The sequence below is a fragment of the Ruegeria sp. CE9 genome (assembly GCF_056537425.1).
In genome coordinates this window covers 508,335-564,201 of the sequence record NZ_JBQFRO010000001.1, presented here as the reverse complement: position 1 = coordinate 564,201, position 55,867 = coordinate 508,335, and the positions used below count along the sequence as shown (strand labels likewise).

The 55,867-nt window shown below is 55.5% G+C and carries 60 protein-coding genes and 1 other RNA gene (2 of these 61 only partly in view); 25 read left to right on the top strand and 36 right to left on the bottom strand.

The features are described from left to right. A protein-coding gene (locus ACR0B3_RS02825) for an AMP-dependent synthetase/ligase (protein WP_480807756.1) crosses the window boundary here: on the top strand, positions 1-650 show its 3' portion. 1,237 nt of this gene lie to the left of the window's left edge; 650 of the gene's 1,887 nt are visible here — the last part of the coding sequence; its start codon lies beyond the left edge, outside the window; the stop codon is at positions 648-650. Between the two features lie 30 nt (positions 651-680). Continuing rightward, positions 681-1,841 (top strand): ABC transporter substrate-binding protein, encoded by a 1,161-nt coding sequence (locus ACR0B3_RS02820; RefSeq protein ID WP_170584417.1) that lies wholly within the window; start codon positions 681-683, stop codon positions 1,839-1,841. Positions 1,842-1,901: 60 nt separating this feature from the next. On the opposite strand, the gene rpsI is transcribed toward ACR0B3_RS02820, so the two are convergent. Both rpsI and rplM read right to left on the bottom strand, forming a co-directional pair. Further along, the gene (rpsI, locus tag ACR0B3_RS02815) at positions 1,902-2,387 is read right to left on the bottom strand and encodes a 30S ribosomal protein S9 (RefSeq protein WP_010440030.1); all 486 of its coding nucleotides are present in this window, start codon (positions 2,385-2,387) and stop codon (positions 1,902-1,904) included. A gap of 6 nt (positions 2,388-2,393) precedes the next feature. After that, positions 2,394-2,852 carry a 50S ribosomal protein L13 gene (gene rplM, locus ACR0B3_RS02810; protein WP_039536983.1) on the bottom strand — a complete coding sequence of 153 codons (459 nt, stop codon included), beginning with the start codon at positions 2,850-2,852 and terminating at the stop codon, positions 2,394-2,396. Positions 2,853-3,090: 238 nt separating this feature from the next. Between rplM and ACR0B3_RS02805 the strand changes: the two genes are divergently transcribed. Continuing rightward, the gene (locus ACR0B3_RS02805) at positions 3,091-3,453 is read left to right on the top strand and encodes a nuclear transport factor 2 family protein (RefSeq protein ID WP_480807755.1); all 363 of its coding nucleotides are present in this window, start codon (positions 3,091-3,093) and stop codon (positions 3,451-3,453) included. Positions 3,454-3,456: 3 nt separating this feature from the next. Here the strand turns inward: ACR0B3_RS02805 and ACR0B3_RS02800 are convergent, their stop codons facing one another. Then, complete coding sequence (locus tag ACR0B3_RS02800; RefSeq protein ID WP_480807754.1) at positions 3,457-4,860, bottom strand: aminotransferase-like domain-containing protein; 1,404 nt, start codon at positions 4,858-4,860, stop codon at positions 3,457-3,459. A 99-nt stretch (positions 4,861-4,959) separates the two neighbouring features. Between ACR0B3_RS02800 and ACR0B3_RS02795 the strand changes: the two genes are divergently transcribed. Beyond that, complete coding sequence (locus ACR0B3_RS02795; protein ID WP_480807753.1) at positions 4,960-5,187, top strand: DUF1127 domain-containing protein; 228 nt, start codon at positions 4,960-4,962, stop codon at positions 5,185-5,187. A 58-nt stretch (positions 5,188-5,245) separates the two neighbouring features. Here the strand turns inward: ACR0B3_RS02795 and ACR0B3_RS02790 are convergent, their stop codons facing one another. Beyond that, positions 5,246-5,689, bottom strand: a complete 444-nt coding sequence (locus tag ACR0B3_RS02790; RefSeq protein WP_480807752.1) for a PaaI family thioesterase — start codon at positions 5,687-5,689, stop codon at positions 5,246-5,248. Between the two features lie 58 nt (positions 5,690-5,747). Here ACR0B3_RS02790 and ACR0B3_RS02785 point away from each other — a divergent pair, with 58 nt between their 5' ends. The 4 genes from ACR0B3_RS02785 to gluQRS all read left to right on the top strand — a co-directional run bounded on the left by ACR0B3_RS02785 (position 5,748) and on the right by gluQRS (position 9,619). After that, a complete protein-coding gene (locus ACR0B3_RS02785; protein WP_480807751.1) occupies positions 5,748-6,533 on the top strand; it encodes an enoyl-CoA hydratase in 786 nt (261 codons plus the stop codon). A gap of 250 nt (positions 6,534-6,783) precedes the next feature. Then, positions 6,784-8,124, top strand: a complete 1,341-nt coding sequence (gene trmFO / locus ACR0B3_RS02780; protein WP_480807750.1) for a methylenetetrahydrofolate--tRNA-(uracil(54)-C(5))-methyltransferase (FADH(2)-oxidizing) TrmFO — start codon at positions 6,784-6,786, stop codon at positions 8,122-8,124. Positions 8,125-8,162: 38 nt separating this feature from the next. After that, positions 8,163-8,777, top strand: a complete 615-nt coding sequence (locus ACR0B3_RS02775; RefSeq protein ID WP_480807749.1) for a class I SAM-dependent DNA methyltransferase — start codon at positions 8,163-8,165, stop codon at positions 8,775-8,777. Then, the gene (gene gluQRS, locus ACR0B3_RS02770; RefSeq protein ID WP_480807748.1) at positions 8,774-9,619 is read left to right on the top strand and encodes a tRNA glutamyl-Q(34) synthetase GluQRS; all 846 of its coding nucleotides are present in this window, start codon (positions 8,774-8,776) and stop codon (positions 9,617-9,619) included. The genes ACR0B3_RS02775 and gluQRS overlap by 4 nt, the downstream gene beginning before the upstream one ends. Before the next feature lie 19 nt (positions 9,620-9,638). Here the strand turns inward: gluQRS and hisI are convergent, their stop codons facing one another. Continuing rightward, the gene (gene hisI, locus ACR0B3_RS02765; RefSeq protein ID WP_480807747.1) at positions 9,639-10,031 is read right to left on the bottom strand and encodes a phosphoribosyl-AMP cyclohydrolase; all 393 of its coding nucleotides are present in this window, start codon (positions 10,029-10,031) and stop codon (positions 9,639-9,641) included. A 48-nt stretch (positions 10,032-10,079) separates the two neighbouring features. Here hisI and ACR0B3_RS02760 point away from each other — a divergent pair, with 48 nt between their 5' ends. Together ACR0B3_RS02760 and ACR0B3_RS02755 are read left to right on the top strand one after the other, a co-directional pair. Beyond that, positions 10,080-10,532: an iron-sulfur cluster assembly scaffold protein gene (locus tag ACR0B3_RS02760; protein WP_480807746.1), complete on the top strand. Its 453-nt coding sequence runs from the start codon at positions 10,080-10,082 to the stop codon at positions 10,530-10,532. 59 nt (positions 10,533-10,591) lie between these two features. Beyond that, a complete protein-coding gene (locus ACR0B3_RS02755; RefSeq protein WP_480807745.1) occupies positions 10,592-11,230 on the top strand; it encodes a MarC family protein in 639 nt (212 codons plus the stop codon). Between the two features lie 185 nt (positions 11,231-11,415). Here the strand turns inward: ACR0B3_RS02755 and ACR0B3_RS02750 are convergent, their stop codons facing one another. The 5 genes from ACR0B3_RS02750 to sciP form a co-directional block, all read right to left on the bottom strand. Next, complete coding sequence (locus tag ACR0B3_RS02750) at positions 11,416-11,538, bottom strand: hypothetical protein (RefSeq protein WP_010440002.1); 123 nt, start codon at positions 11,536-11,538, stop codon at positions 11,416-11,418. Between the two features lie 110 nt (positions 11,539-11,648). Beyond that, complete coding sequence (gene recG, locus ACR0B3_RS02745) at positions 11,649-13,739, bottom strand: ATP-dependent DNA helicase RecG (protein ID WP_480807744.1); 2,091 nt, start codon at positions 13,737-13,739, stop codon at positions 11,649-11,651. Beyond that, positions 13,736-15,988: an NAD-dependent DNA ligase LigA gene (ligA, locus tag ACR0B3_RS02740; RefSeq protein ID WP_480807743.1), complete on the bottom strand. Its 2,253-nt coding sequence runs from the start codon at positions 15,986-15,988 to the stop codon at positions 13,736-13,738. The genes recG and ligA overlap by 4 nt, the downstream gene beginning before the upstream one ends. A 125-nt stretch (positions 15,989-16,113) precedes the next feature. Continuing rightward, positions 16,114-16,830, bottom strand: a complete 717-nt coding sequence (ctrA, locus tag ACR0B3_RS02735) for a response regulator transcription factor CtrA (protein WP_170683913.1) — start codon at positions 16,828-16,830, stop codon at positions 16,114-16,116. Positions 16,831-16,915: 85 nt separating this feature from the next. After that, positions 16,916-17,209, bottom strand: a complete 294-nt coding sequence (gene sciP / locus ACR0B3_RS02730; RefSeq protein WP_170584386.1) for a CtrA inhibitor SciP — start codon at positions 17,207-17,209, stop codon at positions 16,916-16,918. Between the two features lie 130 nt (positions 17,210-17,339). Between sciP and mnmA the strand changes: the two genes are divergently transcribed. After that, positions 17,340-18,485, top strand: coding sequence for a tRNA 2-thiouridine(34) synthase MnmA (gene mnmA, locus ACR0B3_RS02725; RefSeq protein WP_480807742.1), 1,146 nt, complete (start codon positions 17,340-17,342; stop codon positions 18,483-18,485). Here the strand turns inward: mnmA and ACR0B3_RS02720 are convergent. From ACR0B3_RS02720 to ACR0B3_RS02635, 18 genes are all read right to left on the bottom strand, one after another. Next, complete coding sequence (locus tag ACR0B3_RS02720; RefSeq protein ID WP_480807741.1) at positions 18,482-19,063, bottom strand: cadmium resistance transporter; 582 nt, start codon at positions 19,061-19,063, stop codon at positions 18,482-18,484. The two genes, mnmA and ACR0B3_RS02720, sit on opposite strands and share 4 nt — an antisense overlap. Next, positions 19,063-20,220, bottom strand: coding sequence for a lipid-A-disaccharide synthase (gene lpxB, locus ACR0B3_RS02715; RefSeq protein WP_480807740.1), 1,158 nt, complete (start codon positions 20,218-20,220; stop codon positions 19,063-19,065). The genes ACR0B3_RS02720 and lpxB overlap by 1 nt, the downstream gene beginning before the upstream one ends. Continuing rightward, a complete protein-coding gene (locus ACR0B3_RS02710) occupies positions 20,220-21,014 on the bottom strand; it encodes an LpxI family protein (protein WP_480807739.1) in 795 nt (264 codons plus the stop codon). Before ACR0B3_RS02710 ends, lpxB begins: the two co-directional genes overlap by 1 nt. A gap of 4 nt (positions 21,015-21,018) precedes the next feature. Next, positions 21,019-21,804 carry an acyl-ACP--UDP-N-acetylglucosamine O-acyltransferase gene (gene lpxA / locus ACR0B3_RS02705; RefSeq protein ID WP_170683926.1) on the bottom strand — a complete coding sequence of 262 codons (786 nt, stop codon included), beginning with the start codon at positions 21,802-21,804 and terminating at the stop codon, positions 21,019-21,021. Continuing rightward, the gene (fabZ, locus tag ACR0B3_RS02700; RefSeq protein ID WP_480807738.1) at positions 21,801-22,274 is read right to left on the bottom strand and encodes a 3-hydroxyacyl-ACP dehydratase FabZ; all 474 of its coding nucleotides are present in this window, start codon (positions 22,272-22,274) and stop codon (positions 21,801-21,803) included. The genes lpxA and fabZ overlap by 4 nt, the downstream gene beginning before the upstream one ends. Before the next feature lie 72 nt (positions 22,275-22,346). Further along, positions 22,347-22,931 (bottom strand): OmpH family outer membrane protein, encoded by a 585-nt coding sequence (locus tag ACR0B3_RS02695; protein ID WP_480807737.1) that lies wholly within the window; start codon positions 22,929-22,931, stop codon positions 22,347-22,349. Between the two features lie 6 nt (positions 22,932-22,937). Next, a complete protein-coding gene (gene bamA / locus ACR0B3_RS02690; protein ID WP_480807736.1) occupies positions 22,938-25,298 on the bottom strand; it encodes an outer membrane protein assembly factor BamA in 2,361 nt (786 codons plus the stop codon). Positions 25,299-25,426: 128 nt separating this feature from the next. Continuing rightward, entirely contained in the window at positions 25,427-25,555 is a 129-nt protein-coding gene (locus ACR0B3_RS02685) for a hypothetical protein (protein ID WP_480807735.1), read from the bottom strand. A 91-nt stretch (positions 25,556-25,646) separates the two neighbouring features. Then, the gene (gene rseP / locus ACR0B3_RS02680) at positions 25,647-26,999 is read right to left on the bottom strand and encodes an RIP metalloprotease RseP (protein WP_480807734.1); all 1,353 of its coding nucleotides are present in this window, start codon (positions 26,997-26,999) and stop codon (positions 25,647-25,649) included. 4 nt (positions 27,000-27,003) lie between these two features. Further along, positions 27,004-28,176 carry a 1-deoxy-D-xylulose-5-phosphate reductoisomerase gene (gene dxr, locus ACR0B3_RS02675; protein WP_480807733.1) on the bottom strand — a complete coding sequence of 391 codons (1,173 nt, stop codon included), beginning with the start codon at positions 28,174-28,176 and terminating at the stop codon, positions 27,004-27,006. Further along, positions 28,176-28,958 carry a phosphatidate cytidylyltransferase gene (locus ACR0B3_RS02670; protein ID WP_170719137.1) on the bottom strand — a complete coding sequence of 261 codons (783 nt, stop codon included), beginning with the start codon at positions 28,956-28,958 and terminating at the stop codon, positions 28,176-28,178. The genes dxr and ACR0B3_RS02670 overlap by 1 nt, the downstream gene beginning before the upstream one ends. Further along, the gene (uppS, locus tag ACR0B3_RS02665) at positions 28,955-29,686 is read right to left on the bottom strand and encodes a polyprenyl diphosphate synthase (protein ID WP_480807732.1); all 732 of its coding nucleotides are present in this window, start codon (positions 29,684-29,686) and stop codon (positions 28,955-28,957) included. The genes ACR0B3_RS02670 and uppS overlap by 4 nt, the downstream gene beginning before the upstream one ends. 9 nt (positions 29,687-29,695) lie before the next feature. Next, positions 29,696-30,259, bottom strand: a complete 564-nt coding sequence (gene frr / locus ACR0B3_RS02660; RefSeq protein ID WP_480807731.1) for a ribosome recycling factor — start codon at positions 30,257-30,259, stop codon at positions 29,696-29,698. 185 nt (positions 30,260-30,444) lie between these two features. Then, complete coding sequence (gene acuI / locus ACR0B3_RS02655; protein ID WP_480807730.1) at positions 30,445-31,440, bottom strand: acryloyl-CoA reductase; 996 nt, start codon at positions 31,438-31,440, stop codon at positions 30,445-30,447. 48 nt (positions 31,441-31,488) lie between these two features. Then, positions 31,489-32,583, bottom strand: coding sequence for a dimethylsulfoniopropionate demethylase (locus tag ACR0B3_RS02650; protein WP_480807729.1), 1,095 nt, complete (start codon positions 32,581-32,583; stop codon positions 31,489-31,491). Position 32,584: 1 nt separating this feature from the next. Beyond that, positions 32,585-33,091: a DinB family protein gene (locus tag ACR0B3_RS02645; RefSeq protein ID WP_480807728.1), complete on the bottom strand. Its 507-nt coding sequence runs from the start codon at positions 33,089-33,091 to the stop codon at positions 32,585-32,587. Next, the gene (locus ACR0B3_RS02640; RefSeq protein WP_480807727.1) at positions 33,091-33,795 is read right to left on the bottom strand and encodes a DUF1326 domain-containing protein; all 705 of its coding nucleotides are present in this window, start codon (positions 33,793-33,795) and stop codon (positions 33,091-33,093) included. The genes ACR0B3_RS02645 and ACR0B3_RS02640 overlap by 1 nt, the downstream gene beginning before the upstream one ends. A gap of 4 nt (positions 33,796-33,799) precedes the next feature. Then, positions 33,800-34,591 carry a DUF2182 domain-containing protein gene (locus ACR0B3_RS02635; protein WP_480807726.1) on the bottom strand — a complete coding sequence of 264 codons (792 nt, stop codon included), beginning with the start codon at positions 34,589-34,591 and terminating at the stop codon, positions 33,800-33,802. A gap of 89 nt (positions 34,592-34,680) precedes the next feature. Between ACR0B3_RS02635 and ACR0B3_RS02630 the strand changes: the two genes are divergently transcribed. The 9 genes from ACR0B3_RS02630 to ACR0B3_RS02590 all read left to right on the top strand — a co-directional run bounded on the left by ACR0B3_RS02630 (position 34,681) and on the right by ACR0B3_RS02590 (position 41,663). Then, on the top strand, positions 34,681-35,412 hold the full coding sequence (locus ACR0B3_RS02630) for a FadR/GntR family transcriptional regulator (RefSeq protein ID WP_480807725.1): 732 nt from the start codon (positions 34,681-34,683) through the stop codon (positions 35,410-35,412). Between the two features lie 112 nt (positions 35,413-35,524). Further along, on the top strand, positions 35,525-36,925 hold the full coding sequence (locus ACR0B3_RS02625) for a selenium-binding protein SBP56-related protein (protein ID WP_480807724.1): 1,401 nt from the start codon (positions 35,525-35,527) through the stop codon (positions 36,923-36,925). Positions 36,926-36,938: 13 nt separating this feature from the next. Then, positions 36,939-37,589: a hypothetical protein gene (locus tag ACR0B3_RS02620; protein ID WP_480807723.1), complete on the top strand. Its 651-nt coding sequence runs from the start codon at positions 36,939-36,941 to the stop codon at positions 37,587-37,589. A 61-nt stretch (positions 37,590-37,650) separates the two neighbouring features. Continuing rightward, a complete protein-coding gene (locus ACR0B3_RS02615; protein WP_480807722.1) occupies positions 37,651-38,013 on the top strand; it encodes a DUF4345 family protein in 363 nt (120 codons plus the stop codon). Between the two features lie 36 nt (positions 38,014-38,049). After that, positions 38,050-38,397, top strand: a transfer-messenger RNA (tmRNA) gene (ssrA, locus tag ACR0B3_RS02610). Positions 38,398-38,496: 99 nt separating this feature from the next. Next, positions 38,497-38,931, top strand: a complete 435-nt coding sequence (locus tag ACR0B3_RS02605; protein ID WP_480807721.1) for an ester cyclase — start codon at positions 38,497-38,499, stop codon at positions 38,929-38,931. Positions 38,932-39,056: 125 nt separating this feature from the next. Beyond that, positions 39,057-39,872 (top strand): chromate resistance protein ChrB domain-containing protein, encoded by an 816-nt coding sequence (locus ACR0B3_RS02600; protein ID WP_480807720.1) that lies wholly within the window; start codon positions 39,057-39,059, stop codon positions 39,870-39,872. Continuing rightward, a complete protein-coding gene (chrA, locus tag ACR0B3_RS02595) occupies positions 39,869-41,119 on the top strand; it encodes a chromate efflux transporter (protein WP_480807719.1) in 1,251 nt (416 codons plus the stop codon). Before ACR0B3_RS02600 ends, chrA begins: the two co-directional genes overlap by 4 nt. 76 nt (positions 41,120-41,195) lie before the next feature. Beyond that, positions 41,196-41,663 (top strand): ClpXP protease specificity-enhancing factor SspB, encoded by a 468-nt coding sequence (locus ACR0B3_RS02590; protein ID WP_170683966.1) that lies wholly within the window; start codon positions 41,196-41,198, stop codon positions 41,661-41,663. A gap of 28 nt (positions 41,664-41,691) precedes the next feature. On the opposite strand, the gene ACR0B3_RS02585 is transcribed toward ACR0B3_RS02590, so the two are convergent. Then, positions 41,692-42,072 carry a hypothetical protein gene (locus tag ACR0B3_RS02585; RefSeq protein ID WP_480807718.1) on the bottom strand — a complete coding sequence of 127 codons (381 nt, stop codon included), beginning with the start codon at positions 42,070-42,072 and terminating at the stop codon, positions 41,692-41,694. Between the two features lie 391 nt (positions 42,073-42,463). On the opposite strand from ACR0B3_RS02585, the gene fumC reads away from it, so the two are divergent. Genes fumC through ACR0B3_RS02565 form a run of 4 tightly spaced genes read left to right on the top strand, consistent with a single transcriptional unit; the run spans position 42,464 to position 44,913 of the window. Beyond that, on the top strand, positions 42,464-43,858 hold the full coding sequence (fumC, locus tag ACR0B3_RS02580) for a class II fumarate hydratase (RefSeq protein WP_480807717.1): 1,395 nt from the start codon (positions 42,464-42,466) through the stop codon (positions 43,856-43,858). Further along, on the top strand, positions 43,858-44,034 hold the full coding sequence (locus ACR0B3_RS02575; protein ID WP_480807716.1) for a DUF4169 family protein: 177 nt from the start codon (positions 43,858-43,860) through the stop codon (positions 44,032-44,034). The genes fumC and ACR0B3_RS02575 overlap by 1 nt, the downstream gene beginning before the upstream one ends. After that, positions 44,031-44,252: a ribbon-helix-helix domain-containing protein gene (locus ACR0B3_RS02570; protein WP_480807715.1), complete on the top strand. Its 222-nt coding sequence runs from the start codon at positions 44,031-44,033 to the stop codon at positions 44,250-44,252. The genes ACR0B3_RS02575 and ACR0B3_RS02570 overlap by 4 nt, the downstream gene beginning before the upstream one ends. Positions 44,253-44,310: 58 nt before the next feature. Beyond that, on the top strand, positions 44,311-44,913 hold the full coding sequence (locus tag ACR0B3_RS02565; protein ID WP_480807714.1) for a DNA-3-methyladenine glycosylase I: 603 nt from the start codon (positions 44,311-44,313) through the stop codon (positions 44,911-44,913). A gap of 12 nt (positions 44,914-44,925) precedes the next feature. Here ACR0B3_RS02565 and ACR0B3_RS02560 read toward each other — a convergent pair whose 3' ends face one another. The 4 genes from ACR0B3_RS02560 to ACR0B3_RS02545 form a co-directional block, all read right to left on the bottom strand. Further along, the gene (locus ACR0B3_RS02560) at positions 44,926-45,807 is read right to left on the bottom strand and encodes a fructose bisphosphate aldolase (protein WP_480807713.1); all 882 of its coding nucleotides are present in this window, start codon (positions 45,805-45,807) and stop codon (positions 44,926-44,928) included. A 72-nt stretch (positions 45,808-45,879) separates the two neighbouring features. Next, entirely contained in the window at positions 45,880-47,229 is a 1,350-nt protein-coding gene (locus ACR0B3_RS02555) for a cytochrome P450 (protein ID WP_480807712.1), read from the bottom strand. Then, positions 47,226-48,440 carry a hypothetical protein gene (locus tag ACR0B3_RS02550; RefSeq protein WP_480807711.1) on the bottom strand — a complete coding sequence of 405 codons (1,215 nt, stop codon included), beginning with the start codon at positions 48,438-48,440 and terminating at the stop codon, positions 47,226-47,228. The genes ACR0B3_RS02555 and ACR0B3_RS02550 overlap by 4 nt, the downstream gene beginning before the upstream one ends. Positions 48,441-48,527: 87 nt before the next feature. Further along, on the bottom strand, positions 48,528-49,280 hold the full coding sequence (locus tag ACR0B3_RS02545) for a cytochrome c biogenesis protein CcdA (RefSeq protein WP_170683983.1): 753 nt from the start codon (positions 49,278-49,280) through the stop codon (positions 48,528-48,530). Between the two features lie 105 nt (positions 49,281-49,385). Between ACR0B3_RS02545 and ACR0B3_RS02540 the strand changes: the two genes are divergently transcribed. Then, the gene (locus tag ACR0B3_RS02540) at positions 49,386-49,619 is read left to right on the top strand and encodes a sulfurtransferase TusA family protein (RefSeq protein ID WP_480808016.1); all 234 of its coding nucleotides are present in this window, start codon (positions 49,386-49,388) and stop codon (positions 49,617-49,619) included. 56 nt (positions 49,620-49,675) lie between these two features. Here ACR0B3_RS02540 and ACR0B3_RS02535 read toward each other — a convergent pair whose 3' ends face one another. The 3 genes from ACR0B3_RS02535 to ACR0B3_RS02525 all read right to left on the bottom strand — a co-directional run. Further along, positions 49,676-52,462 (bottom strand): ribonuclease E/G, encoded by a 2,787-nt coding sequence (locus tag ACR0B3_RS02535; protein WP_480807710.1) that lies wholly within the window; start codon positions 52,460-52,462, stop codon positions 49,676-49,678. Positions 52,463-52,974: 512 nt separating this feature from the next. Then, positions 52,975-54,309: a sigma-54-dependent transcriptional regulator gene (locus ACR0B3_RS02530; RefSeq protein WP_170683989.1), complete on the bottom strand. Its 1,335-nt coding sequence runs from the start codon at positions 54,307-54,309 to the stop codon at positions 52,975-52,977. A gap of 11 nt (positions 54,310-54,320) precedes the next feature. After that, a protein-coding gene (locus ACR0B3_RS02525; protein WP_480808015.1) for a sensor histidine kinase crosses the window boundary here: on the bottom strand, positions 54,321-55,867 show its 3' portion. 172 nt of this gene lie beyond the right edge of the window; 1,547 of the gene's 1,719 nt are visible here — the last part of the coding sequence; the start codon falls outside the window, past its right edge; it ends in the stop codon at positions 54,321-54,323.

Below are 55,867 nucleotides of genomic sequence, written 5' to 3'. Positions count from 1 at the left end.
TAGCCGCGCTGAACACGCTTGAAGCCAACAAGATCGGCACCATCGGCAAGCCGGTTCCCGGCAATGACATGCGCATAGCCGAGGACGGAGAAATTCAGATCAAGGGCCTGAACGTCTTTCAGGGCTATTGGCGCAACAATGCCAAGACGGCTGAAAGCTTCACTTGCGACGGCTGGTTGCGCACTGGGGACATGGGCCATATTGACGAGGATGGCTTTGTAACCATTACAGGACGACTGAAAGACATCATCATCACCGCAGGCGGCAAAAACATCACGCCCGCCGAGATCGAAAGTGGGTTGAAGTTCAGCCAATATATCTCGGACGCTGTGATCGTCGGGGATCGGCGTAAATATCTGACGGCGCTGATCATGATCGATCAGGAAAACGTCGAAAAATTCGCGCAGGAACGCAAGATCCCCTTTTCGAACTTCGCATCCCTCTGCGCAGCACCCGAGGTGACCGATCTGATCGGCACAGAGATCAAGGCTGTGAACAAAGAATTTGCGCGGGTCGAACAGATTAAGGATTTCCGCCTAATCGACGTATTGCTGACGGCCGAGGATGATGAACTGACAGCGACGATGAAGCTCAAGCGTGGTCTTGTTGAAAAGAAACACGCACATCTCATTGAGGATATGTACAATTAGTTAAGGGGCGACCCAACAGGGAGGAGAAGTATGAAACACTTATTTAAGGGCCTTGCCGCAGCCACGGCATTGACTGCATCCGCCACGATCAGCTGGGCGCAAACACAAGGCGTGACAGATGACGAGATCGTCATTGGTTCAGTAAACGACTTGAGCGGGATATTTGCCGCTGTTGGTGTGCCTGCGACCAAAGGTGCGAATGTGGTCTTTGACCGGGTTAACGCCGAAGGTGGAGTGCACGGGCGTAAGATTCGCTTTGTGGTCGAGGATAACGGCTATCAGATGCCACGCGCGATGCAGGGCTATAACAAGCTGCTGAACCGCGACAAGGTGTTTGCCATGTTGCAATCGTTGGGTACGCCGATGAACGTTGCCGGGTTCAAGCTTTTGGATCCGAAGGGAATTCCTAACGTTGCCCCTCTGACCGCTGCCAGGCAAATGCTGCAAGAGCCGATGAAGAACAAGTTCACTTCGTTCTCGACCTACTACGATCAGGCACGGATTGGGGTGAAGTACCTGAACGGGGAGTTCGGCTCACAAACCGTCTGCACGATGTATCTGCCCACCGATTTCGGCGAGGAAATTCTGGAAGGCAGCAAAGCCGGAGCCGAAGAGGCTGGTATCACCTTTGGTGCAGAAACCACCCATAAGCCAGACGAGACGGATTTTGTTGGGTCCTTGAGCAAGCTTAAGGAAGAAGGCTGCGATATCGTTACGATGGCTTTGGGCGTTCGTCAGGCAATCACTGTTGTCGGAACCGCCAAGAAGATGGGCCTGACCGACATGAAATTCCTTGGCACTTCGGCCAGCTTCCTGACCGTCGTTGCACAGGTGCCCGGCGGAGTGACAGACGGGTTCTATGCAGCCGCGTCTTGGCTCGACCTGTGGGCGCGTGCCGAAGAGCCCGCCCCGGCCGCATTCATCGCAGAGTACAAAGAAGCCACGGGAGAAGATCCGGTAGGTTTCTCGATGCTTGGCTATTCAGCGGCCGAGATGATGGTCAAAGCGCTTGAGGCCGCAGGCCCCGATCTGACCCACGAGAGCTTCATCGCCGCGATGGAGTCGCTCGACTATATGGATGAGTTGGTCGGCAACCAGATCACCTATGGGCCGGACGACCATCAGGGCGCTGATACGGTCTTTGTCAGCGTCGTTGAAAATGGTGCGTGGAAGCTGGTTTACGAAGAATAAAACCACCAAAGAAAAAGGGCTCGCAAGTGCGAGCCCTTTCCCATTCGGTTTCCGTAGCGATTAACGCTTCGAGAACTGGAACGAACGACGCGCTTTGCGCTTACCGTATTTCTTACGTTCCACAACGCGGCTATCGCGGGTCAAGAAGCCAGCGGCTTTCAGAGCGCCACGCAGGTTGGGATCGTACAGCTGCAGCGCTTTCGAGATGCCGTGCTTGACCGCACCGGCCTGACCGGTCAGGCCACCGCCTTTGACGGTTGCGACAACGTCGAACTCACCTTCAACGCCGGCAACCTGGAACGGCTGGCGCAGGATCAGTTGCAGAACGGGGCGTGCGAAGTACTTGTCCTGGTCTTTGCCGTTCACGGTGACCTTGCCGGAGCCCGGCTTGATCCAAACGCGGGCGACAGCGTCTTTACGCTTGCCAGTGGCATAGGAACGGCCCAGCTCGTCACGTACGGGTTCACGCACGATGACTTCTTCGGCCACGGTTTCAACGCCTGCGACGGCGCTCAGCTCTTCGAGAGTATTGATCTGATCAGCCATCGGTCTTTAGCTCCGGGTGTTTTTCTTGTTCATGGACTTTACGTCCAGAACTTCGGGGGCCTGGGCTTCGTGCGGGTGCTCAGCACCAGCATAAACTCGCAGGTTGGTCATCTGCTGACGCGCCAGACGGTTGCCCGGCAGCATGCGCTTGACCGCTTGGGTCACGACGCGCTCGGGGTGTGCACCCTCAAGGATCTGCTGCTTGGTGCGCGATTTGATGCCGCCCGGGTGGCCAGTGTGCCAGTAGAAGTTCTCTTCGCGCTTCTTGCCGGTCATCTGGATTTTGTCAGCGTTGATCACGATGACGTTGTCGCCCATGTCCATGTTCGGGGTGAACGACGCTTTGTGCTTGCCACGCAGGCGCATGGCGACGATCGAGGCAAGACGGCCCAGAACAACGCCCTCGGCGTCGATCAGGATCCATTTCTTGTCGATGTCTGCAGGTGTTGCAGAAAAGGTTTTCATGGCAGGATAGTCCTGTTTGATGTGAAAGACCGCCCTAAGATAGAGCGGTCCGAATTCGATGGAGGGGGTTTAGACCTACTGTGCATGCAGGTCAATACACGCAAGTCATAAATAATATAGCTAAAACAGTATCTTATAAAATAGGTATTATTTTACCCCACATATTCACTTGTTGTGCACGACCTTATTAAGACAAACGCGATCCACCCACTCGTTTCAACAAGTATCGGGGGACACAATGCAAGAATTAGACAATGTAATTTCCGCTTATGGTTCAGCATGGCAGGAAACTGACCCGGTCAAAAGACTTGAGCTGCTTGAACAGTGTTTTGCTCAAAATGGCCGATACGTCGACCCAACAGCAGAAGTATCTGGCAGAGATCAATTGTCAGATCATATCGGAGCAGTTCTGAAAGACACACAAGGTCGCGTTGAATTGACCAGCGCCCCCACCTCCCATCATGATGTAGTGCACTTTACGTGGCACATGGTTGCATCAGATGGCTCTGTGATGGTTGCTGGGCATGATTTCATTCGCTTTGATGCAGATGGCAAGATTGCCCATTTGGCGGGCTTCTTTGGAGACCCTGCCCCTTTATAGGTGCTATACGCTTATCTGCTCGGGCGGGTTGTCCAGCAATGCACGCAAGCGCAGCATCGCGTCTTCGAACTTTTCTAGCGAGACGTGTCCATTCACAGCGATACGAACGGCATTTGGTGCCCGACCATCGCGCAGGGCGAATTCATCGGCAGACCGCAACTGAATGCCTTCCCGCTCAGCCGCACGGCTGAATGCAGCAGACCGCCAACCTGAAGGGAGATGAAGCCAGACAAATGGGATATCGGAATCCCAGTTTAGGTCAAACCCACCCAGAGCGTTTACCGCAACCCGCACATATTCACCCATCTCGGCCCGAACGTCTTTGGCCAGTTGCCTTGCCTCTGGATGCCCTAACAGTAATCGCGTCAATTCAGCCAGAGGCTGGGCCAGTCCAAAATATCCGTATTCAGCAGACCGACGCAGATCGACGCTTCGTTCTCTGGGGGCAATCGCAAAGCCTACTCGCAGCGCTGGCGTCAGAGTTTTGGAGATCGACGAAACATGCCAACCCCGTTCGGGAGCCAATGCGCGATAGCTGGGAGCGCGGGCCTCGCCCATCCGATAGCAATCGTCTTCGATGATCTGCAGTTCATACTTACGCGCAATCTCAACAACTTCTTTGCGTCGCTCCAACGGAGAATGCCCGCCCGTCGGGTTCTGAACCTCCGGAGAAACACATATCGCTTGTGCCTTGGTTTGCCTGAGGATGTGATCCAGAGCGTCAGGGTTAATGCCCCATTTGTCCATCTTTACCCCGACAATCTCGGCGCGCATCAATTCGCCGGCCCGTCGGAATCCGGCATAAGACAAGTCTTCTACCAGCACGACAGGTTTCGGATCTCGCAGAACGGTCTGGAAAACAACACAGATGCCGCTTTGCCCACCATGGGTCAGTACAATATCGTCAGCAGTTAGTGAACCAAGGGGAAGGTCCGATAACCAGTCGGCGACGACCTGGCGCACTGGTTGATAGGCGTCTCGGGTCGGATAGTTCATGAACATCCGAGGGTCACCTTTTGCAACCTTCGCAAGGCACTCACGGATCAAGGTCACCTGCCCTACGTCTGGCAGGCGTGGGCTGAACAGGCTGACGTTGGTTTCATATTTGTCATCCCTCAGATGCAATTGACGGGACCAGACATCATCCAGTATGGGCGAACGCGGCGGGGCGACAAATGTACCACGTCCAACCTCGGCTTGTAGCAAACCCTCATCGGTAAGAATCGTGTAGGCGCGTGCGACCGTGCCCGGAGTGATCTTCAGTCGATACGCCAATTCACGCACCGGAGGCAGTTTCTTTCCCACCTCCAGCGTTTTGTTTTCTATTGCTTTTCGGATCGTGTCGGCGACCAGTGTGTACTTTGGACCTTTGGATTTGGGCAGCGCCTCTGGCCAAATTGTATTCATTACAATTCTTCCTTTGATTTCGACACAATGCTGAATGTATCAAGACACTGTACCGAACATTTTAGATTTGTGTCAATACAATTTGAAAGGATACCCAAGATGACACGCGCAATGCACAACCCCGCCCTTATGCTGCTGAACGCCAGCCCCCGGCTGCCGCTGATCGCCGCGCTGGCCGTGCGGTTTGCGGCGATTGTCACACAATGGGAACAGCGCCGCCGCAGTCGAGTAAATCTGGGCAAGCTGGATGACAGGCTGCTTCGCGATGTCGGTCTGACCCGTCATCGTGCTGATGCAGAAGCCAGCCGCTACTTCTGGATGAAATAATTATCCCCAGTCCCATCTAAGGGACCTCTTCCTGGCCGGGGTTTATCCCCGGCCTTTTTTATCCGAAAGCCGCAGCCGCTGATCCTGCTGGAGGAATGGAATAAGTCATGCTGGCGCGCGCAACCAGTTTATCTGATCCTTCCGAATAGATCAGAACATCCCCAACAGCCAAGGTTCGGCCCAATTTCAACAACTTGCATTCAGCAATTAAATCAGCACCACCTTCGGGTTTACGTAAGAAATCCAGCGAACTACTGGTGGTAACAGCCAAAGACTTACGCCCTTTGCGTGCCAGCACCATCGCGTAGACACTCACATCGGCCAATCCAAACATTGAAGGGCCCGACACGGTGCCACCGGGGCGCAGGTGGCGTTCCTCGACTTTCAGACGCATGGTGATCGTTGTTTCGGTCAGGCCCTCGACGACAAAGTCGTTGTGCACCTGCGGAAACACCTGTGCCAAATACTCTGTCAATTCTTGTTTGTTCAGCGCTAATGACATGCTTCCCCTCTTGGCTCTGTCCGCCTAGAGTTGGCCCTAACGCCAGTGGGAGGGCAAGATGGCAATTCTGGAACGTAACGACACTGGTGCGATTGCACGGCTTAAGATGAACGCGCCCGAGCGGCTGAACGCGCTGAGCGACGAGATGCTGGCAGCGCTGCAGACTGAATTTGATGCGTTGCGAGAAGATAAGTCGATTCGTGTTGTTGTTCTTTCTGGTGCTGGTAAAGCATTCTGTGCAGGGCATGATTTGAAACAGATGACCCAAGGACGGCAGGCGCCGGATGGTGGTCTGTCCTATTTTCAGGATCTGTTCGATCGTTGTGCAAAGATGATGATGTCCATCCAGTCCCTGCCCCAGCCCGTGATTGCCCAAACGCACGGAATCGCCACCGCTGCAGGCTGCCAGCTTGTCGCAACCTGCGATTTGGCGGTCGCCGCCGAAGGAACGCGATTTGGCGTAAACGGGGTCAATATCGGCCTGTTTTGTTCGACTCCGATGGTAGCGCTCAGCCGGAATATACCCCGAAAACAAGCGTTTGAGATGCTGACGACCGGTGACTTTATCTCGGCCGAACGCGCGGTTGAGCTGGGTTTGGTCAATCGTGTGGTCCCTGAAGCCTTGCTTGAGGACGAAACCAGTGCGTTGGCCGAGAAACTGGCGACCAAATTAAGCAGCGCTGTAAAAATCGGTAAAACCGCATTCTATCAACAGGGTACAATGCCAACTGAACAGGCGTACGCCTATACTGCCGAGGTAATGGCACAGAATATGATGGACCGGGATACCGAGGAAGGCATAAGCGCCTTTATTGAAAAACGACCACCCAATTGGCGTCAGTGACGCAATTATTTCATACATTTTTCTTTACTGTTCGCATTTTTGCACTTTTCAAAAGGGCGACACTGTGGCAATGCTGGGACAAGGCTAAGGCCTGAATATGCTTTTGGGTCGCCGTGGGCGGAAGGTCCCTCCAGCTGGTTTCTCTCACCGGCGCAGACATTCCCGCAGCGGCGACCCCAAGACTTCTTCCAAGAAAATTGAACTGATCTGCGCATTGCGCATGACGTTGCTGTGCCCTATTTGGCAGCGCATGACAGACAGATTGCATATCGTGGGCGGCGGCATGGCCGGGTCCGAGGCCGCCTGGCAGGCGGCGGAAATGGGCGTGGATGTTGTGATCCATGAAATGCGGCCACAGGTGGGCACCTTTGCGCACCAGACCGGCAATCTGGCCGAGATGGTGTGTTCGAATTCGTTCCGATCAGACGACGACGAACAAAACGCCGTAGGACTGCTCCATTGGGAGATGCGGGCAGCAAACGGGTTGATCATGACCACCGCCGATAGCCATCGTTTGCCGGCTGGCGGTGCGCTGGCGGTCGACCGTGATCCGTTTGCTGAATCCGTGACCGCCAAGCTAAAGGCCCATCCGCGCATATCGGTCACCGGGGAAGAAGTCACCTCCCTGCCCCAGGATGGCCAATGGATCTTTGCAACAGGCCCGCTCACATCGCCCGCATTAGGTGAAGCAATTCGTTCTGAGACTGGGGCCGAAGCACTGGCCTTTTTCGACGCCATCGCCCCGATCGTCTATGCCGACAGCATCGATATGAGCCAGGCCTGGATGCAGTCACGCTATGACAAAGGCGAGACCGAGGAAGAGCGAACTGCCTACCTCAACTGCCCAATGGATCGTGATCAGTACGAAGCATTCATTGATGCGTTGCTGGCTGCAGATAAGACCGAGTTTCACGAGGGTGAAACCGCAGGTTACTTCGATGGCTGCTTGCCGATCGAGGTTATGGCCGAGCGTGGCCGCGAAACCCTGCGCCATGGCCCGATGAAACCGGTTGGCCTGACCAACCCGCATGCGCCGGAGGTAAAACCTTACGCGGTGGTTCAATTGCGGCGCGATAATGCTTTGGGTACTTTGTTCAACATCGTCGGGTTCCAGACCAAGATGAAATACGGTGCCCAGACCGATGTGTTTCGGATGATACCGGGTTTGGAAAATGCCAGCTTCGCGCGGTTGGGTGGTATTCACCGTAACACTTTCATCAATTCTCCGACCCTGCTGGATGCGCAGATGCGGCTTAAGTCTCAGCCAAACATTCGGTTTGCAGGTCAGATCACTGGCGTCGAAGGTTATGTAGAAAGCGCCGCGATGGGCCTGTTGGCTGGTCGATTGGCCGCTGCCGAGATTCTGGGTCGTACGCTGCCTGAAGTTCCGCATGATAGTGCAATGGGCGCATTGATCCACCACATCACGGGCGGCGCCGAGGCAAAAACCTTCCAGCCGATGAACGTGAACTTCGGACTGTTCCGACCGGTCGATGGCCTGAAAGGTGGTCGCCGGGGCCGTAAAGACCGCTACAAGGCCTATACGGATCGGGCGAAAGCTGAGTGGAGCGGCTGGCTCAAGCAGTGTTGACTGGACGTCACCCCCGGCCGGCGCCTAACATATGAGGCATGAGCGATAAGTTTCTGAAAGACACTTACAATCTGAACTCTGCCCAAGAAACGCGTGACCACTATCAGAAATGGGCGGCCTCCTACGATGAAGAAGTGGGGGAATACGGCTATGTCACCCCGGATCGCGTCGCAGCAGCGCTGAGGTCTTATGTCACCGATTTGGACCTACCCGTACTGGACTTTGGGTGCGGCACCGGGTTGTCCGGCGTCGCGCTCCAAAAGGCAGGTTTTCGTGTGATTGACGGAATGGACCCGACACCAAAGATGCTGAAAGGCGCTGCTGCCAAGGGGGTGTATCGCAACCTGATCAGCATCGAAGTCACCGATCCGAACCCTATTGAAGCCGGCGCTTACACTGCGATCACATCCACTGGCGTCATCGGCGTTGGCGCTGCGCCGCCTGAAACCTTCGATCTATTGATGACCGCTCTGCCAAGAGGCGGCTATCTGGCCTTTTCGTTCAATGATCACGCCTTGGCCGACAGCACATATACCGGGCGGTTGAACGATTGGCTGGACATGGGGCATGCGCGCCTGTTATTTCGCGAATACGGACCACATTTGCCCGGAATGGGCATGAAATCTGACGTTTATGTTGTTGAAAAGTCGTGACATTCAAAACGCGCTTTGCTCCATCCCCGACAGGTCCGCTGCATCTGGGACATGCTTATTCTGCGCTGCTGGCCTATGATCTGGCACAGGCCGCAGGCGGAGCATTCCTTCTGCGGATCGAAGATATTGACCAGTCTCGGTCGCGTCCTCATTGGGAGGCTCAGATCTACGATGATCTGACATGGCTTGGGTTGAACTGGCCCCAACCGGTAATGCGCCAGTCTGATCGATTGGCCCGATATCGTGAGGCGCTAGCGACGCTGATCGGAATGGGGTTGGTCTATCCTTGCAAGTGCAAGCGTGCCGATATCGAGACCGCCGCCGGGGCGCCGCAGGAAGGTGTGCCCCAGTTTGGGCCTGATGGACGCATCTATCCGGGCACCTGCCGCAATCGCTCTGTTTCAGATGCAGGTGCCGAAGATGTCCTGCGCCTTGACATGAAAAAAGCCATAGAAGCGTCTGAACTTCCAAGATTTACTGAAACCGGTGCGAAATATTCCGGCACGCATACGTTAAATGCAAACACCCTTCTGACTGCAGTCGGCGACATAGTCCTTGTTCGGCGCAATATGGGCAGTTCATACCACTTGTCCGTCGTTGTCGACGATGCGGATCAAAACATCACTCAGGTGGTCCGAGGCGAAGACCTGTTCAGTGCAACACAGATTCATGTGTTGCTACAGGGCCTGCTCGGGCTGCCGACACCGGTTTATCATCATCACCGCCTGATCCGGGATGAAAGCGGCAAGCGGCTTGCGAAACGAGATGACGCGCGCGCCATCTCGCTCTACCGCGAACAGGGGGCATCGCCTGCTGAAATCAGGGCGATGGTGGGCCTGTGATCTGACCACCGTCAGAGATCTAGTGCTCCATCGGCTTCATAAGCTCGACTTCTGTTCCATCCCGAACGGCGGTGTAGAAACAGCTCTGTCGATTGGTATGACACGCTGGTCCGGTCTGGTTCACGACGACTAGCAGACAATCCCGGTCACAATCGATCCGAAAATCCACCAGGGCCTGCACGTGGCCCGAACTTTCGCCTTTGATCCAGAATGCCTGCCGTGACCGCGACCAATAGGTAACGCGCCCGGTTTCTAAAGTACGCTCGATCGATGCGGCATTCATCCAGGCCATCATCAACACTTCACCCGAGTGTTCGTCTTGCGCGATAGCCGGGATCAATCCGGCCTCGTTAAACTTCAGTGTCGATCGATCGAACAAGACCGTATCAGCCATTGCAAAAACCTTTTGCATCCCAGAATCTCGCCATTATGTATGGGGAATAGACAACGAGGGAAAGCCATGAGCGGCGAAACCGATCTGATCAAGCTCTATTCCGGACGCATACTAGCGCTGGCTGCGGATATTCCACATCTCGAGCGCTTGGAAAACCCCGATGCGACTGTGAAAAAACGGGCACCCTTGTGTGGATCTACCGTGACTGTCGACGTCAAACTCGAAGACGGTCGGATCACGGGTTTTGGACAGGACGTCAAGGCCTGCGCATTGGGTCAAGCCTCGGCATCGGTCGTCGGCAGTTCGGTGATCGGAGCGACGCGGGCTCAGGTCGAAACCGCGCGCGATCAGCTTTCGGCGATGTTAAAGAAAGACGGCCCTGCGCCAGATGCGCCTTTTGACGGCCTCGAAGTTCTTATGCCGGCGCGGGACTATAAGAATCGCCACGCGTCGATCCTGTTGGCGTTGGACGCAACTTCTGAGGCGATGGAACAGGCAGAACAGGCCAATTGCGCCTGATCGTGGTATTCCAAGACAAAGCCGTATAGGGTGCCCCCAACTGGATTTGGGGGGCTTACGTGAACAATTTGCTGGAACATTTTGTGACGCTGTGGGTCGTGATCGACCCGATCGGCACCATCCCCGTCTTTATCGCTGTCACCGCCGGGATCGCTGCCGGTGCGCGGCGCAAAACCGCCCTGCTTGCGGCCTTGGTCAGCGCAGGCATTCTGATGTTCTTTCTGATCTTCGGGCAACTTGTGATCGAAGCTTTGGATATCGGTTTAAATTCGTTCCAGGTGGCAGGCGGGATCATTCTGTTCCTGTTTGCTCTGACCATGATTTTTGGCGAAAGCAAACAGGTGATAGAGCAGCGCCAGGCCGAGGAAGACCTGGATGACAAAATGCACAAAACCAATCCGGCTATTTTTCCATTGGCCGTCCCTTCACTTGCATCACCCGGTGCAATGCTGGCGATTGTGGTTCTGACTGACAATAACCGTTATAGCGTCGCCGATCAGAGCATTACGGCGCTGGTAATGCTGGCCGTAATTGCCATTGCATTTGTTCTGATGCTGATGGCCGAACCGATCATTCGATTGATCGGGCATTCCGGCGCAGCGATCATCAGCCGCGTGATGGGGATGATCCTGGCATCCGTCGCGGTGAATTCAGTGCTGTCTGCGACGATTGAGATTATCAAAACCGGTGAGCTGTAAAAAGAACCGCCGCACCTTCCGGGCGGAAAGGGCGGCGGCAAGTCATGCGTTTCTCATGTAGGGTCCGGATTACCGCACGGGGCCGAGGCAGGCCCCTTCAAGGGAATTGGGACAGGCAGGTCACCCTTGATCATGACGGGGAGACAAGCGCGGTGTGATCGGCACGAGATCGCAGGCAGAAAGGCCTAGAACCCGCTTGGCAGGTGAAGGGCAACCACCAACATTACGACCAGTGAAACCGCGCCCGCTGCATCTTGCAAAATTGTAGATTGCGAGCGGGTAAAGGCAGTTTTGATCTGGCTCAGCATGGTCTCACCTCCGGACGGGATTAATCCTTTGTTGACCTTTTGTTCTCATATTTTAACGAGTCGGTAAAGAACTTTTTGAGAACATTTGTGAACTTTGTGGGATTATCTTCCTAACCCACTGATATCAAACGGATCGCCTGATCCTGCTTCATCAGCCACAAAAGAACACGCGCCGCCTGCCCCCGATCCGAGGTCAGTTGGGGGTCAGATGCCAACAGTGCGCGCGCATCTGATTGCGCCACGGCCATTAGTCCGGCCTGCCGTTCGAGATCGGCGATCCGGAATTTTGGCAGGCCAGATTGCGCAGTTCCGATCAAATCGCCTGCGCCGCGCATCTGCAAGTCGGTCTCTGCGATACGGAACCCATCTTCGGTCTCACGCAGAACTTCCAGCCGCTTACGCCCGCCTTCACTGAGCGGAGGCTGATACATCAGCAAACAGGTCGAGGCGTCTTCGCCTCGTCCGACACGGCCCCGTAGCTGGTGTAATTGCGCCAGTCCGAAGATCTCGGCCCGTTCAATCACCATGATCGTGGCGTTCGGGACATTGACGCCAACCTCGATGACGGTAGTTGCAACCAGCACTTTAGTCTGACCGCTTTGGAAGGCTGCCATGGCTGCATCTTTCTCGGAGGGCGGCATCTGACCATGCACCAGACCCACCACATCATCCCCTAAGATCGCGCGCAGCCGTTTGAACCGTTCTTCAGCTGCAGTCAGGTCCGAAACTTCGGATTCGTCCACCAAGGGGCACACCCAATAGCATTGCTTACCCGCATCAATCGCGCCGCGCAGATGGGCGACAACTTCATCCATACGCTGAGTGCTGACAATCGCGGTCTTGATCGGTTTTCGTCCCGGAGGTTTCTCATCCAGAACAGAGACGTCCATGTCGCCGTATTGAGCCAAGGCGAGGCTGCGCGGTATCGGCGTAGCGGTCATGACCAATACATCCGCGCGCTGGCCTTTTTCGGACAGCTCCATTCGCTGGCGGACCCCAAAACGATGCTGCTCATCAACAATGGCCAGCCTTAAGGCTTTGAATTCGACATCCTCTTGAAACACCGCGTGGGTGCCAACCAAAATCTGAATATTCCCCTGCTTCAGAGCCGCCAATTTTGCGCGGCGCTCGGCCCCTTTGTCGCGCCCGGTCAAGATTTCCAGAACGACTCCGGCCTCTTCCGCCAGTGGGCGCAGCCCTTCAAGATGCTGCCGCGCAAGGATTTCGGTCGGGGCCATCATCACCCCCTGCCCGCCTGCTTCGACCGTGACCAACAGCGCCATGAAAGCGACCAGAGTTTTCCCGGCCCCTACATCGCCCTGCAGCAACCTGTTCATTCGCGTCTCCGACGCCATGTCCGCCGAGATTTCTTTAACTGCGCGTGTCTGTGCGCCAGTTGGTCGGTATGGCAGGCTGGCCAGCACCTTGGATTGCAGCGCTCCGGTGCCAAGGCTGACCATCCCGCGCGCCTTTCGCTCACGCTGCCGCGCAAGGGCCAAGGTCAATTGATGGGCAAAAAACTCATCATAGGCCAATCGCTCACGTGCAGGCGCAAAAGGTGCAACGTCGTCCGCGCCCCTCGGGTGATGCGCTTTACGCATGGCTGACGCCCAGTCCGGCCAGTTCTGCTGTGCGACCTGAGAAGGGTCCGCCCACTCGGCCAGATCAGGCACCCGCGCCAATGCACTTTGCGCGGCTTTATAGGCTGTCTTCTGCGTCACGCCTTGGGTCAGATGATAAACCGGCTCGAACTCAGGCAGATCACCTGCATTTTCAGGCGCAACCATATGATCGGGGTGAACCATCTGGGCCATGCCATCGAACAGCTCAAGCTTTCCTGAAACAACACGGCGCGCGCCCTGTGGCAGTAACTTTTTCAGGTAATCCCCCCGGGCATGAAAAAACACCAGCTGAAAATCTGCCTGGCTGTCTTCTACATGGATACGATACGCGCCTCCTTTGTTTCGAGGCGGTCGATGCGTCCCTATAGTGACCTCAACAGTCAATGTCGTCGGAAGGTTGGCGCCCTGTATCGTATCGCGTCGCCGCCGATCGATCACCGCATAGGGCAGCGAAAACAATACATCACGTGGCGACTCGATCCCCAACTGGCCTAAAAGCTGCGCTGTTTTCGGCCCCACACCATCCAGTGTTTCAAGCCCTGCGAAGAGCGGAAAAAGTTGCTCGGGCCTGCCGCTCATAGATCGCCGATCAGTTGAAGCCAGCCGTCTTCATCTAAGGTTTCGATACCCAGATCAGCGGCTTTCTTGGCCTTGGACCCAGCGCCCGGGCCCGCCACCAGCAAATCAGTTTTCTGACTGACCGAGCCGGATACCTTGGCCCCCAAGGCTTCGGCGCGGGCCTTGGCCTCGGCACGCGTCATCTTTTCCAGCGTTCCGGTGAACACGACCGTTTTCCCGGCAACCGGACTGACCGAGGCCGGCGCATCCGGAGGAACAATTGTAAGGTGCTTTCGCAGGTCATCAAATGCCGCGCGCTCGTCTGGGTTGGCAAACGCGTCAGAGAGCGAAAGGCCCAGTGTGGCCCCAATACCGTCAATTCCAATCAAATCGCTCCACGCGCCTGCGGCGTTTGTCGGGACATTTAGACCGGCCAGCGCTGCATCCCGAGCTTCTTTGACCCGCGCGCGGCGACCTTCCTCAGCGGCGGCAATTCTCTCAGCATCTTCCGCCTGATCGGCGGCGCGCTGCGCAAAGGCGGCCGGTCGTGCCGCGTCAATCGCTGCGGCCATCAGATCCCAATCTCGGTAGAACAATGCCAGATCACGCGCGCCGACCTCGCCCACATGGCGTATCCCGAGTGCGAACAACAGACGGGCAAAAGGGATGGTGCTCTTGTCATCGATCGCTGCAAACAAGTTACTGGCCGATGTCTCTCCCCAGCCGTCGCGATTCTTCAACCGAGTAAGATTTCCGGCATCACGGTTTTGCAGCGTGAAAATGTCGGCTGGCGTGTTGATCGGCAGATCAGGGTCGCCGTAAAACATCTCAATCTGTTTCGCGCCGAGCCCTTCGATATCGAACGCTTTGCGCGATACAAAATGTTTTAGTTTTTCAACGGCCTGTGCGGGACAAATCAGGCCCCCAGTGCAGCGGCGGACCGCATCACCTTCTTCCCGGATTGCGTCGCTACCGCATTCCGGGCATTTCGTCGGGAAAACATAGGGTTGCGCATCATCGGGTCGCTTCGTCAGATCGACATCTGCAACCTTCGGGATGACGTCACCTGCACGATAGACCTGAACCCAATCACCGATGCGAATATCCTTGCCAGCGCGAATTGTCCCGCCTTTTGCGTCCCGTCCTGCAATGTAGTCTTCGTTATGCAAGGTTGCGTTTGATACGACCACCCCGCCTACCGTCACCGGATGCAGACGCGCAACCGGGCTGAGCGCTCCGGTCCGGCCGACCTGAATGTCGATCGCTTCAAGCCGGGTCCAGGCAAGCTCGGCAGGAAACTTATGCGCAATCGCCCAACGCGGCGTCGTTGAGCGAAAGCCAAGACGAGCCTGCAGGGCGAGATCGTCAACTTTGTAAACAACCCCGTCGATGTCATAGCCCAAAGTCGCGCGCTGAGCTTCGATCTGGCGATAATGATCCAGCATTTCTCCGGTTGTCGCACATCGCTGCGTCAGCGCATTGACCTGAAAACCGAACGCTTTGAGCCGCTCAATCGCGCCCATCTGTGTCTCAGCCAAAGGCTCAGATAGCTCTCCCCAGGCATATGCAAAGAACTTCAGCGGCCGCGACCGCGTTATTTCGGAATCCAGTTGGCGGAGCGAGCCAGCGGCCGCGTTTCGTGGATTTGCAAAGGTTTTCCCACCAGTTTCGGCCTGCCGCGTGTTCAATGTGTCAAAATCGTCATGAGACATATAGATCTCACCACGCACTTCAAGAACGTCTGGTGCGCCTTTGATTTGGTGCGGAATATTCGAAACCGTACGTGCGTTTGCCGTCACATTCTCACCGGATTCGCCATCCCCTCGGGTCGCCGCCTGCACGAGTGCACCCTGTTCATATCTTAATGAGAGCGACAGCCCATCAATCTTCGGCTCAGCTGTGTAGGCAAGTGGTGCTTCGTTCCCCAACCCCAGATATTTACGAATCGAGCGATCGAAATCAGTAACATCGGAGTCATCGAAGGCATTTCCAAGTGACATCATACGCACCGCATGAGCCACCTTTGCAAACCCGTCTGAGACTCGCGCGCCAACTTGTTCAGAAGGGCTGTCGGAGCGTTTCAGATCCGGAAATCGGGCTTCAATTTCAGCATTGCGACGCTTGAGGGCATCATAGTCTGCATCCGAAATTTCCGGCGCATCTTCAGTGTGATACAGCTGGTTCGCGCGCAGCAATTCCTTGGCTAGCCGGGCCAGCTCGTCCTGCGCTTCATCTTTTGTCAGATCTGCGATTGCAGTGGTATCGCTCATGGCCCCGCCCTGTCACGTCGTCTTGAAACCCAGTGATAGGACGAGGCCATGGTCAGGTCCAGTGTTGTGCTGAGACGCGAGTGGAATTACCGCCCCGGACCAACGACGGCAGCTGTCAGATTTGGTCAAGCACCCACAGCAATGCGGGTTTCACCCATGTTGTTCGCTTGAGGATCCCGCAGGACATATCCACGGCCCCAGACCGTCTCGATGTAATTCTCACCGCCGGTCGCATTGCTGAGTTTCTTGCGCAACTTACAAATAAAGACGTCAATAATTTTCAGTTCCGGCTCATCCATGCCGCCGTATAGATGGTTCAGGAACATTTCTTTAGTCAGGGTCGTGCCTTTCCGTAGGCTTAGAAGTTCCAGCATCTGATATTCCTTGCCGGTCAGGTGAACGGTCTTCCCATTCACCTCAACCGTTTTGGCATCCAGATTGACGGCCACCTGGCCAGTATGGATCACAGATTGAGAATGCCCTTTAGAGCGGCGGATAATGGCGTGAATGCGCGCCACCAACTCTTCTCGATGGAAGGGTTTGGTCAGATAATCATCCGCGCCAAATCCAAAGCCTTTGATCTTGCTTTCGGTATCATCCGCGCCGGACAAGATCAGGATCGGTGTCTCGACCCGTGCGATCCGCAATTGGCGCAGTACCTCATGTCCGTTCATATCTGGCAGATTCAGGTCCAGAAGAATGAGATCGTAATCATAGAGCTTGGCCAGATCGATACCTTCTTCGCCAAGGTCCGTCGCATACACGTTGAGATTGGCGTGTGTCAGCATCAGTTCGATGCTTTTGGACGTGGTCGGATCATCCTCGACAAGAAGTATGCGCATTTCTTACTGCTCCAATTTAGGTCAAATTCTTCAACTGATTTGAGCCTGGATAAAAATGGTTAATCTGACGTTACCGTTGAATCATTTATTCACCCTCGCCCTTAAGTTGTCGATATTTTTTTAAGGCCGTTACCTTCAAAGCGTCGATTCCGTGTTCGGCGACCGCTGAAACCCACGAATTGAATTCTTCATCGCTGATGCCATAGCGCTTTTTGGCTTCTGACAGAGAAATCAGCCCGTACAGCACACCACGCACGACGATGACTTTTCGCGAGGCTACCCAGCGCCGCGTATCCGCAGGAGGTAAATCGGCGCGTGTCAATACGCTCCCATCCGGCAAGGTGACCGACCTTGGACCTTCCACTTTGTGCAAATACATCTTTCTTACCCTCTGCTGCTGCGACAAAGCTGCATCCAGCCTACTTAAAAGGGTGTGAAACCGCCCCTTGAGAGTGTGTAGAATTTTCTTATATTCTGCCGGTCTTCTTTAACCCGGACTGGAACCGCCCATGGCCCTCGATACCGAGACCCCGCTGAACTCGCTTGGTTTTGCCAAACCACCTTCGGAAACGCGGGTGGTTGTGGCCATGTCGGGCGGCGTCGACAGCTCGGTCGTGGCGGCTTATCTGGCCGATCAGGGCTATGATGTCGTCGGCGTGACGCTGCAGCTTTATGACCACGGCGCGGCATTGGCCAAGAAAGGTGCCTGCTGCGCGGGGATCGACATCCATGATGCGCGCCGCGTGGCGGAAGAGCGCGGGTTTCCGCACTATGTCTTGGACTATGAAAACATCTTCAAAGATGCCGTGATCGACGAGTTTGCCGACAGCTATCTGGCTGGCGCGACCCCAGTGCCCTGCATCCGCTGTAATGAACGCGTGAAGTTCAAGGACCTACTGGAAACCGCCAAGGACCTTGAGGCCGACTGCATGGCAACTGGTCATTATATTCAGCGCAAAATGGGCTCAAGTGGCCCGGAACTGCACAGCGCTGAAGATGCGAACCGGGATCAATCTTATTTCCTGTTCTCCACCACGCCTGAACAGTTGGATTTCCTGCGCTTTCCGCTGGGCCATCTGCCTTCCAAGGATGCCACGCGCGAGATGGCGGCGCAGTATGGACTTGCCGTAGCAGACAAGCCCGACAGTCAGGACATCTGCTTTGTGCCCAATGGCAACTATGCCAGCGTGATCGAGAAACTGCGCCCAGGTGCCGCTGAACCAGGTGAGATCGTGCATGCTGATGGCCGCGTGCTGGCGCAGCATGATGGGGTGATCCACTATACCATCGGCCAGCGCCGTGGCCTTGGGATCGGTGGCCTCAGTGATCCACTGTATGTGGTCAAGCTGGACGTCGACAAGAAACAGGTTGTTGTTGGCCCCAAAGAGATGCTGGCCACAAGAAACGTCCCTGTGCGTGAGATCAACTGGCTTGGCGATGAACCGTTTATGTCGAAAGACAAATGGCATGTTTCGGTCAAGGTCCGCTCGACCCGCCCCCCGCGCGAGGCGATCGTTCGCCCGCTGTCAGACACAACAGCCGAGGTTGAGTTACTAACACCCGAAGAAGGCATCTCTCCGGGACAAGCTTGCGTGTTCTACGAAACCGGCGGCAGCCGCATCTTTGGCGGCGGCTGGATCTGGCGCGGTTACTAAATCGCGTCAGTCCACGAATTGCTGAGGATATAGATCCCGGCACAGATCATCACGTAAGGCACCAGCTTCTCAAGCTTCTGCGCAAAACCGCCAGTCATGATCGGAGAGCGTGCGCCCATCAGCCCCAGCATGGTTAGAGTTATCGCTGCAACCAACGCGCCGGTGACACCCGCAATCCGATAGCTGGGCGCCGAGTCCGCCAACAGAGGTGCAAGGACAGCGAAAGTGTCCATCGATAGGCTGATGAACAGCAGCATCGTTACAAGCGTTGAGGCGCCCGAAGATATTTTCGGGGCCTCTTCAGTCTCTGCTCCTCGGAATTGACGGATAGCTCCGACCAAACCGAGGCCAAGCGGTATCACGCCCAGATATCCGGCCCAATGTGGCACCACATCATCAACGCCCAATGCCAGCAACAAGGCGGCTGCGATGATCAGTATTTGCGCAAGCAAGAACCCTGTAACAGTCCGACGCGGACCGGACACCATCATGAGCGCAACAAGCGCCGCAAGGTTATCAAGGTTGGTCAGAACCTGCGCCATAAAGGCAGAGGCAGCAAAGATCACATGATCCAGCATCACGCGTTCATTCTGTCTAAGACAGCTTTTGCCGCGCGCAAGCCCGGCGGTTCGCCACCGCGCCCAAGGCGGTCCATCGTGGCTGCCATTGCTTGACGTTGTGCGTCAGGGGTTGCTGCCACTTGTTCCAGTGCCTCAGCAATCTTATCGGGTTGGCAATCGTCCAGCAAACACTCTGGCACAGCGCGAGTGTCTGAGACCAGATTGACCAAAGTCACCGTATCAAGTTTGACCATACGTTTGGCGATCAGCGTCGTGAGCCAATTCAAATTGTAGGCAATCACCATCGGTGTTGCCTGTGCGGCCAGCTCCAAAGACACTGTGCCCGAGGCCGCCAAAGCAAGATCAGCGGCAGCAAACGCCGCCCGTTTCTGCGCCTGAGCGTCGTCCGAAGGCAGCTGTCGCGGATCAACAACCACAGGCCGCCCCGGCCAATTTCTTACCTGCTCGGTAACCGCATCAACCATATGCGCGACTGTCGGAACAACCAAACGTGTGTCTTTTCGGTCTTTCATGAATTTCCGCAGCGCATCGCCAAATATCGGAACCAGCCGTTCAACTTCACCCCGCCGAGAGCCCGGCAAAGCAAGCACAATTGGGGCATCACCCAGATCATGAGCCAAGCGGAATTGTTGGATGTCTTGGGCCGAGGCAATTGGTTCGTTGACAACCGGATGGCCGACAAAGTCACACTCCATCCCTGCCCGCTCCATGTAAGGCGGCTCAAACGGTAGCAGCGCCAGAACGTGGTCGATTACTTTCGCCATCTTGTCCGCGCGCCCCGGTCTCCAGGCCCAAACGCTGGGCGCTACGTAGTGGACGGTTCGAATATCGCTTGAAGATTTGACCAGCTTCGCAACCCTGAGCGAGAAATCCGGGCTGTCGATCGTGATAAGCACATCGGGTTGCTTATCCAGAACCGCCTGAGCAGTTTCTGCGATACGGCGTTTCAGGTGAAAGTACTTGGGCAGAACCTCGACCAGGCCCATGACGCTGAGTTCCGACATGGGAAACTGACTTGTCAGCCCCTGTGCCTGCATCAGCGGCCCACCAACCCCATCAAACTGCACTTCTGGCACCAGAGTTTTGAGCCCTTCCATCAGTGCTGCACCCAAACGGTCGCCCGAGGGTTCACCAGCGACCAGGAAGACACGCATCAGATCGTACGCTCGCGAACATAGAGGAACAGACCGAGGCGGTTACACTCTTCAATCACGCGGTCGCGCTGCAGGACGATGACACCGCCCTTTTCGATCACAATGCCCGAGAGGCCAGCCGCGACTGCCCCCGCAACTGTATCAGGGCCGATAGTAGGCATATCGGCGCGCCTGTCCTGATCTGGTTTCGGACCTTTAAACAGGATGCCGCCGCCTGCATCTGGGCGTTGTGTCAAGGATTGCAGCATCCATGCGGTTCCATAGATACCTTCGACCGCCAGCGCTTGGGATTTCAGCACCACACAAGCCTGACCGATATCAGCCGCCCCCATGCTGCGCAGGATTCCCGCAGCACGATCTGCGTCCGCATGATCCGCTTTAGAGGGCTGGGCCTCAGTCAATGTACCTATGGGGGGCAACAATTCCGGCGCGATCTCATGCGCCGCACGAACCGTCAGGTCGGCATCCTCGAAAATACCAATGACAGCGCGCAATGCGCCGTCGTCACCCGCCATAATGGCCTTTTGCAGGATTGGCACCAACGGCATCGTCGCTGCATCGATGCGCGCAGGGTTCACGGATGGACGGCGCACGGCCCCAGCCATGCAAATCTCGGTTACGCCACGGGCTTTGAGATCGGCAATGAAACTGCCCAGCTGTTCTAGCGGGAACACGACCTCAGTGGTCAGCGTATCCGGCTCAAACCCTTCCAACGCGCAGATAAGCGGACGGCTCGGCAAAGCCGCCACTACCTCCTCCGGCAGCGCTCCTGTTCCTGCGATCAGTGCCAACATGGAGCTATTTCCTTGGGGTCAGGAACGAACGGTCAGTTTGCCCGGTCACAAACTCAACGATCTGGCGCACATATTCGTTTTCGGCATCCTCACCCAAGCGGTGGGCGCGATCCATGAAGGTGCCGTCACCTTCGGACAGTTCCTTGAATGCTGCCCGCAGCGCCGAGATATCTTCGCGCGTGACACCGCGTCGTTTCAGTCCAACCAGATTCAGCCCATCCAGCTCGCCCCGAGGAGCCTGCACCAACCCATAGGGAATCACGTCATTCGGAACCATTGTCAGAGCGCCAATGATAGCGCCCCGACCGACGCGCACGAATTGATGCAGCCCCGAGATACCACCAACGATGACATCATCTTCGATAATGCAGTGACCAGCAGCACCCGCATGGTTGACCAGAATAACCCGGTTGCCGATCTGAACATCGTGCGCCACATGAACACCCGCCATCAGCAGGCAATCATCGCCAATCCGGGTGATACCACCGCCGCCATCCGTTCCGGTGTTGATGGTCACATGCTCGCGAATGCGGTTACGCTCTCCGATTTCAAGTCGGGTGTTTTCGCCGCCAAACTTTTTGTCTTGCGGGATTTCCCCGACAACGGCGAAGCTGAAAATCACCGTGTCATCACCCACCGAGGTGTCTCCGGTGACAACCACATGGGACTTCAATTCAACCCGATCGCCCAGACGGACCTGCGGCCCGACATGGCAGAATGGACCAATCGTACAGCCTTGCCCGATCTGCGCTCCATCTTCGATAATGGCGCTGGGATGGATACCGCTCATGTTGTTTTTTCCATGTCCCAATCGACATAGGCCGAAAATTCAGCTTCGGCGGCAACTTCACCTTCGACAGTCGCGCGGCCGCTGAATTTGAAGATCTTACCGCCCTTCTTGCCACGAACGGTTTCGACATGCATTTCGAGAACGTCGCCGGGCACTACCTTGCGGCGGAATTTGCATTTGTCGATGTTCATGAAATAGATCAACAGCTCGCTGTCGATCACGTCCATGCCAACCCCCAGCATAACTCCTGCGGTCTGCGCCATCGCCTCGACAATCGTCACGCCCGGCATAATCGGAGTTCCAGGGAAATGGCCCTGAAAATGCGGCTCGTTCATGGTGACATTCTTGATGCCGACCGCTGATTGATAGCCGTCGATTTCCACCACCTTGTCGACCAGCAAAAACGGATAGCGATGCGGCAATATACGCTGGATCAGCTGAATGTCGGCGCTCTTGGTTTCCGTGGTCATGATGCGGATGTCCTGTTCTGGATGTCTCTTTCAAGCGTGGTTAGCAATACCCGTTCCCAAGGGCAAGCCAGCCTATTCGCGGTTCTCGTTTTCAAGCGTCGACCCATCGCCGATTGCAGCGTTTATTCTTGCAATGGCGGCATCAGTGATGTCTGAGGCATCCGAACTCAGTACCACGTTCGAACGCTCAATAACGATGGATGCTCCAAATTCGCGCAACAGCTCGATCAGTACCGGTTGAGCCATCTCAAAAAACTGTCCGCGCGCTTCTTCTCCGCGGCGCGCCAGAACGTCGAGTTTAGCGCGCTGGCTATCCCGGTGCGATTGGACCTTTTCGTCAAATGCTTCAGCCAGAGGGCGGAATTCTTCTGCAGAAAGCTCAGCCCGCTTATTCGTCAGTTCTTTTTCTTCCGTACTGAGTTCGGCAACGATACGTTCGTTTTCGTCCGATAGAAGAGCGCTCTCGGCCTCGATTTCCCGAAAGACACGCAGACCAAAGGCCGAATCCGCAAATAACCGTTCGCTGGAAATTGTCAGCACGTCGGTTTGCGGAATGCCCAACTGTTGCGCATTCAGCGGGACAGAAACAATCAGCAGTGCCAAAACGCACAGGGCCCGCAACGGGCCCTGCATGAATTTCATGGAATTCTTGATCATCCGAGATCAGAACCTGGCTTGAACCGTCAGGTCAAAGCTTTGCTCTTTGTCGAATTCCTCTTTCTTGAGGGCATTCGAAAAGTTAAAGCGCAGCGGGCCAAACGGTGTTTCCCACAAGACGGACACGCCGATTACGTGCCGGATGGAACCGCTGGCACCGACAATATCTGCACCAGCAGTGTTAACGTTGTTGATGTTGTAGAGGTTACCAACATCGTAGAAAACACCCCCACGCAGGCCCAGCTCTTCGGGAAGTCCCAGAGGGAAGTCTGACTCAAAACGGGCGACCCAGTAGTAATTCCCCCCGATGGCGTCATCCTGACCGTTGGAAAGGTCACGTGGTCCTAGACCGGCAGGTTCAAAGCCGCGGAACACGCTCGGCCCCAAGACGAACCGGTCAATCGTGCGGCTGAAATCGTCACCGGTCCAATTCAACGCGCCAAGCTCGAGCGTTGCACGCAGTACAACTTCTTCGTTCAGAACACGCTGCTGAGCAATCGCCCGAGCCGTTGTTTTGATGTACTCATTGTCTCCGCCGAGACCAGCCGCATCCACGCCAAGTTCGAACAAAACACCTGCGTTGGGATTCAAACCACCCAATCGGCTATCATAGACATAAGATACACCGATCGAACTGCTAGTCCTTTTCCCCTGATCGATTTCCGACGAGATAACCGCCCCGTTTGTTTCATTGCTCTGCTGCGTCATTTCGCTGCGGTCCCAGCCATAGCGAAGCCGAAGCGCCGACAACTCGCCTATCGCGTAACTGATCTGAGGTCTGAAAAACACAGTTTCGGTATCATAGCTGGCAAAGCTTGAATTGGTGCTCGCAAGACCCAAACCCAAATCAAAGCGCAGCCGGCGACCAAGCAAATAGGGCTCGGTGAAATTGATGATATACTGTTCAGAATCCTGAGCTGTTGAAAGCGTAATACCCAAGTTCTGTCCGCGGCCAAGGAAGTTGGATTCATTCAGACCGATAGCAATCCCGAAACCGTCAGCAACCGAGTAACTACCACCCAAACTCAGCGAACCGGTAGGTTGCTCTTCGACGTCAACGTCCACGATAACCTGGCTGGGTGAAGACCCTTCCCGTGTTTCCACATCGGCTACCGAGAAGAAACCAAGTGCACGGATACGTTCGGCACTCTGACGGATTTCTCTGGGGTTGAAGGGGTCACCTTCGACCGTGTCGAACTGACGACGGATCACGCGGTCCAAAGTTGTGGTGTTTCCTTCGATATCGATACGTTCGACAAAAATGCGTGGGCCGCGGGTTAGGACGAATTGCACATCCAGTGTCAGATCGCGCGGATTCCGCGTGACGCGGGGTTCAACGCGCAGGAAGTCCACGCCCTGTTTCAGGCCAAGACGCTCCAACCGAGCAATCGAATTCTCAATAACCGTCGGTGAATAAATCACACCCGGTTTGACCTTGAGTGCAGCCTGATAAGGAGCCGGATCAACGCCGGGAATTTCACTGACGGTCGAAATTTGCCCAAATGAGAACCGCTGCCCCTCGGTGACGTTCATCACCAGGAAGAATGCATCGCGCTCACGCGTGAATTCGACATTGGCGCTGTTTACTCGAAAATCGATATAGCCCCGCGACAGGTAGAAATCACGGATAACCTGTTTGTCGAATTCGATCCGGTCAGCGATGAATGTATCACCCCGCAGGAAGGTGCGCAGAATGTTTGCTTGCTTTGTTTCCAGCACCCGACGCAAACGACGATCCGAAAACGCGCGGTTGCCAACGAAACTGACACGTTCAACTTCGATTGTTGTGCCTTCGGCAATTTCGAACACGAGATCCACGCGGTTATCGTTGCGGCGAATGATCCGCGGAATCACGGTGGCTGACACCCTGCCCTGCGCCGAATAAACCTCAGCAATCAGATCCGCATCAGCTTCGGCCATCTGCGGAGTAAAGACGCGGCGTGGCTGAGAAGAGATCGTTTCGAGCAGGAGATCATCCTTAACGCGGCGGTTACCTTCAATGCTGATCTGGTTGATCGTTGGATATTCTTCAACCGCGATAACCAATGTGCTACCGCGCGGTGTGAGTTCGACTGTCTCAAAAACACCACTGTCAAGCAAACGCTGAAAGGCATCATTAAGTTGTCCGGCGGTCACGGTCTGCCCAGGTTCGATTCCCGTCCGTGCGATAATGGTCGAGGTTTCGATCCGCCGATTACCTTCAACTTCGAAGTTGTTGATGGTGTAAGATTGCGCCAGCGCAGGCTGAGGCAGAACCATCAAACCCGGTGTAGCAAAAAGAAAAAAGAGCGTTAGTGCCTGCCACAAAATGTTGCTTTGCTGCCCATGCGAGCCGCAGAATGTGCCCGTGCCCCTGCTGTCAGTCATTTTTATCACTACCCAGAATTTTCAGACTTTAGCTGCTGAGTAGCCCGATTATGGGACCATGTCAAAAGACCAAAATGCAAAAAGCGGCCCGGCGGGCCGCCAAGTCCATTCAGATTTGTTTGGAAGAATCACAAACCGAGGAGATAGCCGCCAACAGCCAAGGCCAAAGCGGTCACTGCAAAGCTTAGCAACATATCCCAATTCAGTTGGAACAGGACGCTGACACTCTGATAAGATTTTTGCAACGCTTTGGTCATGGTTCTCAAGCCCACACAATTCTAAGCACCCCACAAGAGTACCTTTGAAATGCGGCAATTTTGCGTCCTAACGGTGCCTTGATTGCCTTAATCAGCAGAACAGATCGTTACTGACTGAGAAGAGCATAAGCGAAAGGATCAATGTAACGCCTATGCCCATCAGTACTCGAAAGGCTTTGTCGCTTGGCGGGCGACCCGAGACCGCCTCGTAGGCATAGAAGACCAAATGACCACCATCCAGTGCCGGGATCGGGAACAGATTCAACAAACCAACAGCAGTAGACAGAACAGCAATGAAGAAGATGAAGTTCTGAGCACCCTGGCTCGCCATAGCCCCGGACGTTTCGGCAATGCCAATAGGCCCCGAAATATTGCAGGTACTGATCGCGCCGGTGATCATATGCCACATGCCGGACAACGATCCATCGATGATGCGACCGGTTTGAACCACACCACCCTTCACGGAATCCCAGATGCCAGCGGGAACCGTCTCGGGTTCGATCATCATGCCGCCGACGATGCCGATACGCCAATGCGTCACAAATCCACCATCTGCAGTGGGTTCATCCGTGCGACGAGGGGCAAGCGCGAACTCAAGATCAGCCCCGTCGCGCCAAACGTTCAATAACAAGGCGCGCCCCTCAGACCCTTCGACATACTCTTTCAACTGTTCGAACGCGAATATCGGGTCACCGTCGACTGATGTGATAACGTCACCTTGCTGCAACTGGATATCCATTGCTGCGCTTCGCGGCGTAACCTGTTGGATCAACGGCGGAAAGAACCAAGGCGCCGCGACGTCAATTGTCTCACCATCCCGAATGACGGTGTAGTCCAATTCCGGCACGACCGGCAACGCGTTTACGAAGTCTGACCAGTTCGCGGAATCATCGAAATCAGGAGTCGGCAATCCTGCGATCGCAATGATCTCGTCACCTTCCTGCAGTCCCTGAACTGTTCCAGGCAACGGCTGTAGTGCACCAACTGTCAACGGTTCGCGTGAAACACCCTGCGACCAGAAGACAAGGCCAAAAACGAGTATCGACATCGCAAAATTGAAAATTGGCCCAGCCGCAACTGTTGCAGCCCGCGCCCACAAAGGCGCACCATGCATGGTCCGACGTAGTTCTTCAGGGCTTTGTTCCGCGATCTCAATCATCGCGTCTTCGTCTTTGCCCGATGCGGCATTGGAATCGCCCAAAAACTTAACGTAGCCGCCAAATGGCAGCAACGCGATTTGCCAGCGGGTTCCGCGTTTGTCTACACGGCTCCACAGAACTGGTCCGAAACCAATCGAGAACACCTCTGCGTGAATGCCAGACCATCGACCAACGATGTAATGGCCGTATTCGTGCACCGCGACAATCACCGAAAGCGCAATCACAAATGCAATGATCGTATAAAGAAGATTTCCGAATTGCGGGATCAATGAAAGAATGTCCAAAATTTTATCCTGCTCGTTCTAATACGGTTTCATCGACCCACTGCCGTGCGAGATGGTCCGTTTGTTGTACATTATCAAGTGTCAGCGGTGCATCAATAAGCCCATCTGCGGCCTCAAATCGCTCCAGCACTGCCGAAACCGCGTCGGCCATGTCCAGAAAGCGAATTCGACGTTCGATAAAGTGATCCAATGCACGTTCTTTAGCGGCGTTGAAAATCGCGCCCGACAGCCCCCCGCGTTGCATGACTTCCCGGGCAAGGCGTAGGGCGGGATACCGGGCCTCGTCCGGGTTTTGAAACCGCAGTTGGCCCAGTTGCGCCAGATCGAGCCTTGCAACCGGAAGCTCGTTCCGTTTGGGCCAGTGCAGCGCGTACCCGATGGCATGTCGCATATCAGGCGCGCCCATATGCGCCATTAGCGCACCATCCTGAAATCCAACCATCGCATGAACGATGGATTCAGGGTGAACGAGAACCTCAATTTTTGATTGATCAACGCCAAAGTATTCTTTGGTTTCTATGACTTCCAAAGCCTTGTTAAACATTGATGCGCTGTCAATCGTGATCCTCTGGCCCATGTTCCAATTCGGATGGCTGGAGGCCTGTTCGACGGTCGCCTTTGCCAGATCGCTCAGCGGCCAATCCCGGAACGCACCACCACTTGCAGTGATGATGATCCGCTCAACGTTTGCGATGTCTTCGCCGACAAGCGCCTGAAAAACTGCTGAATGCTCGCTATCGACTGGGAGCAGCGTGGCACCGTGAGACCGCGCCGTCTCCAGCACCAGCGGCCCCGCACAAACCAGCGTTTCCTTATTCGCAAGCGCCAGTGTCGCGCCTTGTTTCAACGCCTCAATCCCCGGAGCCAACCCAGCTGAGCCGACAATAGCAGACATTACCCAGTCGACAGGACGTGCGCCGGCTTCGATCAAGGCCACCTGCCCCGCCGCTGCCTGCACGCCGCTACCTGCCAAAGCGGAACGAAGGTCATCCAACCTGTCATCAAAGGCTGTTACTGCCACGTCGGCACCCAGACGAACGGCATCTTGTGCCAGTTGTGCGATATTGCTACCGCCGGTCAAAGCGATCACATCATAGGCGTCCGGGTTTCTTGAAATCAGGTCGAGCGTGTTCTGCCCTATTGAGCCGGTTGCGCCGAATATGGACACCCTTCGCATCACATACCTCCGGGCGCGTAGAACAGCCCTGCAAGCAAAACAAACACTGATGCGCCCATCATCCCGTCAAACCTGTCCAGAAACCCACCATGGCCCGGTATCAAGTTCGAGCTGTCTTTGATTCCAAAGCTGCGTTTCGTGGCACTTTCAACGATATCGCCTGCCTGACTGGCCATCGACGCCAGCACCGACACGACCACAAAAGCAAAACCGAACCCGGCATAAAGCGCAAATCCTGTGCCAACCAAAGCGGCGGCTACCCAACCTCCGACGGTTCCGGACCAAGTCTTTTTAGGGCTTACTCTGGGCCAAAACTTAGGTCCGCCCAGCGTTTTGCCCACAAAATACCCGGCGACATCAGTGGCGATGACCACGAGGATCAGCCAAACCATCCACCCAAAGCCAAGGTTCTCTCGGATCGAGATGAAGCCCAGACCTGACGTCGCAATCCAGATCGCAAATAGTACATAGATGCCGCGGGCACGACTGATTTGTCCTGCCCCAACCAATGCCGGCGCGACCAGGCATGGCAATTTGTAAAGCGGCGGCAGGTGGTAGCTTAGGATGACCGCCACGCCAGTCAGGATCGCCAACTGAATCGCGACCCCTCGCTGTTCGGGGTCAATCATCCGAACCAGTTCCCAGGTCATCAAAGCACAGATCGCCGCGATGAAAGCTTCAAACCAAAGCCCGCCAAGCCAGACTTCGATTGCAGCAATGGTCACTAGAACCGATGCCGACAATACCCGCGCCGTAAGATCAGACCATCGGCCGTCACTCATGCCAGAACCGCTCCGAAGCGTCGTTCACGCGATCCATAGCTTCGGCAGAGGCGTTCCAGTTCTGCTGCAGTAAAATCGGGCCACAACGTATCGATGAATTCGTACTCGGAATAAGCAGACTGCCAGAGCAGAAAATTCGATATCCGCGCTTCGCCACTTGTCCGGATGACCAGATCTGGGTCGGGAAGTACACGCGTGTCGAGGTACTTGGGCAGCGTTTCCTCGTCCACATCTTCTGGTCGCAACACGCCGTCGGCCACATCGCGCGCCAGCCGCTTGGTCGCGCGTGCGACCTCATCTCGACCGCCGTAATTCAAGGCAACGGTCAAATGGACCAGATCATTACCCTCGGTTTCACGCTCCAGCGTATCCATAAGATCGATCAACTTGGCATCCAGCCGAACGCGGTCACCGATGAACCTCACTCGGATACCATTGCTCTTCAAGGTATTGGTTTCTTTTACAATATAGCGGCGAAACAGGCTCATCAGCCCTGCAACTTCAACCTGGGTACGCTTCCAGTTTTCAGTCGAAAACGCGAATATTGTCAGATATTTGATCCCGAGTCCCGGACAGGCTTCGACCACTTCGCGGACGCGGCGCGCACCTGCATGGTGGCCGAACAACCGAGGCCGACCACGGGCCTGTGCCCAGCGACCGTTCCCGTCCATGATGATCGCTACGTGGCGTGGTCCGGTACGAAGCGCGTTATCGGGATCCTTGGGCATGTTCGAAAATCAGACCTGCATGATCTCGGACTGTTTGGTCTCGAGCGCGTCATCGACTGATTTGATCATCGTATCAGTCAGCTCCTGAACTTCGGTCTCCCAGAACTTTTGATCATCCTCGGACATGCCATCAGCCTTGGCCTTTTTAATCTGGTCCATACCATCCCGACGCACATTGCGGATCGAAACTCGCGCGCTTTCTGCGTATTGCCCTGCAACCTTCCCCAGTTCCCGGCGACGTTCCTCGTTCAGTTCAGGAATCGGCAGCATGATGATCGTGCCGTTCAGTTGTGGATTGATGCCCAAACCACTTTCGCGAATGGCCTTTTCAACTTTGCCGACAAGTACCTTGTCCCAAACGTTAACCGTCACCATGCGCGGTTCGGGGACGTTCACGGTGCCGACTTGGTTAATCGGCGTCATCGCACCATAGGCATCGACCATAACCGGCTCAAGCATCGAGGCCGAGGCACGCCCGGTCCGCAGCGAGGCGAATTCGGTTTTGAGGTTGGCCATCGCGCCGTCCATACGGCGTTTCAGATCATCGGTGTCGAGTTCGAAATCATCAGACATGCTGCTCACTCCCCGTCTTCAGGTGATGTTCGGATGGGTCTTAAGCCATCACAAATGGGATGTATAGCAATCATGCTGATGAAATGTGGCAATGACCAGAACTGTTTCCGGCAATCTGGCCTCATTCCCGGTTTTGAGACCGGCCGGTTTCATGATCCAGCCAGTCTTTTGATGCAGGACTCCGGTCAGGCGTTCACATCGACCACAACGCGGCCTTTAACCTGCCCCTGCAGAATGTCTGCACCCAATTGAGGCAGATCAGACAGGGTTGCCGCATGTACCATCGCCTCAAGCTTATCCATCGGAAGGTCTGTCGCTATGCGCTGCCAGGCCCGGACGCGGTTGTCATATGGCTGCATGACACTGTCGATGCCCAACAGGTTCACACCGCGCAGCAGAAACGGGATCACGGTCGCCGGTAGCCCTGCACCTCCGGCAAGTCCAACCGCAGCAACGGATGCGCCATATTTCATCTGTCCCAACACTCGGGCGAGCATCGCACCGCCAACCGCATCAACACATCCTGACCAGGTTTCACTCTCTAGCGGGCGCTTGGTGGTTTCATTCAACTCGTCTCGTGGGACGATTGTGGTTGCGCCCAATGATTTAAGGTAATCGGCCGTTTCCGGTCGCCCGGTGACCGCTGCAACCTCATACCCCAGATGAGCCAGAATGGCCGTCGCGACCGAGCCAACACCACCTGCGGCGCCCGTAACCAACACCGGGCCATGTCCTGGCTGCAATCCGTGATCTTCCAGCGCCATAACGGCCAACATCGCAGTGAAACCAGCAGTCCCGACCGCCATGGCCTGCCGTGTATCCAACCCTTCCGGCAAGGGAACCAGCCAATCCGCGCGGGCGTTGGCTTTCTGAGAGTACCCTCCCCAATGCGCCTCACCCACGCGCCAGCCGGTTAGGACAACCTTGTCGCCGGGTTTGTACCGATCATCAGAGGATTGTTCGATAATGCCCGAATAGTCGATGCCCGGGATATGCGGGTAACTCCGCACCAAACCACCGCCCTTTGGAGACATGCACAACCCATCTTTGTAATTTACCGTCGAATATTCAACTGCAACGGTCACTTCTCCATCCGGCAAATCTGCCAGCGACATCTCCTTGACCGCCGCGTTGGCAAGGCCACTTTCTTCATCCTTTTCAACGACAAGTGCGTTAAACATGAACTTACTCCCTTCGTTGCCTAGAGGCTCTGTTCTTCAAATGTGGGCTTAGCGCCAGAACTTGTCTTGCACCACAGCCCATCGCATTCCGTGTTCTGTCATCAACTCGATCCGGGTGCCCGGAATCCAGTGGGATCTCTCGACCATTCCAATCGCGACATTTACCCCAAATTCTGGCGAGTAGGCGGCTGAGGCGACCTGCCCGACCTGTTGGCCCTCAGCCATCAGAGGCCAGGATTCTGTGCATGGCCCAATCTCACCTTCGATCACAAGCGGACGAATTTGCCGAGGCGGCCCGTTCTTCGCCTGATCAGCCAAGGCAGCCTTGCCGACATAATCCAGCGGTGAGTTACAAAAGCGCGCCAACCCACATTCGTAGGGCGTATTTTCGCGCCGCATGTCCGAGCCGAAACTCAGCAGCCCACTTTCGACCCGCTCAATCCCATTAGGGCAACCAGCCCGCACATTCAGGTCGCGCCCATTTGCGAACAGGGCGTCCCACAGCGGCATTCCATAGTCCGAACCTTCGACATAGATTTCAAAGCCACCCTGCTTAGACCAACCTGAGCGGGCGATGATGAAAGAGGTATCTTCAAAAGCTAACCGTTTGTATCGGAAGAATTTTATATCTCTGACCGCATCGCCAAACACACGCGCCATCAGATCGTCCGACTTTGGCCCTTGCACGGCCAGAGGTGACACATCCGGCTCGGAAACATCGACATCCAGCTCCAGCGCGATCACAAGGCCCAAGGCATATTGCCAAAGGTCTCCATCAGCGACAGATAACCAATAGTGGTCGTCAGCCAGTTTGATCGCCACCGGATCATTCAGTATCCCGCCATTATGATCCACGATCGGTACATAATAGCACTGGTCTGCCCGCATCTTGTCCATGTCGCGCGGGCTGAGCATCTTCATCAGCCGCAGCGCATCTGGGCCTTTGATCTGGACCTGACGTTCGCACGAGACATCCCAGACCTGCACATATTGCTTCAGGTGGGCCGCGTCAGCCTCAACGCTTTCAAAAACCGTCGGGAGCAGCATGTGGTTATAGACCGTATACGCCTTTACCCCTTCTGCTTCGACACCCGGAGTAAATGGAGTTTTGCGCACACGTCGGTTTGGCGTGATGACTGCCATGTCAGGTATCCTCTGGCAGAAAGACAAGATCGCTGACGGGCGCCTGAGAGCCGACTTCGGTCAGCATCTGGTGCAATTGTCCGCGATGGTGCGTCTGATGGTTGAACATGTGGATCACGCATTGATCGTAAGGTTTTGTTACATCAGTTTCTTTCGCTGCAGAATACCATGTGAACGGGCCACTCAGGACCTCATCCGCCAACGTGTCGGCCCATCTGGCAATCCGATCGTCAATTGTATCGCGCAACGGCAACCAGTCAGCCATGCCGTCGCAGATCGAGACGCTCTCAGGGATGCCGCCACCAGGTCCCGGACCTTTGTCAAACCGAGAAATCCAGATCCAATCCCCCCAAAGCAAATGATTGGCTGTTCCCATGATCGATCCAAAGAACGCCCGGCGATTACGGGCGAGCTCTTCGGCAGGAAGAGTCTGAAGAAAACCCTTCAACTGATTGTTTTGCCAGCAGCTATATCGCGCCATCTCACGCGCATAGGCTCCGGTGATCATCACTTGGGTCCGTGCCAGTCGATGGGGCAAATCTCGGCTGATTTGCCACCAAAATCCCAAACGCGGCCATAATCGCGAACCTTTGATTTGGTGCCTCGGGCCACGATGATGTCCGGTCCCATCCAGTATTTCGAGTTTGAAACCATCACCGGATGCTCAGGGTCTTTGCCAGCCAGCATCTCAATTTCACCCTGAATCTTACGCCCGATCATAATCCGGCGCTTTGTCCCGTCTCGTTCAATTTGAACGGGGGCACGCTCGGCCCCGATGATTTCGCTGACCAGCATCGTGAACAGCCCGGTTGTGCCACCCGCCTGACCGCTGAAGATTTGTAGCAGCCCGTTATAGGCCTTTCCACTGGCGCGCTCATCCACATAGGCAGCGACCTTCCATTGGCCTTCACCCATCCGTCCAGGGATATCAACCAAAAGGCCCACGTTCAGACCCGACAAGTCCTCGCCTTCGTAGTGACCCTCATCAATAACGATACCCATCCATGCGTGGCAGTGCCCTTCGGTCGGCGGGTGCGCACCCAGCGAGACGACACAGGGACAGAACACATCGCAGGAACAGTTGAGGATAAGCTCGCCTTTGATAGCCCAATCAGTTGGGCTCATCTCGCGACGCTTGGGATTGGGCATTCGGCTGTCGATTCTTTGACTGACCGGCAGCTTGTCCGCATCCGGTTTTCTGTTTTTAGCCATCAACTTATCCTCCGTAAGCAATGTGATGTACAAGCAGCGCCAGACCACCCGCAATCAAGACAAACCCCATGGGCCGCGTCACCGCGTGCCCGATCTGGGGAAGTTTTTCCAAAACCATGAACAGCGTCGCCAGCCCCATCCAGAGCAAGCTCATAACACCGCCCACAAAGCCCAGAGCCATAAAGCCCCAGCAACAACCGACGCAGAATGCGCCCAGCCCCAGCCCCATGCGTAAACCGCCTGCGAAACCGGATTTCCAATGGCCTAGGAAATAGGTCATTGGCGCGTGGCAGACGCCGTGGCAGACTTCTTTTGCGCGGGTAAATTGGAAGACTCCGACCGCAATCAGCAGTCCTCCAGCGAGGTACGGCGATTTAGCAATCCCCAGCATATCGACCGCGCCACCGAAAAGCAGCGCCAGCTGAGCCCCTGTGATCAGCGCTGCAAAACCGACCCAGACGACGAAATACCCCAGCAACACGCCCAGCCACCCTGCCCGCGTGCCATTGGCGCTGCGGATCAGGTCATCATAGCTGCGCAGGGTCGGCACCAGTGTCGGCAGCATCATCGCCGCCATCATGATCGCCCACATCCAAAACAGCGGGCCGAACTCGGCCATGGGCATATACATATCCATGCGCGGGTCCATCGCAGCCATGGCTTGTCCCATCGGGCCAGGGCGTCCGATCCAGTCCAGATCCATGTCGCGGCTCATCGAGACCATCATCCACCACGACCAAAGGATCGCGATGTAAAAGCCCAACCAAAGCGCGCTACGGAAAACTGAGCGACTCACCTGCCTCTCCCGACTCAACTCTCTTGCTTTTCAAATGTCAGACTTTTAAATGTCAGACAAATAAAAAGTAACGAATCCGGCCAAAGACCATGAAAATCGATCCTCAGAGCTCGGCAGATCTGTCCGCCCAAATTGCGCAGGCAATCCGGGATGCGATCGTATCAGGTCGCTTGATCGTCGATGAGCGTCTGCCTTCGGAATCCGAGCTGGCGGATCAGTTCAAAGTCTCGCGTCCCACGGTTCGTGAAGCGCTGAAACGCCTTGCTGCTCAATCACTTATCCGCACGCAACGTGGGGCTTCTGGCGGTGCGTTTGTCAATCGGCTGAGCTTTGAAGACGCCTATTCCCAGCAAGTGACAACTTCGACGCTGCTTTTGTCGATGAACGCGGTTAACTTCGATACGGCGTGCGAGGCACGCTATGCGCTGGAACGCGCCTGTGCCGCACTATCCGCGCAACGCCGCACCCCAGATCAACTCGCGACAATGCGGGCCGAAATATTCCGCCAGGCACAGCCGGGCCTTACTGATGAAGCCTTCTGCGCCTCGGACGTCGCTTTTCACCGCGCCCTAGTAGATGGCGCTGGAAATCCGGTGCTGTCTTACCAGCTTGCTGGCGCGGTCGAGGCGATGCAGCCATTGATGAACATGATCACTTTCACGGCCCGGTCACGCGAAGAAATCATCGCTCTGCACAGCGACATCGCCGATGCGCTGGAAGCACGGGATGTTACCGCGGTTGATACGGCGCTGGTCAAGCTTGAGACCTACACGCGACAACTGGCACAGGACGTGGCCGAAAGACGACGCAAACCCGCCTGATCACAGGCGTAAGGAAGGAAAGACGAGGCACCCGAGCAGGCAGCATGACATCCGGCAGCAAGACCGGAACTCTCACTACGAATTGAATACCAATGACTTACGGGAGGACGTTATGAACCAAAGACCGGACCCAACCTTTTATCCATCGGCCAAGCTGGCGATGGAAGGCCCTACTGAGACGTTGGCCTTCACGCTCATGCTCAGCCCCGATTTTTCGCAACCCGATGGCTTGGCTGTAGTGAATGTCGACCCATCCTCAGAAGATTATGGGAAGATTGTCCATCAAGTGATTATGCCTGAGAAAGGCGATGAGTTTCATCACTTCGGCTGGAATGCCTGTTCCTCAGCCCTGTCTCCGCTTAGCGGTCATGCGTTTCTTGAGCGCCGGTATCTGATCATACCGGGTATCCGATCCAGCCGGATCTACATAATCGACGTGAAAAATCCGCTTGAGGCGAAAATTCACAAGATTATCGAACCCGAAGAAGTCTTTGCGAAAACGGGATATTCCCGCCCGCATACGATCCATTGCGGACCTGAGGGTATCTATGTCAGCACGCTGGGTGGTGGTGGCGAAGATGGCACTGATGGCCCTCCCGGCATTTTCATCATGGATTGTGAGAGCTTTGAGATTATTGGCCGATACGAGATCGAACGCGGCGTGCAGGATAAGCATTATGATTTCTGGTGGAACTTACCGCGCGACTACATGGTTAGCTCGGAATGGGGTCTGCCGCCACAGTTCGAGAACGGGATTGTGGCCGAGGACCTGTTGTCGAATAAATACGGCCACAGCATTCATTTCTGGAACCTGCGAAATCGGACCAATATTCAAACCATCGATCTAGGCGAAAACCATCAGATGGCGTTGGAAATCCGGCCTGCGCATGATCCAGTCAAGCAATACGGGTTCTGTGGCGTTGTGGTCGATACTACCAATCTGCAGGGCGCGATCTTTACCTGGTGGCGCAATGATGACGGTACGTTTGAGGCGAAGAAAACCATCACGATTGATCCGCAACCAGCTGATCCCGATGACTTGCCCGAGCTGCTGAAAGGCTTCTCGGCCGTTCCGCCGCTGGTGACGGATATCGACCTTAGTCTTGATGACAAGTACCTCTACGTCGCCTGCTGGGGCACGGGGGAGATGCACCAGTATGATGTGTCCGACCCGATGAACCCGACCCTTGCGGGTAAGGTTGAGATTGGCGGGATTGTCAAAAAGACGAAACATCCTAACGGGCAAGAGTTTGGCTATGGCCCGCAAATGGTCGAGATCAGCCGCGACGGAAAACGGGTCTACTGGACAAACTCACTCTATTCCACATGGGACGATCAGTTCTATCCAGGTGAACGTGGTGCCGCGATGGTCAAGGCGGATGTTGGCGAAACTGGCGGCCTGACTCTTGATCCGAAGTTCTGGGTTGAGTTCCCGGAAGGCTATCGCAGCCACCAGATCCGGCTCGAGGGTGGAGACTGCTCGACCGACAGTTTCTGTTACCCATCGGTCTGAGTTGGAGACCTTAATGACATCAACGGCTGGCCTCTGGCTGGCCGTTGTTCTCAGCGGAGCCTATCATGGGCTAAACCCCGGTATGGGCTGGCCGTTGGCAGTTTCATCAGCCTTGATGGAGCAACGCCAATCGGCCCTCTGGCGCGCGCTCGCCGCTTTGGCCAGCGGGCATTTTGTTGCGATGCTTGGGGTGCTGTTACCCTTTGCCCTAATGGCCGCTCTGGTTGAATACCAACGCGAAATCCGCATCGGGGCGGCGCTGATTGTTATTGCAATGGGCGGCTATATCGCAATAACGCGCCGCCATCCTCGGGTGTTGTCGCGCGTCCCGCCCAGCAAGCTGGCGCTTTGGTCGTTCCTTGTGGCCTTGGCGCATGGCGCTGCATTGATGCTGGTGCCGATCTATCTTGGCCTCTGTGGGCTGGATGAGTTGGATGCAGGGCACCAAGCGGTCTCGCAAATCATGGCCAACAATGGCCTGCTGGTGCTAACTGTCGCCGCCATTCATACCGCCGCTATGATCCTAGGCGGAGGCGTTCTAGCTTTTGCCGTTTATCGCTGGCTCGGCCTGCAATTCCTGTCGCGTAGCTGGTTCAATCTGGAACTTGTCTGGGCGATTAGCCTGATTCTGGTCGGTGTTTTGGGCCTGTGGTCAGCGATTTAGGCGCTTTTCTTTGCGTGAGGCTGAGCTAAATTGCACGTGCAGACCAAAAAGGAAAAAGCCAATGATCACAGCCCTCAACGTGGTTGCCGCCTTGCTGACATTAGGCTTTGGCCTCTTCGGATTTTTGGCCCCCGCGTTCACAGCCAACGCGTTGGACCTGGCTCCGACGAAAAGCACCATGGGCCTTAGCGAGATGCGAGCCTCGGTAGGCGGGCTGTTCGTTGTGACAGGCGCTGCGGTGCTTTGGCTTAACACTCCGATGGCATATGCCATGTTGGGTGTAGTCTATGCAGGCGCAGCGCTGGGTCGTTTTGTGTCACTGGTGCTGGACAACCCTCCTTTCGTCAAAGCACTGACCTTTGGCGGAATCGAGCTGGTATTGGCGATCTGGCTTATCCTCGTGAACTTGAACAGAGCGCCTTAACTCACTGAATTCAATAAAACACAATTGCAATAAACCGAGTTTGCATCCCACTCCATCCTCACCTATATAGGGTATGTCCTTCGGGACTATGGACATAAACGCGCTCGTAATAAGCGGATCGGACCCGGGGGCGGTACCCGGCGGCTCCACCAACCATCCTTCGTTTGGGGATTTTGGGGCCGAAACAGGATCGACGAACGTCTAAAGGGGTTAGCTTTGTCTCGGCTGTCTGCCACCGTTATCGGCGAAACTAGTACAATTGCAAACGACAATCGTGCTCCGGTTGCAGTTGCTGCGTAAGCAGTAGCAAGACCGAAACTTAAGCCCTTGCGCCTAGCCGCGTAAGGCGGGGTTCGCAGGTACCTGGCAACAGAAACCTGCATTAACCCCATTATGTCTGTTCATTGCCCATAACTCATCGGGGATTCAGGGTTTATTCACTTATTTGGCCCATTTTCCTGTTTGAGAGACAGGAGGGCTGACATGACGAATTCTGACAGGCTGAGGGCGTGGTATTCAGAGGTCTGGGAACAAGGCAATACCGACGCGATAGATCAGTTCTTCGCCCCGGAAACCATGGCCGAAGGGTTGATCCCAGAAATGCAGGTTGGCGCAGATGACTTTCGCGATCTGGTCTCGGCTTTCCGCCATGTTCTGGGCGACATCAAAGTCGAGTTGCCCAAAATCGTCGAAAATGGTGATTGGGTGTCCGGTATTTTGCATGTGCGTACATTCCGGGCCGATAACGGTGCACCGCTTGAGGTGACGGGTCAAGTTATGGCTCGATTCAAGGGGGACAAGATGGTTGAAGCGTACAACCAGTTTGATTTCATTTCTCTTTTCGAACAATTGGGACAGTTTCCGCAGGATACTCTTCCAGTCTGTATGACAGGGCAAAGGCTGGACTGGGCCGGGTAAAACAACGGCAAGCTTGACCCCTCCCGCGTTTGCGCGCTAGCACAGGTTCAAGGGGTAAGCTTGCGAACACCCCGTGAGGCGGCAGCCCAAGTTCGCATGTATCCAAACTGATAAGGAAACATGCAATGGCTGCCCCCAATGCAATAACCCCCCGTCAACTCTTGCGCCTGATCGGCATGCCCAAGGCTCCGATTCTGTTTGATGTACGTATCGATGCAGATTTCGACGATGACCCGTGCCTGATCCCCAGCGCAGTCCGTCATAACTATGAAGACTTAGAAGGTTTCAAAGAACGCTGCGGGGATCGTTCATGCGTTGTGATCTGCCAAAAGGGTAAGAAATTAAGCCAAGGCGTCGTATCTTGGCTGCAGGCTGAAGGGATAGCGGCTGAATATCTGGAAGGCGGTATGTTTGCGTGGCGCGACACCCCGGGCGCCTTGGTTTTGAGTGTTGCCGCCTTACCCACGCTGTTCGAAGGCGGCACACTTTGGGTCACGCGACATCGACCAAAGATCGACCGAATTGCATGTCCCTGGCTGATCCGCCGATTTGTCGATACCCAAGCACGGTTTCTTTTTGTCGCGCCAAGTGAAATCCAAGGCGTAGCCGAACATTTTGGCGCGATACCATTTGATGTAGAGGGCGCTCATTGGAGCCATCGTGGCGACAGATGTACTTTTAACACGATGCTGGATGAGTTCGAGCTTCACTCCGAGGCTTTGGATCGATTGGCCGGGATCATACGTGCGGCAGATACCAACCGGCATGACCTCGCACCAGAAGCTGCCGGACTACTGGCAATTTCAGTTGGGTTATCGCGCCAATATCGCGATGATCAGCAACAGTTGGAAGCCGGTTTGCTCATCTATGACGCGCTCTATCGCTGGGCTCGGGATGGATCAGGTGAAACGCATGACTGGCCTACGGGTCACGCGCAATGACCCCTACGATACGTGAATTGTTCAGTGTTTTCGGACGCATCGGGCTTTTGTCATTTGGGGGGCCCGCTGCGCAGATATCACTGATGCATCAAGAACTGGTCGAAAAACGTCCATGGCTGGATGAACAAACCTATTTGCGCGCGCTGTCTTTGTGCATGTTGCTGCCGGGTCCAGAGGCCATGCAGCTTGCCACTTACGCCGGCTGGCGATTGCGTGGCGTGACTGGCGGACTGATCGCCGGATGCTTGTTCGTGTTGCCCGGAGCTTTGATCATCGCGCTCCTTGTTGCTCTGTACGCGGCTTACGGCAATTTGCCCTTGGTTCAGGCCGGATTTTTAGGCATCAAAGCTGCGGTCATCATCATTGTTCTACAAGCATTGCGAAACCTCGCGAAGAAAGCACTAACGGATACTGAACATCGCGTGATTGCTGGCCTCGCTTTCCTGGGCATCTTTGTCTTCAACCTTCCGTTCCCGCTGATCATCCTGTGCGCCGCTTTCTGGGGATATGTCACATCACAGAACCTCGTGCCGGATACCATTCAAGCAAGTACAGCACCCGGCCGTCCAGTTCGAACAGCGGCTCTCTGGCTTATCCTCTGGCTTGGGCCGCTCGTTTTGCTGCAACTGAGCGGGCAGCAACTCCTTAGTGATCTTGGCTGGTTCTTCGCCCGTCTGGCTGTTGTGACCTTTGGCGGAGCCTACGCAGTACTGGCCTATATGACCCAAACCGTTGTCGATACTTATCAATGGATCAGCACGGATCAGATGATTGATGCATTGGGGCTGGCCGAAACCACGCCAGGACCTCTGATACTGGTGACACAGTTTGTGGCCATGCTCAGCGGGCAGATTGCTGGCGGCACTTCGCTGGCATTGGCAGCGGGGCTGGTCGCGTTGTGGGCGACCTTTGTGCCCTGTTTTCTGTGGATTTTTCTTGCTGCGCCACATCTGGAAAAAATCGCCGCACGCCCGCGCTTGGGCGCTGCAATGCATGGAATCACAGCTGCGGTTGTTGGGGTGATTCTCAACCTCTCCGTGTGGTTCGGCTTGAACGTTCTGTTTGGCAGCCTCCCAGGATGGTATTGGGGGCCGATGTCCATACCCCTGCCCGATCTAATGACGCTGGATATCAAGGCGCTTGCGCTTTCGGTGTTGGCTGGCCTGTTGATTTTCCGAATGAAATCCGGTTTAGCGACCACATTGAGTGTCATGGTCATGGCCGGAATCGGGCTGCAGGTTTTGTAATCAATACTGCCCAACACGGCCTTTCGTTTCCGACCGAATGAACTATGCTGGGATTAACCACTTTCGAGGATCAACTATGTCGCAAGACATCGACTACGGGAATCTGATGCACACGGCCATGCGGGGCCTGATCAAGACCGTCCTGACCGACGTGTCACAACGGGGCTTGCCCGGTGCGCATCATTTCTTCATCACATTTGATACACGATACGAAGGTGTCGAATTGGCCGACTGGCTGCGAGAGCGGTATCCGGGCGAAATGACGATCGTCATGCAGCATTGGTTCGAAAACCTTGAGGTTGGCGATGACGGGTTCTCAATCACGCTGAATTTCGGGGACGCTCCTGAACCGCTCTATATCCCGTACCTGGCCATCAAAACCTTCGTCGACCCTTCGGTTGAGTTTGGTCTGCGCTTCGAAGGCTCTGAAGACGAAGATGATGAGATTCACGTGATGGAAGAGGCCCCGATCGAGCTTGAAGCCGAAGAATCAGAGCCTCAGCATGATGCGGATGTGGTTTCGCTGGATAGCTTCCGAAAGTAGTCAAATCTAACCCCGCCAACTGTGGGGTTTATTCTTTCTTTAGAAAGGTTTCGACTGAACGCGATTTCACGCCGTCCCGAAATCTGGAAAAGGACAAGTTCAGACCACCCTCTGCCAAAGTGCGGTCGAACTGCTGAAGCTCGTAGCCACCATTTTCGTCAATGAACAACGAAAAAACCGTCAATGTATCTCCGTCGATGCGACCCCACACAAAGGGTTCACCCTTCATAGGATCAAGCGGCACTTCGTGACCGAACACGTTCCGTTTCATTGCCGCAGAATAGACATCAGCACGATCTGAGCTTTGGAAATCGACCGAGTATTTCTCGTCCTTGATGCGCCCATCGGCTTTGTAAGTCGTGGTCGTCCAGCTCACATTGAAACCGCCCTTGGTTTCGTGAATCGACACGCTCATGTCCCGAGGGGTTGCCGTTCCGTCTGAATCAACCACTTCAGCTGACCCGGTATAATCGCCCACAAATGGCGCAATGCCTGTTGCATGTGCTTGCTGTAAAAAAGCCACCAGCCAAATACACGCAGCAAACGCCAAGGCACTTACACTCAGGGGTCTTTTGAGAATTGATACGCGCATGGCCGACTCCGTCGTGGATGTTTCTCTATTCTAACTTTAGCTCGCCGACGTACAATGGCACTGTTTTCGCTAACAGAAACTATTTTGTTGGGGCGCTTTGTCTATACCTTTGCTTGCCCCAAGTTTAAGGTGCGCGCAACTGGCCGATTGCGCCACAGCATTGCTGCGGGTAAACGGCATACGACTGCATACAAGACCGGAGCGACCGATGTCTCAAACCCGTACCGAATCCGACAGCTTTGGCCCTCTTGAGGTGCCCGCCGACAAGTATTGGGGCGCACAAACGCAGCGTTCTATCATGAACTTCCCTATCGGCTGGGAAAAACAGCCCGTCGCCATCGTGCGCGCGCTGGGCGTGATCAAAATGGCCTGCGCGATTGAGAACAAAGCCATCGGCAAACTGGACGCCAAGATCGCGGATGCGATCATTCAAGCTGCTGGCGAAGTGTTTGAGGGCAAGTTTGATGACAACTTTCCTCTGGTCGTTTGGCAAACCGGGTCGGGTACGCAATCTAACATGAACTCGAATGAGGTCATTGCAAACCGTGCGATTGAGATTCTAGGCGGTGAGATCGGATCGAAGGACCCAGTTCATCCGAATGATCACTGCAATATGGGCCAATCCTCGAATGATACCTTCCCCACTGCCATGCACATCGCCACCGCGATGAGCGTGCGCGATGTGCTTATGCCCGGGCTTGAGAAATTTGCGTCGGCCTTGGAAACCAAAGCGAAAGAGTTCGCCGGTATCATCAAGATCGGCCGCACCCACACCCAGGACGCGACTCCTTTGACGCTGGAACAGGAGTTTGGAGGATACGCACACCAGATCCGTCAAGGCATTGCACGAGTCGAGGCCGCGATGCCCGGAATCTACGAGTTGGCTCAGGGTGGCACCGCCGTCGGCACAGGATTGAACACCCATGGCGGATGGGACGAGGCAGTGGCGAAAAATATGGCCGAGATAACCGGCCTGCCTTTCGTGACCGCCCCGAACAAGTTTGAAGCTCTGGCCGCTCATGATGCCATGGTCTTCTTGTCAGGCGCTTTGGCGACGATTGCCGGGTCCTGTTACAAGATCGCGAACGATATCCGCCTATTGGGCTCTGGTCCCCGGTCAGGCCTTGGCGAACTGATCTTGCCGGAAAATGAGCCTGGCTCGTCCATCATGCCTGGCAAGGTAAACCCAACGCAGGCCGAAGCGTTGACGCAGGTGGCAGCACACGTGATGGGCAATGATGCCGCGATGAAGTTCGCCGGCTCACAGGGCCATTTCCAACTGAACGTCTATAATCCGATGATGTCTTATAACCTTCTGCAGTCGATCCAACTGCTGGGGGATGCAACTGACAGCTTCACTGAACGTATGCTGCTGGGCATCAAGGCCAATGAACCGCGCATCGACAAGCTGATGAAGGAATCTCTGATGCTGGTAACTGCATTGGCCCCCACCATTGGCTATGACAACGCCACGACGGTCGCCAAGACGGCGCATAAGAATGGCACTACGCTCAAGGAAGAAGCGATTGCGCTGGGCTTTGTGGATGAGGCCACGTTTGATGCGGTCGTGCGGCCTGAACACATGATCGGGCCCAAGGACTGATGGGCACGCCGGTCAATCTGAACCGGTTTCGAAAAGAAAAGGCGCGGGCCGAAAAGAAGGCCCGCGCAGACGCAAACGCTGTGAAACACGGACGGTCCAAATCCGAGAAAGCAGTTGCGAAGCTTGAGCAAGAACGCCAGAAGCGTGACCTCGACGGTCACAAAGTCGACGAATGAGCGGTCGGCCGATAAAACGCTCTCTGACCCTGCAAGGTCACAGAACATCGGTATCGCTTGAAGATGATTTCTGGCAGGCGTTTCGTGATATCGCGCGCAAGAAAGAACTCCCAATCAACGTCTTGGCGGCCCAAATTGATGCAGAGCGTGATCCAGAAACCGGACTAGCCTCGGCCATTCGCGTCTATGTTCTGAATTGGTATCGTCAATCCGATTGATCACTTGCATTCACCCCTCAGCACTGCGTAAGCTATCGAGAACAAAAGGGGTACATGCATGAGCGATACGATAACAGGCCCAGATGGCAAACCCCGCTGCACGTGGTGCAATGCAGCGCCGGAGTTCTTCGACTATCACGACAAGGAATGGGGTTACCCGGTATCCGATGAAAGACGGCTGTTCGAAAAACTGTGCCTTGAAAGCTTTCAGTCAGGTTTAAGTTGGCGGACAATACTTTCCAAGCGAGAGAATTTCCGCTCTGCATTTTGCAACTTTGATTTCAACAAGATAGCCGATTTTACTGATGCCGATATCCAGCGCCTACTGGACGACAAAGGCATCGTGCGCCACCGCGGTAAAATCGAAGCTGTGATCAACAACGCACGCCGTATGCGAGACTTGGTCGCAGCCGAGGGGTCCTTGGCCGCCTATGTCTGGCGATATGAGCCTAAGATGCCACCTGCCCCGCGTTCGGCATCCACCTCTGCCGAATCCATCGCGATGTCAAAAGATCTGAAGAAACGCGGTTGGAAGTTTGTTGGCCCCACAACGGTATATGCATTCATGCAGGCCATGGGATTGATCAATGATCACGCCATCGGATGTGTCATGCGCGAAAAAGCGGCGCAGATGCGCCGCGATTTCATCAAACCGGAATAATTGCGCTTTTGATCAGACCGAGGCGCGATAGATATTGTCGATGTTGCTTCCAAGCGCTGAATTGAACTCTGCATCAGATTGCTGCTTAGACAAACCTTCAGTCAACGCGCGCGAGAAGGACGCGATCATCTTGCCGTTCTGGCTGAGCAGATCACAGGCCTGTTCAGTCGTGTACCCGCCAGACAGCGCAACAACACGAAGGACGCGCGGGTGATCCGCGACCTCGTCATAAAGGTTGGCCTGGCTTGGGATCGTCAATTTCAACATGACCTCCTGTCCTTCGGACAGCTGATCCAGGTTTTTCAGGATTTCTGATTTCAGAATATCCTCTGCTTCGGCTTTTGTTTCCGAATGAATGTTCACTTCGGGCTCAACAATCGGAACCATACCCGCATCAGTGACCACGCGCGCCACATCGAATTGCTGCGCAACGACATCGGCAATGCCCTGCGCGTTGGCTTCGTGAATGACCGAGCGTTCCTTGGTACCAAAAACGCCATCCGCCTTGGACAGTGTTTCAGCCAGGCCGGGGATCGGTTTCATCATCTGAACACCATTGGCCTGATCCTCAAGCCCTTTGTCGATCTTCAGAAAAGGTACGATCCCTTTTTCGGACCAAAGGTAATTCGCGACCTTCTTGCCCTCGATTTCTTCTCCCAGTGTCCGTTCGAACAGGATGGCGCCAATCACCTTTTCCTTGGTGAAATCGTCAGCCAGAATGATCCGCGCACGCATTTTCTGGATTTCGCCGAACATCTCTTCGTCCGTGGCATAATCCGAGGCCTCGACACCGTACAACGCCAGCGCTTTCGGGGTCGAACCGCCGCTTTGATCCAGAGCTGCAATAAATCCTGCGCCTTCGGACATTTGCGTGCGCTGTTCTGCTTTCGACATAACTCATTCCCGTTCAATATGATTCCGCAGTTTCAATCCGCATACAGCATGCCGACGAGCGATGGTAGTTTGTTAGCGCTCAACCAAGCGCAACCAAATTCCATCCTTTGATCTAACGGTCAGATGCGCGATCGGTACGGGCGTTTTGCCCTGTATTGTTTCAAAGCGGTAACGGCGGAGAAGCATTGACAGGATCAAGGGCCCCTCGACCATCGCAAACCCAGCGCCCGTACAGACCCTGGGGCCTGCAGAGAATGGCACATAAGCCTCGCGCTGGCATTTCTTTCCGTTTTCGGTTGCCCATCGTTCGGGATCGAACTCATCCGGTCGATCCCAAAGCCGTTCGTGGCGATGCAGGTGCCAGGGACTGACAACAATCTGAGAGCCTTGCGGGATGTCCCTGTTACGGAAATGTTCAGGACACGTCGTTTCGCGCACCATCATTGGCACCGGCGGATAAAGGCGCAACGCCTCGCGAAATACATCACGGCTGAGCTTCAATTGGGACATTGCAGAGAATTCGGGCGCATCCAGTACCTGAGCTTCTTCGGCAAGCTTATCTTGCCACTCCGGATACAAAGCCAACAGATAGAGCGTCCATGCCAATGCAGACGCGCTGGTTTCGTGGCCAGCCAGAAAGAAAATGGCGACCTGATCCACCATTTCATGTGTTTCGAAGCAATCTCCGGTGTCCGGGTCGGGCGTTGTCATGATCTTTGTCGCCAGATCATCAGGAGCTGTGCCGTCCTTGATTGCCGTCGCACGCTCAGACGTCAGGCGGCTGATCAAATCTCTGATCTCACGCGCGGTTCGGCGCGTTCGGCGGGAATGAAACCGGGGCACCCAGCGTGGAATTGGGACAAAGGCCGCAAGGTTCAACAAGGGTTGTTCCCGCTGATAGACGCGGAACTTGTCAAACACCTGCGCAGCAACTTCGTGCTCGATCGGAACTGAGAACAGGGTGCGAAAGATCACGTCTGCTGCTGCATGGCTGGTGATCTCCTCAACTTCCACACTTTGCCCCGCACTGGTCGCAAGCCGATCCGCACAAGCCTGCGCCGCCGCAACCATCGCTGGGAACGTATCTTTCAGTCGCCCCCCTTCAAATGCGGGATCAATGATCCTTCTTTGTCGCTTCCAAGCCTCTCCGTTGGTCAGAAACACCGAGTGCCCCAGCAGTGGGCGCAGCCCTTCGCTAATGCGGTTCGACTTGGGGAAGACTTCGGGGCGCTCTTTCAACACCGTACGGATCAAATCGGGCTGATTGATCAAGTAGGACCGAAAGAACGGCGTTCGAAACTCGGCCATCCACGCACGGTATAAACGCTGAGGCTGCGCCGATAGCAGATCTTGCCGAAACAGCCGCAAATACCGCCAGAGCGATACATTGTCTGGGCGCGCCTCGGGTTTGGGAGGGGTCATGCCGCCACCGAAGTGAATTTTGAAACAGCACGTTCAAGGCGTGAACGCGAGGGCGCTCGGCCCTCAAATCGCTGACTCAACGTTTCAGGGCCAGCCGTGATGCGGAAATAGTCGTACTCACCCGGACGATCAAAAGCACACAGATACTGAAAGTGCAGACGAAAAAACCTCCATCGCAGCTGTTGCCACCTCTCTGATGACAGGGTTTGCGTGAAGGCAGCAGAAAGGACTAGAGGCCCGCGCTTTTCCGGTCGGGCGACACCGCTGACCGCGACAGGATCACACAGCGCAAATGCGCACCCATCACCCGGTGCCGATACATCGACCCAGCAGACATCTGCGCATTCGGACAGATACCGAAGATCACAGCGCAACGATTGCGCGTCAGGCAGGAAGGACACCATGGGTACAACCTGCCCCAGTGTGAGAAAGGACAGAACCGGTTCATTGTTAGTAGAAGTTCTTCGTCTGAGTAAATCGGCCAGCACGGAAATGCCCAGATGCGCACCCGAGCTGTGGCCTACGACCAGAACTTCATCCAAATCGCTCGACAGTGCTTGTTCGATTTGATCTGAGAACTGGTTCAAACGGGCTTGCAGGTCAGTTGAATAGGCTCCTCGCAACTGTGCAGAATGGGCATAGTCATGCATCAGATAGTAAGCAAAAAATCGGTTATCGAGCTTTCTAAACCAATGCATCAGTGCGTAGATCGCTCCGACCGCTGGTAACAGCGCCCACCATCCGACAAATCGCTGCAAAACTGCCGCCAGCCCCCATGCAATCAGCAGCGTCACCAAAAGTTGCAACAGAAGCATCCCGACAGGGTACAGGGCTGCAATCACAGGCCCTTTGCGCAACTGCATCAGCCGCCACAGCGTTCCGGTTGAAATGTATATCCAAGCTGTTCGTGCCAATTGCCAATATGCCGCTGGGATGGATTGGGCCATGCTGTCCCGCACGATGTCGGACCAAACCAAAACCTCGACATCAGCGGATACAAGGTGACCGTCCTGTGCAGAGGTAACATGCCAGCCGTAGGGGCCATCGCCTGACTTGGCGCGGATATCGATCTCATAACCCGAGATCGCGGCCTGCGCGCACCCCTCCTTGCGATACAGCTCACGATAGCGGCGCGGATGAATCGGATCATAGCCGGGGATATAGAACACCCGGCGTTTGTGCACCTGCGGATGGGATTTCTGACTGCTCATGACCCGGCCCTCTGCGCCACAGATTAGCGCAGCGGTGACGCCAAAGTAAGTCCCAGCGTCCACCCATCCATGTTTAAAGCCAGAGGGTTAACCGAAGTTTGCCAAAGCCGGAAAGGTCTCAAGCAGCCACCAGCTGAATTCAGTAAAAAGCCCGGTAACCAACATGATGCCGACAAACAGCAAGAGCCCGCCCATGACCTTCTCGATCGTGCCCATATGGGGTTTGATGCGGTTCATAACCGCCATCGAGCGGTTCAGGAACATCGCCGCCAGCAGGAACGGAATACCCAGCCCCGCTGCATAAACGCCCAAAAGCAGAGTGCCGCGCGCCACAGACGCCTCGGATGCAGCCAGAGATAGGATCGCACCCAACTGGGGCCCAATGCAGGGTGTCCAACCAAAGGCAAAGGCCAGACCCAGAATATAGGCTCCGAACACTGACCCGCTGGAGTCGCCCGTTTCAACACGCGCCTCACGATCCAGCAGCGGGATGCGGAACACGTTCAGGAAGTGCAGACCAAAGACTATGACAACAGCGCCTGAGAGTTTGGCGAATAGCACCTGATTTTGCAGCACAAACGCCCCAAATGCCGATGCTGTAAAGCCAAGTAGCAGGAATACTGTCGACAGACCCAAAACAAAGAACAAAGCCGACATAGTTGCTTTGCGCCGCGCGCGGGCCTCATCTTGCATCTCGTTGATTGTCACCCCGCTCATATACGCAAGATATGGGGGTACAATCGGCAACACGCAGGGTGATAGAAAACTGATCAACCCACCCAACATGGCGACAAGCATGGCAGGTAGAAGGCCTGCATCTATGATCTCAATTCCGAACATGAGTCAGCACATATGGTATCATTCGTGTTTCGTCACGGGGCCATTCAGTCACATCCTCGTGGTTGGACGCTGGACAGCATCGCCTGTTGGAAATATCTCAAACCCATGACCGATGAGACCGAAACACTGGATGCGCTGGGTTTACTGTGCCCATTGCCTGTCTTGAAAGCCCGGAAACGGCTTAAATCCTTGCCCGTCGGGGGGGTTCTGCGCGTGCTGGCCGATGATCCTGCAGCGATTATCGATGTACCGCACTTTTGCAGCGAATCTGGTCACACACTCGTCTCGCAAGACACAGTGGATGGTCATCAGATATATGTGATCCAAAAATCTGCTTAAGGCTTCCCGGCCCCATGACCAAACGAAAAAGGCGGACCAAGTGGCCCGCCTGATTCTTACTGTCCCAATGACCACCACCCTCGGCGTTTTGGCTTAGCTGGCGCGGGTTCCGGTTCTTCGGCCACAACCTCTAGCACCGGTTCTGGGGTTGCTGCTTCGACCACTTCTGGCTCAGCAGCAGCCGGTTCTGCGGCGACTTCAGCTACGGGTTCTGCGGCTTCCACAGGTTCCTCAGGTTCCACTTCGGCGACCTCTGGTTCCGGTGCCGGTTCGGCAATCTCAGGTTCTGGCGCTGCCTCAGCGACTTCAGCTTCCTTGGCCGGTTCCACATCGGTTACCTCAGCTTCAGCTGCCGCACTTTCTTGTTCGGCTGCCGCAGCGTTTTCATCGGTCTGCGCCTCGCTTTCTTCAGCTACAGCTTCTGCGTCCTTCTTACGGCGGCGTGGCGCCCGACGCTTCTTGGGTTTGGCGGCTTTTTCGGCCTCTTCCTCAGCAGCGGGCGTATCTTCGGTTGGTTTGGCCTCATCGCTCTCAGCCTGTTCTTCCGCCTCCGCGTTGTCGACCGCATCAGACTCATCAGCATTGCCTTCCGAGGCTTCGCCATTGCCCGAGCTTTTCTTGCGCCGCCGCCGACGGCGCTTGCGCTTGGGTTTTGTCTCTTCTTCGGTCTGGACCGCGACCTCTTCTTCGCTGTCGTCCTCTTCCGTGGCGTCGACCATGTCCATCAGTGATGCATCTACCGAGACCACTGGTGCAGTTGCTTCGGGAACAACACGGCTGGCCGTCTTGAACTTCTCCATCGAGAAATCCGGGCTGACCAGATGCACATCACCTTCGATGCGAACCGACAGGCCATAACGTGCCTCGATCTGCGCGATATGTTCGCGCTTCTGGTTCATCAGGAAGTTGGCGATGCTGACCGGGCAGCGTACCAGAACCTCGCGCGAACGACGGCGCGTGCCTTCTTCTTCGATCTGCCGCAGGATCGACAGCGCCATGTTATCGTCCGAGCGGATCAGGCCGGTGCCGTGGCAATGCGGGCACGGCTGGGTGGTTGCTTCGATCATGCCCGGGCGAAGACGCTGACGGCTCATCTCCAGCAGACCAAAGCCAGAAATACGACCGACCTGAATGCGGGCGCGGTCGGTTTTCAACTTGTCTTTCAGGCGCTTTTCGACGGCAGCGTTGTTCTTACGCTCGTCCATGTCGATGAAGTCGATCACAATCAGACCCGCCAAATCGCGCAGACGAAGCTGGCGCGCCACCTCTTCGGCAGCCTCAAGGTTGGTCTTCAGCGCGGTTTCTTCAATCGATCCCTCTTTGGTCGCCCGACCCGAGTTCACATCGATTGCCACCAGCGCCTCGGTCACTCCGATCACGATATAGCCACCGGATTTCAGCTGCACGGTCGGGTTGAACATCCCCGCCAGATAGCTTTCGACCTGATAGCGCGCGAACAGTGGCAGCGCGTCTTCGTACCGTTTCACGTTCTTGGCATGCGACGGCATGATCATTTTCATGAAGTCCTTGGCGATGCGGTACCCGCCCTCACCTTCGACCAGAACTTCGTCGATATCGCGATTATAAAGATCGCGGATCGAGCGTTTGACCAGATCGCCCTCTTCATAGATTTTCGCGGGCGCAATCGATTGCAGTGTCAATTCGCGAATCTGCTCCCAGAGGCGCTGCAAATATTCATAGTCACGCTTGATCTCAGATTTTGTGCGCTTGGCCCCCGCGGTCCGAACGATCAAACCCGCCCCGGTGGGCACGTCGATTTCAGAGGCGATGTCTTTCAGTTTCTTCCGGTCTGCGGCATTGGTGATCTTGCGGCTGATCCCACCGCCACGCGCGGTATTGGGCATCAACACGCAATAGCGACCCGCCAGCGACAGGTAAGTTGTCAGCGCTGCACCCTTGTTGCCGCGCTCTTCTTTGACGACCTGCACCAGCAGAACCTGACGGACCTTGATAACTTCCTGAATCTTGTAACGGCGCGGGCGCGGTTTGCGCGGAGGACGAATATCCTCGCTATCATCCTCATCGGCTACGGATTCGATCGAGTCATCTTTCGCGGTCGCATCAGCACTTTTGGCATCTGCCTCATCTTCTGGCGCTTCGTCGTCATCCGAAGGTTTTGCATCCTCTTCGTCCGCGTCAGATTCGGCCTCAACTTCCTCGGAAGTATCCTCAGGCGCTGCACTTGCAGCTTCGTCTGTGGCTTCAACGGTGTCCGCAGCCTCATCCTCAGCTTGCGGTGCATCTTCCGAAACGGTTTCCTCTGCAGGCTCGTCTTCTGCAGCAGGCACATCACCTTCTTCGGGCTCTTCAACCGGAGTCTCGGCGACGATCTCCATCGGAGATGTCCCTTCGGGCACCTCCGCTTCATCGCCGTCATCCAGATCAATGGTTTCCATGCCGGTAGGCTCAGAGGAAACTTCCAGCGTTTCGACCGGATCGTCCGTCTTGACATCCGCAGCCTTAGAACGCGAGCGCGAGCGGCGTTTCTTGGGCTTTGCTTCCTCGACCTCATCGCGCGCCTTCATGGCTTCGGCATAGGCGCGTTCTTCCTCCATCAACGCCTCACGGTCGGCAACGGGGATCTGATAGTAGTCGGGATGGATCTCAGAAAAGGCCAGAAACCCGTGCCGGTTTCCGCCATAATCCACAAAGGCCGCCTGCAGCGACGGCTCAACCCGTGTTACTTTTGCAAGATAGATGTTGCCAGCAAGCTGGCGTTTATTTTCGGATTCAAAGTCAAATTCCTCAACCTTGTTTCCGTCGACCACCACAACGCGGGTTTCCTCCGCGTGGGTGGCATCGATAAGCATTTTCTTAGCCATGTGTCCTTGGTGCACCGCGCCAAACGCGTTGTCCTGACCCATCCAGGCGGACAGGCACTTTTGGGGAGGTGTCTTGTACGGGCGATATCAGACGGCGCGCGGCAGGGTCTGGCGCTTTGCCCCCCTGCCCGTATACTCAATCGTTGCGCGCGCGTCATCGCGGTTCTTCTCCGACAGGCGCGGGATAGCGCCGCTGCCTGCCCATTTATTCCTTTCGCCCGTCTAGACGGGCTCAGGTACTCAATTGCCCCTGACGGGGCACAATCGGTCTGCTGAACCGTATGGGATTGATCCTCGAAACCGGATCAGCAGCGAAACTCAAAGATTCGGGACTTCGGGGCACAAAAATGCCCGGCCCGTTCGGACACAATAAAAGCAGTCCTGTGGAAAAGACAATGGGCAAACTGCATAACGCCCAAGTTGCGCCGCTTGGGATCTCTTCATCTGGCCCTAACTGTCCCGGGGGTGAATTGAGCTAAAGGCTCAAGAGGGGGCTGGCCTCCTCTCTGCCATTACAGATAGTCCGAGCGCTGCAGCCCGTATTTGGCCATCTTTTCATTCAATGTCCGGCGCGGCAGGCAAAGCTCGTCCATTACTGACGCGATCGACCCTTTGTGGCGCCGCATCGTGTTGTCGATCAGCATGCGTTCAAACGCTTCGACATATTCTTTCAGCGGCTTGCCTTCGGTGGTCATCACCGGCTGCATCTCTTCGTGATCCGACATCAGCAGTGACGCAATCGTCCCCGATCCACGTCGCGACTGCAGAACCGCTCGTTCGGCGATGTTGATCAACTGCCGCACATTTCCGGGCCATGGCGCTTGAAGCAACTGTGCCGCTTCCTGCGCGCTGACCTGAGGTGCGTCGCAGCCGTATTCCTCGGCAAACTGCTCGCTCAGGCGGGTAAACAGCGTCAGAATGTCTTCACCGCGCTGACGCAGCGGAGGCATGGTGATACGCAAAGCTGCGAGACGATAAAACAAATCTGGGCGCAGAACGTCTTCGGACGTTTTCCCTGCTTCCTGCAGGTTCGAAATCGCAACGATCCGGGTTTCTGCAGGCGTCCCCTGCTCATTCATCACGCTCAACAAGCGTGCCTGAAGCGTGTCGCTCAGCGCCTCCACATCCTCAAGAACCAGAGTCCCACCGCGCGCTTCTTCTATTGCTGGCAGCTGAGAGTCTTCAGGCAACATCGGGCCGAACAGACGTTTCGACAGCGCCTCTTCCTCAAGCGCAGCACAGGAAATCAAAACGAACTTCTTTCCGGCGCGACTACCGACCGCATGTAAGGCATGCGCCACCAGCGTCTTACCTGTCCCTGTCTCACCATCAATCAGGACATGACCATCAGCCTGACCCAGATCCAAAATATCTTCACGCAACCGCTCCATAACGGGGCTGGCACCGATCAGTTTGTTCATAATCTGCGTGCCACCCGACAACTCGCGGCGTAGCGCACGATTGTCCAGAGTCAGGCGCCGCGCATTGCTGGCGCGCTTGGCAAGCTCTGACATGCGGTCAGGATTGAACGGCTTCTCAAGAAAGTCGAACGCACCAACGCGCATCGCCTCAACCGCCATGGGCACATCACCATGCCCTGTGATCATGATCACCGGCAACGTGCTATCGGCCCCCATCAGTTTTTTCAGCAATTGAATACCGTCCATGCCCGGCATCTTGATGTCAGAAATCACGATGCCTGGATATTCCGGCCCCAACACTTTGAGCGCATCTTCGGCGCTCGAAAAAGTCTCGGTGTCGTATCCCGACAGAGCCAGCCACTGGCTGATCGACTGGCGCATGTCCTGTTCATCATCCACGATGGCGATTTTCATGGCCTGTGCCATAGTCACTTCCTCTATTCCGCGGCCTCAAGGCCGTCGCTTCCCAAAATGGGCAATTGCATCTCAAACACCGCACCGCCCTGTTGGCCGTTGCGCGCGGTTAGCCGTCCGCCATGGTCGTTCACGATCCCGGACGAGATGGCAAGCCCCAGACCAACGCCGTCCCCAGGGCGTTTGGTCGTGTAGAACGGCTCGAACAGGTTTTCGATATCCTCGATCCCGTGGCCATTGTCGCGTACGGTCAGAACCGCTGTTTCACCTGCAGCGAGAATAATCTCGACATCCGGCTCATTCACAGATTTGGTCGCGTCCAGCGCGTTGCGCAAGAGGTTGACCATAACCTGTTCGATCCGCATCCGATCCCCCATCACTATAACAGGTTCTTCGGGCAAAATCTGGGTTATCTTCACATGCCGCTGACGCAGCTGAGGCTCCATCATCGACAGGGATGAGGCCAGCGCTTCGCCAAGATTTACAGGCGAAAACGCATCAGCACCCTTGCGCGCATAAGATTTGAGCTGGCGCGTGATCGCCCCCATCCGCTCGATCAGGCCATCGATGCGACCAAAGCTGGCCAGCGCCTCTTCGGGCCGGTTGCGGCGCAGCAGCAGGCGTGCGCCGGCCAGATAGGTTTTCATCGCAGCCAGAGGTTGATTCAACTCATGACTGACTGCGGCAGACATCTCTCCAAGCGCTGCCAGTTTCGAGCTTTGGGCAAGGGTTTGCTCGGCAACTTCCAGCGTCTTTTCAACACGTTCCCGCTCAGCAATTTCCCGCTGCAGCCTAACGTTCAATGCGCGAAGCTCCGCCGACTCGCGCTGGAACAAGGTCATGCGCGACGTGGCCCTGCGGCTGAGTGCATAGAAGGTCAACGCCAGAAGAATCGCAAATGCCATGATTTCCAGCGCCAGAACGCTGTTCACCCGCTCTCGGATCGACGAGTAGGTGGTGTAGGACGTCATCTGCCAGCCGCGGAAAGGAATCCGCGTCTCCATACGCATCACCGCCTCACCTTGCAGGTAGGCGTCCGGAGGCAAGGCGCTCCAATCTGTGGTGGCGCGAATGGCGCGCTGGATCGCGCTCTGTGGGGGTTGACGCAGCATGGCGCCGCTTTCATCCAACCCGCGCCATTGGGGTTCGGTCGACAGGATGATCGTGCCAGTGCTGTCGGTTACCAACACCGCATCCGATATACCCGCCCAGGCGCGTTCAAACTTCTGTAAGTCGACTTCTACAACGATCACGCCAAGAATTTCGGCATTCGCCTCGATCCGTCGCGAATAGACAAAGCTGTAACCGCCGGATTCACGCGGAATGACCGAGAAAATAGTGGCGTTCGACCGGATTGCATCGATGAAATAGGGCGAGTTCCGGTGGCTTTCCTGCAATCGGTTTCGATCCGTGGCAGCGCGGGTCAAGCCGTCGCTATCCAGCAGAACCAGCGACGCCGCTCCGATCTCTTCGACAAACGAGATCAGGCGCTGGCTCGACAATGTATAGTCGCTTGATTGCAACGCCGAGATCAACGTGGGATCACGCGCAAGCAACTGCGGCACGATGG

Bases quoted from the DNA above. Each gene is read 5' to 3' on its own strand.
- ACR0B3_RS02820 (WP_170584417.1), top strand. From the start codon at position 681: ATGAAACACTTATTTAAGGGCCTTGCCGCAGCCACGGCATTGACTGCA.
- rpsI (WP_010440030.1), bottom strand. From the start codon at position 2,387: ATGGCTGATCAGATCAATACTCTCGAAGAGCTGAGCGCCGTCGCAGGC.
- rplM (WP_039536983.1), bottom strand. From the start codon at position 2,852: ATGAAAACCTTTTCTGCAACACCTGCAGACATCGACAAGAAATGGATC.
- ACR0B3_RS02805 (WP_480807755.1), top strand. From the start codon at position 3,091: ATGCAAGAATTAGACAATGTAATTTCCGCTTATGGTTCAGCATGGCAG.
- ACR0B3_RS02800 (WP_480807754.1), bottom strand. From the start codon at position 4,860: ATGAATACAATTTGGCCAGAGGCGCTGCCCAAATCCAAAGGTCCAAAG.
- ACR0B3_RS02795 (WP_480807753.1), top strand. From the start codon at position 4,960: ATGACACGCGCAATGCACAACCCCGCCCTTATGCTGCTGAACGCCAGC.
- ACR0B3_RS02790 (WP_480807752.1), bottom strand. From the start codon at position 5,689: ATGTCATTAGCGCTGAACAAACAAGAATTGACAGAGTATTTGGCACAG.
- ACR0B3_RS02785 (WP_480807751.1), top strand. From the start codon at position 5,748: ATGGCAATTCTGGAACGTAACGACACTGGTGCGATTGCACGGCTTAAG.
- trmFO (WP_480807750.1), top strand. From the start codon at position 6,784: ATGACAGACAGATTGCATATCGTGGGCGGCGGCATGGCCGGGTCCGAG.
- ACR0B3_RS02775 (WP_480807749.1), top strand. From the start codon at position 8,163: ATGAGCGATAAGTTTCTGAAAGACACTTACAATCTGAACTCTGCCCAA.
- hisI (WP_480807747.1), bottom strand. From the start codon at position 10,031: ATGCAAAAGGTTTTTGCAATGGCTGATACGGTCTTGTTCGATCGATCG.
- ACR0B3_RS02760 (WP_480807746.1), top strand. From the start codon at position 10,080: ATGAGCGGCGAAACCGATCTGATCAAGCTCTATTCCGGACGCATACTA.
- ACR0B3_RS02750 (WP_010440002.1), bottom strand. From the start codon at position 11,538: ATGCTGAGCCAGATCAAAACTGCCTTTACCCGCTCGCAATCTACAATT.
- recG (WP_480807744.1), bottom strand. From the start codon at position 13,739: ATGAGCGGCAGGCCCGAGCAACTTTTTCCGCTCTTCGCAGGGCTTGAA.
- ligA (WP_480807743.1), bottom strand. From the start codon at position 15,988: ATGAGCGATACCACTGCAATCGCAGATCTGACAAAAGATGAAGCGCAG.
- ctrA (WP_170683913.1), bottom strand. From the start codon at position 16,830: ATGCGCATACTTCTTGTCGAGGATGATCCGACCACGTCCAAAAGCATC.
- sciP (WP_170584386.1), bottom strand. From the start codon at position 17,209: ATGTATTTGCACAAAGTGGAAGGTCCAAGGTCGGTCACCTTGCCGGAT.
- mnmA (WP_480807742.1), top strand. From the start codon at position 17,340: ATGGCCCTCGATACCGAGACCCCGCTGAACTCGCTTGGTTTTGCCAAA.
- ACR0B3_RS02720 (WP_480807741.1), bottom strand. From the start codon at position 19,063: ATGCTGGATCATGTGATCTTTGCTGCCTCTGCCTTTATGGCGCAGGTT.
- lpxB (WP_480807740.1), bottom strand. From the start codon at position 20,220: ATGCGTGTCTTCCTGGTCGCTGGTGAACCCTCGGGCGACCGTTTGGGT.
- ACR0B3_RS02710 (WP_480807739.1), bottom strand. From the start codon at position 21,014: ATGTTGGCACTGATCGCAGGAACAGGAGCGCTGCCGGAGGAGGTAGTG.
- lpxA (WP_170683926.1), bottom strand. From the start codon at position 21,804: ATGAGCGGTATCCATCCCAGCGCCATTATCGAAGATGGAGCGCAGATC.
- fabZ (WP_480807738.1), bottom strand. From the start codon at position 22,274: ATGACCACGGAAACCAAGAGCGCCGACATTCAGCTGATCCAGCGTATA.
- ACR0B3_RS02695 (WP_480807737.1), bottom strand. From the start codon at position 22,931: ATGATCAAGAATTCCATGAAATTCATGCAGGGCCCGTTGCGGGCCCTG.
- bamA (WP_480807736.1), bottom strand. From the start codon at position 25,298: ATGACTGACAGCAGGGGCACGGGCACATTCTGCGGCTCGCATGGGCAG.
- ACR0B3_RS02685 (WP_480807735.1), bottom strand. From the start codon at position 25,555: ATGACCAAAGCGTTGCAAAAATCTTATCAGAGTGTCAGCGTCCTGTTC.
- dxr (WP_480807733.1), bottom strand. From the start codon at position 28,176: ATGCGAAGGGTGTCCATATTCGGCGCAACCGGCTCAATAGGGCAGAAC.
- ACR0B3_RS02670 (WP_170719137.1), bottom strand. From the start codon at position 28,958: ATGAGTGACGGCCGATGGTCTGATCTTACGGCGCGGGTATTGTCGGCA.
- uppS (WP_480807732.1), bottom strand. From the start codon at position 29,686: ATGCCCAAGGATCCCGATAACGCGCTTCGTACCGGACCACGCCACGTA.
- frr (WP_480807731.1), bottom strand. From the start codon at position 30,259: ATGTCTGATGATTTCGAACTCGACACCGATGATCTGAAACGCCGTATG.
- acuI (WP_480807730.1), bottom strand. From the start codon at position 31,440: ATGTTTAACGCACTTGTCGTTGAAAAGGATGAAGAAAGTGGCCTTGCC.
- ACR0B3_RS02650 (WP_480807729.1), bottom strand. From the start codon at position 32,583: ATGGCAGTCATCACGCCAAACCGACGTGTGCGCAAAACTCCATTTACT.
- ACR0B3_RS02645 (WP_480807728.1), bottom strand. From the start codon at position 33,091: ATGATCACCGGAGCCTATGCGCGTGAGATGGCGCGATATAGCTGCTGG.
- ACR0B3_RS02640 (WP_480807727.1), bottom strand. From the start codon at position 33,795: ATGGCTAAAAACAGAAAACCGGATGCGGACAAGCTGCCGGTCAGTCAA.
- ACR0B3_RS02630 (WP_480807725.1), top strand. From the start codon at position 34,681: ATGAAAATCGATCCTCAGAGCTCGGCAGATCTGTCCGCCCAAATTGCG.
- ACR0B3_RS02625 (WP_480807724.1), top strand. From the start codon at position 35,525: ATGAACCAAAGACCGGACCCAACCTTTTATCCATCGGCCAAGCTGGCG.
- ACR0B3_RS02620 (WP_480807723.1), top strand. From the start codon at position 36,939: ATGACATCAACGGCTGGCCTCTGGCTGGCCGTTGTTCTCAGCGGAGCC.
- ACR0B3_RS02615 (WP_480807722.1), top strand. From the start codon at position 37,651: ATGATCACAGCCCTCAACGTGGTTGCCGCCTTGCTGACATTAGGCTTT.
- ACR0B3_RS02605 (WP_480807721.1), top strand. From the start codon at position 38,497: ATGACGAATTCTGACAGGCTGAGGGCGTGGTATTCAGAGGTCTGGGAA.
- ACR0B3_RS02600 (WP_480807720.1), top strand. From the start codon at position 39,057: ATGGCTGCCCCCAATGCAATAACCCCCCGTCAACTCTTGCGCCTGATC.
- chrA (WP_480807719.1), top strand. From the start codon at position 39,869: ATGACCCCTACGATACGTGAATTGTTCAGTGTTTTCGGACGCATCGGG.
- ACR0B3_RS02590 (WP_170683966.1), top strand. From the start codon at position 41,196: ATGTCGCAAGACATCGACTACGGGAATCTGATGCACACGGCCATGCGG.
- fumC (WP_480807717.1), top strand. From the start codon at position 42,464: ATGTCTCAAACCCGTACCGAATCCGACAGCTTTGGCCCTCTTGAGGTG.
- ACR0B3_RS02575 (WP_480807716.1), top strand. From the start codon at position 43,858: ATGGGCACGCCGGTCAATCTGAACCGGTTTCGAAAAGAAAAGGCGCGG.
- ACR0B3_RS02570 (WP_480807715.1), top strand. From the start codon at position 44,031: ATGAGCGGTCGGCCGATAAAACGCTCTCTGACCCTGCAAGGTCACAGA.
- ACR0B3_RS02565 (WP_480807714.1), top strand. From the start codon at position 44,311: ATGAGCGATACGATAACAGGCCCAGATGGCAAACCCCGCTGCACGTGG.
- ACR0B3_RS02560 (WP_480807713.1), bottom strand. From the start codon at position 45,807: ATGTCGAAAGCAGAACAGCGCACGCAAATGTCCGAAGGCGCAGGATTT.
- ACR0B3_RS02555 (WP_480807712.1), bottom strand. From the start codon at position 47,229: ATGACCCCTCCCAAACCCGAGGCGCGCCCAGACAATGTATCGCTCTGG.
- ACR0B3_RS02550 (WP_480807711.1), bottom strand. From the start codon at position 48,440: ATGAGCAGTCAGAAATCCCATCCGCAGGTGCACAAACGCCGGGTGTTC.
- ACR0B3_RS02545 (WP_170683983.1), bottom strand. From the start codon at position 49,280: ATGTTCGGAATTGAGATCATAGATGCAGGCCTTCTACCTGCCATGCTT.
- ACR0B3_RS02540 (WP_480808016.1), top strand. From the start codon at position 49,386: ATGACCGATGAGACCGAAACACTGGATGCGCTGGGTTTACTGTGCCCA.
- ACR0B3_RS02535 (WP_480807710.1), bottom strand. From the start codon at position 52,462: ATGGCTAAGAAAATGCTTATCGATGCCACCCACGCGGAGGAAACCCGC.
- ACR0B3_RS02530 (WP_170683989.1), bottom strand. From the start codon at position 54,309: ATGGCACAGGCCATGAAAATCGCCATCGTGGATGATGAACAGGACATG.